The sequence below is a fragment of the Paenibacillus sp. 7523-1 genome, assembly GCF_002276415.1.
GTDB classification, from domain to species: domain Bacteria; phylum Bacillota; class Bacilli; order Paenibacillales; family Paenibacillaceae; genus Paenibacillus; species Paenibacillus illinoisensis_A.
Map to the genome: position 1 here is coordinate 519,044 of NZ_NPBR01000010.1, position 57,671 is coordinate 576,714.

A 57,671-nucleotide genomic window follows, 5' to 3' on the forward strand; every position below is an offset into this window, starting at 1 on the left:
TCCGATTAGACATCCCCAATAGATGGACTCCATTCCCCGTTCCTCCTCTCTTCTGCCGTAACACCTAACTCACTGGGCATTCCTCATGTAAATAAATACGTAGCTACCTTCAAAAAGTTTCAAAATCTTTCCTCATTTGTATTCGAGACCCGATAATGGTTATTTTACAAGACTATTCACGCAAAAAGACCGCAAAGCTCCATATTGTGGAGATTTGCGGTCTTTATTAATAATTGAATGCCCTTTATTACAGAGAAGCCTTGTAAATGGATACAACATCTTCACGCTGCAGCTTCTTGAAGTTACCAAATGGACCAAACAGCATTGCCTTGTCAGCCATGACATCAATCTGGCTGTCGTCAATGTCATAGTCAGCAAGACGACTAGGCGCGCCAATAGACGTCCAGAATTTGCGCAAAGCTTGAATGCCTTCCTCGGCTACCTGTTTGTCCGATTTGCCTTCCGGATTGACTTCAAAGACATTAATCGCCAATCGTTTGAAACGATCCACGTTTACGTCCATGTTGTGTTTCATCCAGTTCGGGAACAGAATGGCAAGGCCCCCGCCGTGCGGGATGTCATACACAGCAGATACTGCATGCTCGATATTGTGGGTTGCCCAGTCACCGGCAAGGCCCATATTCAATACGCCGTTCAATGCCATCGTACCGCAGTACAGAATGGTTTCGCGCAGCTCATAGTTTTCCAGATCCTCTACCAAACGAGGTGCTGCATCCATAACGGTACGTAGAATTGTCTCACAGAAGCCAAGTTGTACTGGCGTATTCTCATCCAGATGGAAATAATGCTCCAATACGTGAGACATCATGTCAACCATGCCGTATACCGTCTGATCCAAAGGCACGGTATATGTATTAACCGGATCAAGGATAGAGAACGCAGGGAACGAATACGCACTGCCCCAGCCCAATTTTTCCTGGGTATCCTGATTGGTAATAACGGAACCCGAGTTCATCTCGGAACCGGTCGCTGCCATGGTCAGCACGGTACCAAGTGGAAGTGCATCTTGGGCAACTGCTTTACGCTGAGCAAAGTCCCACATGTCGCCATCATATTTCGCACCTACGGCAATCGCCTTGGCGCAATCGAGCACACTACCCCCACCTACGGCGAGAATCAGCTCGATGTCCTGAGTTTTACAGATGTCTACTCCTTTATGGACAGTCGAAAGACGCGGGTTCGGTTCCACGCCCGCCAGTTCTGTAACTTCTGCTCCGATTTCCTTAAGCAAGCCAATCACTTGGTCATACAGACCACTGCGTTTAATGCTGCCGCCGCCATATACAAGCAAAACCCGTTTGCCGTATTTCGGTACTTCGGTTTTCAACGCTTCCAGTTGTCCTTTACCGAAGATCAGACGGGTAGGGTTATAAAATTGAAAAGATCTCATAATCTATGTCGCCTCCATTGGAGTTAGAATGTTTGTACAACTCCAATTATAGTACCCCGATTTTATAAAAACAAATCCATAGTCACTCACTTATAACAAGCCGTTGATTTGCAGATGGGCACGGAACATATCCATGCTGGAAGGCAGACTCTCCTTGTCCACCCAGGTCTCGGAAGACCACAATCCCGCCTGCTTGAAGGCTCTCGGGCAATGGATAAAGCATTCATTCACGTCTACAATAACCGCTGCCCCTATCGTTTTTCCCGTCCAGTCCATACTGTTAATAAACTCCTCATCCTTCGTAATAGAAGCTGTTCCATTGATGCGTAATACTTCGTTCATACCGGGAATGAGGAAGAGCATACCCACCCCAGGATTGTTTAGGATGTTTAACAGCGAGTCAATGCGGCGATTGCCTGGACGCTCGGGATAGACCAGACGATGTGGATCAAGAACCTTCACGAAGCCTGCTTCGTCTCCACGGGGGGATGCATCACTTCTACCTTCCCCATCGGAACTGGACAGAAAAAATAGGGGTGACATGGATAAAAAATGTTCAACATGGGAGTCCACAAACGATATCGCTTTGTTTCTCACGTGCTCATGAGGCTCACCCACCATGTTTTGCAATTCTGCTGCGTCGGTGATTAGCGGTATGTTCAGTGGCTTCTTTTGCATCTATTCGTCCCCGTTTCCTAAACTTCAAGTATTTGTTCAATCCTATGATAATCATTCTCATATTATACAATGAACGACCCACCTCTGCCATGGCTCTGTGTTTATTGATCAAGATAGAAAGATACTTTGGTTACTTGAGCTACATGAGTACAAATAACCATCGAACCACATACACAAGTAATTGCAAGTTGAATGATTTATTGTATTGAATAAAAAGGATAGACGAGCATTGCTGCTCACCTATCCTTTGCAATTGATTATTCATAGCATAATATTACTGGCCACTTGTACTTATTCGGTATATCCCATGCTTTCTACAAATCGACGGAAACCCTGACGTCCGGCTTCATCATATTTGTAAACTCCGGCATGCTCCAAAATCTCGGAAAACTTAAGGCCTACTTCCTGTTGAATGAGAGCAACGGCCTGTTCCTTGTCCAGGTTGGAACCGAAACGTTCTTTCAGTTCTTCCGCCCAGCGAAGATGCTGGTTCAAAACATGATCAGAAGCCTGGGCAGTTTCGGCAAGCCGAGTGTCCCCTGCGAGAATATCAGCGATTCCGTCCAATTCTTCTTTTAATCGCCCTGGAAGGATCGCAAGCCCCATGACTTCGATAAGTCCGATGTTCTCTTTTTTCAAATGATGCATTTCACGGTGCGGGTGGAAAATCCCCTCCGGATGCTCTTCATTCGTACGATTGTTGCGTAGAACCAGATCCATCTCGTAACCACCGTCCGCACTGCGACGAACAATTGGCGTTACGGTGTTGTGAGGTACCTGCTCTCCATTCACCTCGCTGAACGCCTGGATCTGAACGGAAGGATCACTGTACAGTTTCCACGCTTCATACACGGCGTTACCCGCTTCGAGCAGCTCCGCTGGATCATGTGAAGCGAGCCGAAGAACGGACATTGGCCATTTTACCAGACTCAGGGTAAGCCCAGGTGCATCCGCATGACGGAATACCGCTTCAGGTTTCGCATTTTGGATGGCAAATGTATGGCGTCCGCCTTGGAAGTGGTCGTGAGTCAGGATGGATCCACCCACGATAGGCAGGTCTGCATTGGAACCAATAAAATAATGCGGATACTCGCCTACGAAGGCAAGCAGCCTGCGCAACGTATCTTTTGTCAGCTTCATAGGCACATGATCATGATGGAAAATGATGCAATGCTCGTTATAGTACACATACGGCGAGTACTGGAAGAACCAAGGTTCACCGTTTAATTCCAGCGGAATAACGCGCAGGTTTTGACGGGCCGGGTGGTTTACCCGGCCAGCATAGCCTACATTTTCCCGGCATAATTGACACTTTGGATACACCGGTGGCGGAAGCAGTTTGGCCATGGCGATTTCCTTCGGACTTTTCTCCGGCTTGGACAGGTTAATCGTAATTTCCATATCGCCATATGGTGTTTCCTGTGTCCAATACACATTCTTCGAGATTCGGTCCATACGAATGTAGTTGGAGTGAATCGACAGCTCGTAAAACTTCGATGTGGCTGCTTCAATACCTTCTGTTTGCTCTGTGTGGCGAAACGCGCGAACCACCTCGGATGGACGGGCCATCAGCTGACCCATAATTTTCGCATCCAGCAAATCACGGTACGTATCGGTATTCTCCGGAATCAGTCCAATTGCATAACCATAGTCAATCAACGTATCCAGCAAAGATTGCGGTCCATCCGGTACAATTTCGTTCAGCGCTCCATCGTACGGCTCCGAAAATCCGAACTGTTCCAGCAGAAGGTTGCGGCTATAATCATAATCCGCTTCTTCAATCAGCTTGTTCTGCAAGGCAAATGCAACCAGACGTTCAATGGCATGCAGTGCTTCCTGCTGCTCCGGTGTCCGGTCTGTGGTGCCTGCAGCATTATGGGTCTGTGACATATTGATGTTCGCCTCCTAGTTTTTTCCGTAGCCGTTAGGATGAGATTGGTGCCAGCTCCAGGCACTCTGAATGACATCTTCCAGATTGGTCCGTGTCGGATTCCAGCCCAGTACGGATCTTGCTTTGGCTGACGATGCGACCAGCACAGCCGGATCACCTGCACGGCGCGGCTCCTGTACAACCGGGATATCAAGTCCGGTCACTTTTTTCGCAGTTTCAATCACCTGTTTAACCGAGAAGCCTTGACCATTACCCAGGTTAAACACGTTGCTGTTTTCCCCTTTGCGGAGATAATCTACCGCGCGCAGATGCGCATCTGCCAAGTCACTCACGTGAATATAATCGCGGACACAGGTTCCATCTTCTGTCGCGTAGTCATCGCCAAACACGGCAATGTGCGGACGTTGTTTCAGTGCGGTTTGCAGTACGAGCGGGATCAAGTGGCTCTCCGGCTGATGGTCTTCACCAATTTTACCGCTATCATGTGCTCCAGCTGCATTGAAGTAACGCAGGGACACATATTTGATCTCCTGTACTTTATCGAACCAGGACATCATGCGTTCCATCATCAGTTTCGTTTCGCCATACACGTTCGTAGGTTCAGTGCGGTCGCTTTCTTCGATTGGCACTTTCTCAGGCTCGCCATAAGTGGCGGCTGTTGAAGAGAATACGATCCGGCGCACATTGGCTGCATTCATCGCTTCCAGCAGGCACAACGTACCGAACACGTTGTTGTCATAATACTTAACCGGATCCTTCATGCTCTCACCGACCAGCGAGTTGGCTGCAAAGTGGATGACTGCATCAATCGAGTTTTCAGCAAACAGTTTGGCCAGAAACGCCTTGTCACGCAGATCTCCTTCATACAGTTTGCCGCCAAGCAATGCTTCCCGATGCCCTGTCTGCAAATTATCCAGAACCACAACTTCCTCGCCGCGTTCCAACAAAGCCGCTACCGTATGCGAACCAATATATCCTGCTCCACCTGTCACCAAAATTGCCATTTTACTTCGCCTCCTTCAATTCTTTGACACCGTCGCCTACTCCGCACACATAGAAGTCTCCTTTAAGACTTGTACGTGCTTCATAAGCTGCCCCCACTTCGCGGACAAAGCGTTCTACATCATCCTCATGTACCAGTGACACCGTACACCCACCGAATCCGGCTCCCGTCATGCGTGCGCCAAGTGTGCCTGGAATGCGCTGCGCTTCCTCAACCATCACGTCCAATTCCTCACAGCTTACTTCATACAGATATCGGAGCGATTCATGGGAAGCATTCATCAGCTTGCCAAACGTTTCCAGATCGTTATTACGCAGTGCTTCTACCGATGCAAGCACACGCGCATTCTCTTCCACAACGTGCTCGGCACGCTGTCTTACCTTCTCATCCTTGATGTGATCCTGCAGGGTTACAAATTGCTCCGGCGTCAGTTGCGCCAGATAATCAAGTGCAGGCAGCTGTTCCTTCAAAATGGCAAGTGCCTGCTCGCATTGGGAGCGCCGCTCGTTATAGGCCGAGTCTACCAGACCGCGACGTTTGTTCGTATTGCCAATGACCAGCTTATAAGAGCCCGTACGGAAAGGTACTTTCTCATATTCAAGCGTATCACACATGAGCAGAATGGCATGATCTTCTGCTCCGTTAGCCACGGCAAACTGATCCATAATGCCGCAGTTGACGCCAACGAACTCGTTTTCTGCTTTTTGGGACAGGAGCGACAACTGTACTGTATCGATCTCTGATACACCTTCCATGGACTGAATTGCGTATCCCGTAAGCACCTCCAGCGAAGCCGAAGAGGAGAGTCCGGCACCGTTCGGAATTTCACCGTGGTACAGGAAGTCATATCCTTTCGTTACCTTCACGCCTTTACCTTGCAGTTCAACCATGACACCAACTGGATAATCTGTCCACTCCCCTGTTTTCTCCTTGCCGATCGAGGACGTGTCCAGCACGCCTTCATAGGACATATTGGTGGAAGCCAGCTGCAATTTGTCGTCCTTCCGTTCCCGGATAACAAGTGTTGTACCGAATTCAAGTGCTGCCGGAAGCACGTACCCACCATTGTAGTCGATATGTTCCCCGATCAGATTTACACGTCCAGGAGCATGGAATACACGGAGATCCGCTTCACTCTCTCCGTACTTCTCAATAAACTTTTGTTTCAATTCATGTATGTTCATTGCTGCTGCACCTCATCTCAATGTTGTTGTTTTGTTAAGGTTATTATACAAGAAAGCGGTACCTCTTGAAATGCAACCATGTGTGTTTCATATGGATAAATGTGACCTTCCGTCATATAATGGAAAGAACACCACAGAAAGAAGGAACGGCACATGATTGATCAACACAAGGAACATTCAGCAGTAGATCCGATAAAAAACACCCAGGAATCCTCGGGGAAAAGTGGAGCAAAAACGTACTCCGTTGCCTCCAATCCGGTCTATTATGAAAAGGGGCCGTTACATGTCCTTTTTGCAGGCGCAAGCCAGACCCTTCCGGGTCATGCTCTTGGTCCAAAACTATACGATTACTATCTGCTTCATTATGTAGAAAAGGGCGCTGGTACATTCCGCACGGAACTCCATACCTACGAATTATCCGCAGGAGATTGTTTCCTCATTCATCCCGGGCAACTGGTAAGTTACCAGTCCGACGCCCGACGCCCCTGGGAATATCGATGGATGGCCTATACAGGTAGCCAGGCTGGGAAACACACGGAAGAAGCGGGATTTCGTCCGGAAAAATCCGTATTTCATGCTGGCCCGTCCTGCGGAATTGCTGACTGGCTATCCGTCATGCAAAATGCATTTGCCGAGCGCAAGGAAAGCTCTCATTTTACATCCATCGGTACGTTATATATGATTCTAGCCGAAGCCCAAAATCACCTTTCTCAGGGACAAACCCTGATTCCTGGTGAATCTTCGATTAGACGGACGGTAAAACAGATGATCCAATACATGTCTACCCAATATGCTCACCCCGTCTCCATTGAACAGATGTCGGCCAGTCTCGGCTACAACCGCGCTTATCTATCCCGGATATTCAAGCAGGAAACTGGTCTATCCCCGGTCACGTATCTGCTCAAGCTCCGCATTGACAAGTCACGGCAGCTGCTGCGTGAACGTCCGGATCTGTCCATTGAGCAGGTATCTGCATCCGTAGGACTGCCAGATGCCCTTTATTTCTCCAAACAGTTCAAACGTTTCCACGGAGAAGCTCCGACTCTCTACCGGGAAAACATTCTCTCCAGACCTCCAGCTCCGAGGCCCGGCATAACAGAACCAAACAAGAAATAACCCTTCAAGAAAAATGTAAGTGGTTCGAACAACGTCTGGTTACTTGGGCACCATGCTTGATATGATTGCAAATTAGTGAAAAAGAAAAGAAGATGCATTTGCCATTATGGCTAACATGCACCTTCTTTTTTCATTTATTATAGGTTCTCAGTCACATGCTTATTTGTCATGATGTTCGGGACTAAGAATGGATTCAATTCGCTCCAGCTCTTCCGATGAGAAGTCCAGCTGATTGAGCGCGGCCACATTCTCCTCGATCTGCGATGTACGGCTTGCACCGATCAATGCCGACGTTACCCTACCGCTTCGCAAAACCCAGGAGAGCGCGAACTGCGCCAGACTCTGACCACGAGCTGCAGCAATCTGATTGAGAGCACGAACTTTGCGCAGCGTCTCAGGTGAGATATTGTTCTCGTTCAAGAAAACGGACGGCCCTTTTGCACGGGAATCCTCCGGAATGCCATTCAGATATTTGTTCGTCAGTACCCCTTGTGCCAAAGGACAAAATGCAATGCTGCCTGCACCATACTCATCCAGGACATCCTGCAGCCCATCTTCAATCCAACGGTCCAGCATGGAATACTTCGGTTGGTGGATCAATAGAGGTGTACCCAGACCTTTCAGAATTTCGGCAGCCTCTCTCGTCTGCTCTGCCGGGTAATTGGAGATGCCCACATACAGTGCCTTACCCGAACGAACAATATGGTCCAGAGCCATCATCGTTTCTTCCAGCGGTGTTTCCGGATCATAACGATGTGAATAGAAAATATCGACATAATCCAGCCCCATGCGCTTCAGACTCTGATTCAGGCTGGATACCAGGTTCTTGCGGGAACCCCATTCGCCATACGGTCCGGGCCACATATAATATCCCGCTTTGGTGGATATCACCAGCTCATCCCGATAGGGCTTCAGATCCTGGGCCAGCACCTGACCAAACAGCTGCTCTGCAGAACCTGCGGGCGGACCGTAATTGTTGGCAAGATCGAAATGCGTAATGCCCAGATCAAAGGATCGAGTAATCATGTTTCGACCGTTCTCCGCATTGTTGATGCCGCCGAAATTATGCCAAAGTCCAAGTGAAATTGCCGGAAGTTTCAACCCAGAACGTCCAACCCGGTTATATTTCATCGTTTCATAGCGTGTATCGCTGGCTAAGTAGACCATCATGAATCCCTTCTTTCCCCAGGTTCCGCTTCCTGCACTATGTTCGAGCGCGGGATAAGGCGGTTATTTCAGACAAACCGTTTAACCAAGAAGCTGGTCCACCTTAATCATTACCTCGCCAATCGGGTCAGTAATCAGCAAATCTGCCTGCCGGTCATATGCCGTTGGCGTGGCATTCAGTAAGACGGTGTGTTTTCCCCGAAAATACGTAATTAGCTGTGCAGCAGGATGGACGGTCAGTGAGGTACCGCCGACCAGCAGCAGATCAGCAGAAGAGATTGCGTCCACAGACTGGTATAGCGTGTTCTGGTCCAATTCCTCTTCATAGAGCACAACGTCAGGCTTAATGACCCCATGACAAGCTGCACAGCGGGGAACCGCATCCTTCGACCGAATGATGTCATCCAGCGGGTAGAAACGCCCGCAATCCATGCAGGCATTCCGATGAACGGACCCATGCAATTCGAGTACGTTGGTGCTGCCTGCTTTTTGATGCAACCCGTCGATATTCTGGGTAATGACCGCCTTCAGCTGACCTTCCTGCTCCAAACGTGCAAGGAGCCGGTGACAACCGTTGGGTTCGGCATCGGGATGAAGCATTTTGCCCCGATAGAAATCATAGAAAATATCGGCATGCTGATCGAAAAAGTGACGACTTAGCAGTTCCTCCGGCGGATACGGAGAATGCTGCTCTGTCTGATATAGGCCCGCGGCAGAGCGGAAGTCGGGAATCCCGCTTTCGGTCGACGTTCCTGCCCCTCCGAAAAAAACAATATTGGAACTTTCCTGAATCCAGGAAGCCAGCTGTTCTACCCCGTTCATCCTCTCTCCTCCTTAGCGGAATAATCCCGTTCAGGCACCATCCGGACTCACCCGGATTTCGTGATAATCCCCAATAACGACATCCGCATCCTGTAAATGTACTGCTTCCTTCCCAAGGGGACAAAAACCAATGACATGCGGAACTCCTGCGTTCAGTCCCATTTGCATATCCCCGTTGCTATCCCCTATAACGATGGCCTGGTTAGGATGAATATGTAATTCATGACATGCCAGCTTGGCTGTTTCGCCATTCGGCTTGCCTAAGGTAACGCGATCACAGCCTACGATCGACGTAAAGAAAGACCGTATCCCCATCCATTCCAGATGCTCTTCGGCTGCTGACGTGCTGTCCGAGGTTACCACCGCCACCTTGATCGAAGCTGCTTGGCAGCTCTGCAAAAAAGAAACCAGTCCAGGCATAGGCTCAGCCTGCCGTTTGGAACGCACTTCCTGCATGGCTGAATTGGAGAGCTCACGGACTGTTGTGATCGCATCATTCCAAGCCATGCCTGCCGCATACAACTGTCCGGCCAGGAGCCCGGTACTCTCATCTACAGTAGCGATGGCCAGCGGACCCTGCCTGTCATAATCAACAATGTGTCCTTCGCTATCGTGGACTGTACCGAGTACCCTGCCTCTTTCCACCGTGAAACCAGTCCCCATGCCTGATAACACGGCTTCCAATTGATTTAGTAAGGAATCGGCCCACGGCCCCCATAATTGCAAAAATTCAAGCAGTGTCCCATCCTTATCGAACAAAATACCCTGGCAGGGAAGCTGCAGCCCCTTTACTTGAAGTATAGCCATAACCTTGCCCCCCTCCTGGCAGATGTATTATTGGACACCTTCGAGCCATTCGGTAACCGCCTTTACCGTTTGAGACAACTGCTCTTCGCCCGTAATTTCAGGTTCTCCGTCACCACTCTGGTGCCCGTAGTCACCGAACTGCGAGTGGTTCCCTCCTTCAATGGTGTAGTACACCGTGTCTTCCGGCAGATAGGCGCGGCCGTTTTGGTATTTGGTCGCATTAACGACTTCGTCATTGGTACCCAATATGGATAGCGCCTGAATCCCCAATGACTTCACGCTGCCTTTTTGATCCGGATAGGACGCCAGGAAAAAGATACCGTGAAGCGCGCCCGGATGGGATGCTGCATAACGCGCAGCCATGGATCCACCCAATGAGTGTCCACCCATGACGAATGATTCGTCCGGATAAGCATTACGAATATCATCTGCCAGATTTTGTTTCAGTACTGCCAGATTGACCGGCATTTTGGCAATGATGGTATGGTGTCCGGCTTCAGCCAACTCGTGAGCCAGAGGAGCGTAGCTTTCCGGCTTCACCAAACCACCCGGATAGAAAATAACACTAATCCCTTCAGGTTTGTCTGGCATAAAATCAATCCAGTTTTCCTGTTCACTCACCGTAACCTGATCCGCTGTTTCCATAGCCTTCTGGGCCATTTCCTGCGGTCCGTACGGGGTAAATAGCTTCCAGGCAACAAACCCGCAGCCAATGATAATGAGCGCCAGAAGTACGAGCAGAAATTTTCCGATGCCCCTCTTCTTGCGCCCTGTATTATACCGGTTCCTCAACTTCAATCACCTTTCTTCACTTACCGCAGGTGCTGCGGCTTTTTGGGAAAGGAGCAAGGCTGAACCTGCTCACATTCCCCGCCTTGCCTCTATTCCGCTTTCGCCTTACGGTAAGCATCCATATATTGTTCCGCCTTGCGGCGAACATGACTTAAATCCCCTGTTTTCATTGCTTCGGAAGTCAGGTCGGACCCGATCCCCACAGCTACGGCTCCTCCCTTGATCCAATCGCCCAGATTGGACAAGGATACCCCGCCGGTCGGCATAAAATTCGCTTGAGGCATAGGCCCCTTCATCGTCTTGATAATGGATGGATCATACAGATTGCCTGGGAACAGCTTCACGATGTCCACACCAAGCTCAAGCGCACGTTGAACATCGGCAATGGTCATCACGCCAGGCAGGATCGGAATTCGATAGAGATTGCAGATCTGTACGGTATCCGGATTCAGAGATGGTCCGACAACAAACTCAGCACCTGACATGATTGCAGCTCTTGCTGTCTGGGGCTCAAGCACTGTACCTGCGCCTATTATGGCGAACTTTTCGGGATCCTGTGTGTTCCAATGGTAGACACGGCTCAGTTTCTCGATGGCTTTGAGTGCACTCGGAACCGTCATCGTTATCTCAATCACTTTGATTCCACCGGCAATGGCTTGCTCGGCCATGGCAATGACCTGATCGGCAGAGTCGGCCCGAAGCACGGCGACTACCCCGTTATCCGTTATTTTTTGCAGCAGCTGAAGCTTCTTCATTTCATTCTCTCCCTTATCAATGTGGTTGTTTATTACAAGCCTTACAATTGAAGAACGAAGATGAGACTTACATGATATCAGCAGCGACTAGCGCTCAACATGGGTTACGTTGTTCAGCTTGGCCTCGACTTGATCCCACGTCGGAAGCGCCTCCCAATCACCTACCGCCTGTATGACCATGGAGCCAGTTAAGTTCCCGAGCCGGGTAGCTTCCTGCGGAGAGTATCCCTTAAGCAGGCCTGATAGGAAACCTGCACAAAATCCATCTCCCGCGCCAACCGTATCCAGCACATGATCCGCCTTGAAGTACGGAACTTCCGTTAGGGCACCATTCACCAATACATAGGTCAAATCCGGTCCGCCTTTTACGATGGAGACGGCATTCAGAGCTGACAAACGCTCGAATATCTTCTGCTCATCCTGTTCGTTATACAAAAGCTTCATCTCGTCCAGGCCTGGCAAAAAGTAGTCAGCCTGCTCTGCCAGACGAAGCAAAACCGGACGAGCCTGCTCTGCTGACCAGAGTTTAAGACGCAGATTCGGATCAAAACTTACTTTTACACCAGCCTGTTTGGCTATATGTATGGCAGCTTCTACCGTAGACAAACCCGAAGAGCTTATAGCGGCAGTAATACCTGTAACGTGCAAAATCGCAGCCCCGGCAATATAGTCCGGATCAAGATCATCCGGAGTCATGGCACTCGCAGCGGATAGTTTCCTATAATAATGTACAGAGGATTTCCCGGAAGCGTTCTCACGAATCATCAGACCTGTCGGCTCCGCGTCACTCAAGCGTGCTCTGGATACATCTACACCTTCACCACGAATCGCTTTTAAGATCATGTTGCCGATGGGATCCTGACCCAAGCGCCCAAACCAACCACTTGTATGGCCCAGACGGGACACACCGATGGCCAGATTGCTCTCTGCGCCGCCAAACGACTTGTCCAATGAAGCCGCGTATTCAAGACCTCTTGTATCCTTGGCTGTCAGCAAACCCATACTTTCACCGAATGTAACAATTTCAGGACTATGGCGGGTATTCGTTGACATCGTTTCTTAGCCTCCTTATATTTACAATTCCTCATCTTCTTTTCCCATTGTCATCCTCTATGCAACCGTTGTCAATCCCGCCCGTTCATTTTGTTGTCACAGCTCTGGGAAAGGATAGCGCTTTCTATTGTGAATTATATCACAATGATTACTTCATATCCGTATTACCCTTATGAAAGATACAGATGGCCTCGAGCGTGAGGTCAACAGGAGGGTTACAACATGAACAAACGTACTGGAATCCGTGGTGATCAGGAATCATTTTTTTATAACTTGCGCTTTATGCTTATTGTCTGTGTACTCGTTGGAAATGCTCTTGAACCACTCATTACACGCTTTGCGGGAGCAGAGGCTCTGTTCCTATGGATATATACATTTCATATGCCGTTATTCGTATGGGTTACCGGATATTTTGCCAGACATGCACCTCAGGGTGCATCCGGACGCAAAGTGCTTAAACAAATTGCGCTTCAGTACGTTCTGTTTCAATCGTTATATGCTCTAATGGATGTTACGGTGTTCCACACCCCGCACATGAAACTGTCCTTTTTTGCTCCTTATCTGTTGCTGTGGTTTCTGGCCAGCCACTTCTGCTGGAGGCTTCTGCTCAGAGCTACCTTATCATGGAAGCCGATCCATCGGCTTATCGCCTCCATTCTGCTGGGAGTAGTGGCGGGTTACTTGCCTGTGGACGGATTTTGGCTCAGCTTCAGCCGAACGTTTGTGTTCCTCCCTTTCTTCATGATCGGTTATGACTATGGAGCGTCCATTCGTTCTTATGTGCAAACAGGCTGGGGACGTCATGCCGCCGCAATATTATCTGCTGGTCTTTTGATATGGATAGGTTTGGGAGGACTCGAGATCTCCATAGGTTGGTTAATGGGCAGCATGACTTATGCTGAACTCGGTCACCATGAATGGTATGCCGGAATCTATCGTCTTGCAATTTATGCCCTCGAAATGATCTCGGGAGCTTTATTTCTGGCCTGGGTGCCTTCCCTTACATCCAGACTGACCGATATGGGACGGCGTACACTGTATGTATTTCTCCTGCACGGATTTCTCGTTCGCCTTATGATCTGGTCAGGCGTTTATAATTATATCGAAAGCGGATTATATATTCCCGTGATCGTTGCCATTGCCGTAATGTTTGCTGTACTATTGGCCCAGCCCGCAGTACGTCATGCCTTTCGGCCCGTAATCGAACCGGATATCTCCCGGTTTTCCCTGCATCGCCGTGAAATATTCAAACGTTCTGCGTGAATGCTCATCTGCTCCTTATTCATTACCTTCTGTCGTAACGGCTTGTTTCAGGCTGGAAGCAACGTGGTAAGTAGGGATACGCGCTACAAAAAACAACTTATCCCTTAAGGAGTGATTTGTAATGGCACGTTCACAGACAGCTGGAAAAAAGATGAGTCGCGAGGAAGCAGGCCGATTGGGTGGCAGAGCCACCTCCAAAAATCATGACCGCAGCTTCTACCAAATGATAGGCAAAAAAGGTGGAGAAGCGACCTCCGATGCTCATGATTCCGATTTTTACAAGGAAATTGGCCGCAAAGGTGGCGAAGCAACCTCCGAAACGCATACCAAAGAATTCTATCGTGAGATCGGACGCAAAGGCGGAAGCAACTAGCCTATTGCACCGAATCTTACCCGAATAATAACGAAACGTTATATTGCTGTTAAGAAAGCCGAACTCCATGGAAATGAGAGACGGCTTCTTTCTATTGATTGTAGAAATATGACGACGGTTGTGATAGACTCTATAAAAAACCGGGTTGTTCACGGGTTTAAAGCAGCAAAGAACTTCATAAACTACGGGAAGCTCGAAGCCGACCACGTCGGTTATTTTTTAGAGTACGGATGAAATTAAACGACAGATGTACTGCCATTTATATTTCCATTCATGTTGCTCAATATTATATATTTGGGGGGAAATACACCATGTCAGCCAATAAGATGCGTTCCGATATGATCAAAAAAGGTTTTGACCGTGCACCACACCGGAGTCTGCTCCGCGCAGCGGGCGTTAAAGAAGAGGACTTCGGCAAGCCGTTTATCGCTGTATGTAACTCTTACATTGATATCGTGCCGGGCCACGTTCACCTGCAGGAATTTGGTAAAATCGTAAAGGATGCTATTCGTGAAGCGGGCGGCGTTCCATTCGAATTCAACACCATCGGAGTAGATGACGGAATTGCCATGGGACACATTGGTATGCGTTACTCACTGCCAAGCCGTGATATTATCGCGGATTCCGTGGAAACGGTTGTATCAGCACACTGGTTCGACGGCATGGTCTGTATCCCGAACTGTGATAAAATCACGCCAGGCATGATGATGGGTGCACTCCGCTGCAATATCCCAACTGTATTTGTAAGTGGTGGCCCAATGAAAGCAGGTCGTGACAGCAATGGTAAGGCCCTGTCCCTGACTTCCGTATTTGAAGGCGTAGGTGCATTCCAGGCTGGTAAAATCGACGATAAGAGCTTGCTCGAGCTTGAACAGTTCGGTTGCCCAACTTGTGGTTCTTGCTCCGGTATGTTCACAGCAAACTCGATGAACTGTCTGGCTGAAGCGATGGGACTGGCTATGCCAGGTAACGGTACCATTTTGGCTGTAGCTCCTGAGCGTCGTGAGTTTGTTAAACAATCCGCGAAACAATTGATGGAACTCATCAAATTGGATCTGAAACCACGCGATATCGTTACGGTTGAAGCGATCGACAACGCCTTCGCACTGGATATGGCTATGGGTGGTTCAACCAACACTGTACTGCACACTTTGGCTCTCGCTCATGAAGCAGGCATCGATTATCCAATCGAGCGCATCAATGAAGTGGCTAACCGTGTACCTCACCTGGCGAAGCTTGCACCTGCATCCGACCTGCATATCGAAGATGTACACAATGCCGGCGGCGTAAGTGCAGTTTTGAACGAATTGCTGAAGAAACCAGGTGCGATCCACGCTGATTGTATTACCGTAACAGGTAAAACGATCCGTGAGAACGTAGAGGGACAAGAGATTCAGGATACGAATGTCATCCACAAGCTGGATAACCCGCATTCCGAAAGAGGTGGCCTTGCCGTATTGTTTGGTAACCTTGCACCGGAAGGCGCGATTATCAAAGTCGGTGCGGTTGATGCTTCGGTTGGCGGTTACCACAAAGGACCTGCAATCTGCTTCGATTCACAAGAAGAAGCACTTGAAGGCATCGCGAACGGCAAAGTAAAAGAAGGACACGTTGTCGTTATCCGATACGAAGGACCAAAAGGCGGACCAGGTATGCCTGAGATGCTCGCTCCAACCTCCCAGATCGTAGGTATGGGACTTGGTGCCAAAGTCGGTCTGATCACAGACGGACGTTTCTCTGGTGCATCCCGCGGTATCAGTATCGGCCACATCTCTCCGGAAGCAGCAGAAGGCGGTCCAATCGCTTTTGTTGAAGAAGGAGATATCATTGAGCTGGATCTGAACAACCGCATCATCGAGCTGCACATCAGCGATGAAGAGTTTGAACGTCGCCGCGCAGGTTGGAAAGGCTTCGAGCCGAAAGTAAAAACAGGCTTGCTGGCTCGCTATTCCAAACTCGTTACCAATGCAAGTAACGGCGGGGTTTTGAAAATTTAATCCCCTGCAATTTTTCATTTGTTTTGCTATCTGAAGCAAAATACAAAATAAAAAGGGTTGCTCCTCTGCCAGTAATGGCAAGGGAGCAACCCTTTTTGCATTGGTTTACATGCAATCGAATTAGATATGAATAATACCCCGTTTATTAAACGGTTGGTGTGTTGTTCAGCTCAGCACCAGCCAGTACATCCGCTTCAGTCTCCACCAGATCTGTTTGCATCTGTTCCGTCGTTGCAGCTACAAGGGCATGTTGTCCGTAACGCTCCATTAATACACCCAGCGGCATGGCAATCATTTTCGGGACCAATTGTTCGGATCGCTGTTTCAGACGCTTGGTTCCTGAAGGATGAATTACGCTGAGCAATAGACTGAGATACACCTTGGAAGCCGAACTGAAAGGCCCAGGCGGCAGATCCTTAACGGTGAATCCGAATTTCTCAGGTCCCCGATTAATCATACTTACACCGTACACTGCTTTGGCAGAACGGAGTTCCGGTTCCGATGCAATCTGCCGAGCCAGATCGGGAAGCTGCTGTTCCATGGCCCGAATCATACGAATGGCCAGATGCATACTTGAGCGCGAGGTTATCCCGAGCTCAAATAATTTTTTATTATCAAAATGAAGTTCAATAACCGGGTCGCCGTTTCGGATGACTTGCCCCTCGCTCATTTCAACCAACGCACCGTGGTATACACGGGATCGATAATGAAGCATCGGGTCTTCCGGCGAAGCCGTCCGCAGATGGTACACCCAGTGGAACAACTTCTCCCAGCCAAGCCATAAAGCAACCACAATTCGTTTCCATGGGGATAATACGGTCTGAGCTGGACTCGTTTTTTGAGATTCACTCACTGTAATGCCTCCTCCCATCAAGGTATCGATGCGTACACTTTGCAATCCCTGCCGCTCGGCCTCTTGCAGTACCACTTCCAAGGCCTGAAGCATCTGTTCAGGTGCATGTGCGTCAGCCCCGATCGTGGTACCCCGGTCATGCAGCAGCATGACTTCTCCGCCTCTGAGCTCTTTCAACATGCGTTCTGTCAGTTTCTTCGCTCCGACACGACTTCTCCAATCCTCGAACATGGAAGACCACAGGACAATCTGGCGATCCTTTCTACTGAAAAAATCAAACAGGTTCATGATCCCCCAAGGCGGACGGTAAAAACAGGTTCTTACCCCCGTGACTTCCTCAATAATCTGGCCTGTTCGCTGTATCTGATTTTTAACCGTACGCGGCCGCATTAACCAGTTTGTTTTGTGGATGTAGTTATGGATTCCGATCAGATGTCCTTGCTCATGAATGTGCTGGATAAGCTCCGGGTGACTTGCCGCATGCTCCCCAACCACAAAAAAAGTCGCCTTGGCATCGTATTGCTTCAGCAATCGGAGCAACCTTGGCGTATATACCGGATCGGGACCATCATCGAATGTTAACGCAAACTGTGTATCGCTTTTACCACGCCTGAACACGCGCAACCCAAAGAGTCTGCTGATCAAACTTGGAATAAAGGCGTAAAAAGATGAAATGTACAATGCCCATAAAAATAGGCTCTGAAGTAAATTTGTCATGCTCTGATTCCCCACTTCTCTTGCTGAATGACTGCTCCCATCCATGTACTATGGAAAATAAATCGCCTTTAATTTTATCACAATTTAAACTTTTCTTGAATCCTGTTTTCCAAAAAACAAGTCAATCGTGTACAATAAATGGAATGAATGACGGATGAAGGAGCCCTGCCCATGTTACCCCTTTATAGAAAATATGGACGTACTGTTTTTGACATCGCTTTACTTGTGTTAACTGTATATTTAGTCATGTATGGCTTTAGCCGATTGTATCAATTGGCTGCACCTGTGTTTCTTTCATTTATCGTATACTGGATGATTGAACCACTGGCCCGTTTTTTGCATCGCCGAGGACTGCCCAAAACACTGGGAGCGGCGATATCCGTTTTGCTTTTTCTTGCACTGATTGTTGCTGCCTTTTTTGGCGTGGGTCTGATTATTATCTCTCAAATATCCAATCTGCAGGATAACTTCCCGCGATACGTAGAGCTGCTGCAGAGTGAGTTCACCAATCTCGCCTACTTTCTTCAGGACAAGTGGAACGCACTTCCTCCTGGTATTATTGAGAAGATAAACGATTATTTTGCAACACTTACCGGTTTCCTGTCCAACTGGGTGACCAGTGGCGCACAATTCATTATTGGATTTCTCAGTTCATTTTCATCATTTATCACAAACTTTGGGATTGCAATCATTCTTGCCTTCTTTCTCAGTATCGAGATTGAATCCTGGCGCAAGTTTGCCCGTGCCAAGACACCGAAAACATTGAAGCTCGCTATGGCTTTTATGCGCAACCATGTCTTCAAAACCATTCGTTCGTACTTGAAGGCACAGATGATCATGATGCTAATCACCTTTGTATTGATCTATGTTGGACTGCTCATTCTTGGAACCAATAATGCCTTTACGATCGCTGCAGTCTGTGCGGTATTCGATCTCGTGCCTCTTCTTGGGGTTCCGGTTATATTTATCCCATGGATTGTCTATCTCTTCATCATAGGGAACAGCAGCTTGGCCATTGGTCTAGTCGTCGTTCTCGTGATTACTATGCTGACACGCCAGCTGCTTGAACCGAAAATATCCGGCAACTCGATTGGAGTGTCTTCCGCATACCTGATGCTTTCATTTATGCTGATCTCACTCTCCATATTCGGCCTTGCCGGAGTTGTACTATCACCAGTGCTGCTGATCCTGTTAAAAGAGTTGTTGCAGCAAGGCTATTTACAGCGATGGATACATCTGCCCAAGGATGAATTCGATTCTTCTCCTTTAGTCATGGATACGCCTGTGGGTGAAGCCGCGGGCGTGAACACGGAATCATCTACCGAAGCTTCAACACAGACTGCAGATCAGGAAGATTCGGCCAAGTAATCCATCACACGGCGAAAGATATCTGTAGCCTGGTGGTGGCCGCCTGGTGTTACATTCTGGACCAAAACGGCTACTGCATATCGAGGCTTCTCTACCGGGCCATACCCGATAAACCATTGATGATTACGTTTCCGTCCTTTCTGCTCCACCTGGGCGGTACCCGACTTCCCTGCAACGTGCCACCGTGCATGCTGCAGGGTTTTTCCGGTTCCATCCGTTACAACCTTACGCATCCATCTCAGAAGCTGATGAGAGGTTGCGGGAGAGATATGACCGGCTACCGAAGGCGAGTGCTGCGGGGGCATTTCAAGCATCACATCACCATCAGCATATCGGATACGCTGAACAAGCCGCGGCGCATGAACACGCCCATCATGAAGCAGGGTCACAATGAGATTCGCCGCCTGTAACGGGGATACGCGGGTATCTCGCTGACCAATGGCTGTCTGTACCCGGGCTCCTTCATCCTCAGATGAGACTGTTGTTGTACGTACCCGCCCAGCATCTTCGTGATCAAAATGACGCAGCACCGGCATTCCTGCCACATCCTTCTTCTCCCAGCCGATCGTCCGTGCCAAGCCCAAAGCATCGGCAGTTCGCTCCAACTGCTCCATACTGAGGCGGCGGGCTGTTTCGGCAAAAACAATATTACAGGACTCAGCGAAGCCCTGCTCCAGCTTCAGATCACCATGTCCATGTTCTTTCCAGCAGGATAACCCATACTTTCCCCATTCTCCGCCACAATGAAAGGTTTCTTTGGTTGAAACAGCTTGTGATTCCAGAGCTGCTGCTGCCGTAACCATTTTGAATATCGATCCGGGGACAGCACTCTGCACAGCCCGATTCGCCCAGGAGGAGTTGGCCGGATCCACATGCAGCGGATCATAAAATGGAACTGAGACCATTCCACGTACATCTGCATTTGCCGTATCCAATACAACGATCGCCCCCTCTTCCATACCCGCTTCCTCTGCAATCTGTTCTACTCCTTGCTGTATGTCTGAATCGACTGTGGTCTCTACCTTTAAAGGATAGTGACTATTTCTCGGGGCAATTACCCTTGGTTCGTATTCGGGAATAACCTCTCCTGTGCCAGTAACCATTCGAGTCAGCAAGGTTGGTCCCATGCCTATCAATAGGGGATCAAGCGTCCTTTCCAGTCCAGCTGCACCCGACTTCAGCGCAAAAGGTTGTTTCACTTCAACTGTATGTTGATCTCTCACGCTCAGAACTTCAGGTTGTTCAGCCAGGTAACCTAACCATTGCCTTCCTGTACGACCCTTGTCATAACGTGACATCACGGGGTATACGCTGGCTCCATCTCCTTCGAATTCCTGAAGTTTCGATAGTTGGGCCTTGTCCAATACCATCGGTTGATGCGTGCCTGCTGTCCAGAAATGAGGGGTGTCTCCCTGCTCCCACTCTTTAATGAGGTGTGTTGTATCCGTATGTAGTATGGCTGCCAGCCGCTTCAATCTGACGTTTGTCGTATTCATCACGGATTGGACATGCCTATGTCCAGAGTGCGGAAAAAGCACAACTCCCCACTGCAGGCTTCCTGTCAGTGATTTTCCCTTACGGTCTGTGATTTGTCCTCGGCCTGAATCAAGCATAACGCCCCGTTCACGCTGTAAAACAGACATCTCACGAACCGTTCGCTGGAATCCCGGCATGACTCGATTTACCTGAACCATCTGAATCCACCCGAGACGAAGAATAAGGATTGCAAAAATAACGGTCAGGAAGACACAACCAATATAAATTCTTCTTTTTAGTTGTACATGCATGCTTCCTTATCCCTCTTCTCCCTTTTTCTGAATAGTATGCTTCTTCGCATCTGGAATTATCCGGAAAACAACAACAAACCTGCTCCAGAAAACGGAACAGGTTTGTTGAAGATTTCACGCTTTTTGTAATTGGTTACACCGTAAAGCGTGACAGCGTATTCTTCAGTTCAGTGGATACATTCTCCAGCTTGTCGGACAAGTTCACCAACTGGTTGCTGATATTCTGCTGCTCGCTGCTCAAGGAAGCCACTTCTTCAGAGGTTGCAGAGGATTCCTCGGCAACTGCGCTTACATTACTCATCGCCTCAGACAATGTACCTTGAGACTTGCTCAGATCCCCGATGGAGTCCGTTACCATACCCAGCTTCTCTACAAATGCTCCCATCTGCTCTTGAACCGAAGCAAAGATCACATTGGTATCTTTAACGGCATCCATTTGCTCCCGGAATAAAGGATTGACATTGGACAATGCGGCTACCGTCTCGTTCATCTCATGCATGATTTTATCGGTAATCTCGCCCACCATGTCAATGGACTGTCTGGATTGCTCGGCGAGTTGACGAACCTCACCAGCAACAACCATGAATCCGCGTCCGGCTGCACCAGCACGTGCCGCTTCAATGGTGGCATTCAGTGACAGAATATTCGTCTGTTTCGTAATATTCTGGAGCACATCCAGAACTTTCAGAACGGAAGATGTACTCTCTTTCAGGGAGTCCACCTTGTTCACCAGAGCACCGATCATCTCTTCGGTCTTCTGTGTCTTCGTCATTAACTGATTCAAGTGCTGCGTTCCTGTCTCACTGGACTGCTCGACATGACGGGCGGATTGCCCCATTTCCTCGTTCGCGGCAACAACGCTCTGCATCTGACGTGAGATATTATCAGTCAATTCATTGCCACGCTCGGCTTCCGTAGCCAGGCTGCTGGCACCACCTGCAATCTCTTCCGTTGCCACTGCAATCTCCGATGCAGAAATAGCTGTCTTCTTGGATGCATTGCTTAGCTCGGAAGCGGTATCCAGCACCTCTTGTGCGGAACGATTCGTTTGCTCAACCAGCTTCGTGATCTGTTCCATCATCAGATTGAAGGCGGCTGACAATTGACCAATCTCATCTTTGGAGGTAAATGGTGTACGTACCTTCAGATTTCCTTTGGCACCTTCCTGCATGAGGTCTTTCAATCTGCCCAGCGGACGGGCAATCATGCGTACCATCCATACCCCAATCAATACTGCAATTGCTGCATCAACCAATGCCATCCACAACGTCAGTGTCAAAATGCCTTTAGCATCCTTAACCAGCATGGAAGTAGGTACCATTCCAATCAACTTCCAATCTGACGTTTCCATCGTGCTGTAAACTACAAGCATATCGGTTGATTTCCCATCAACCGCATACTCTGCATTGGTACTGCCTGTCTTTTCAGTCAAATCACCATAAAAAGCGAGTTCTGTCTCCTTACCTGTGCGGTCAGCAATCGTTGAGGCAACCACTTTTTTATCCGGAGCAATGAGCTGAATTACAGCTCCCTCTCCCAGATTAAGCGATTTCAACTGTTCCTCCAAAACTTCCAGTTTCAACTCAATGACCAAGACATAGGACTGATTCGTCCCCTGCAGGTTTTTCATGGACCGGGCAATTCGGAACGTTGGTGCACTTCCGTCTTCTTTAATTTCTGTTGGAAGCCAGCGATATCCGCCGGACTGTACAATTTCGTTATACCAAGCTTCGCTGCGAATATTACCCATGGAAGAGCTGCTGCTGCCCGTTCCCATGGTGGACTTGTTTTCATCCGTTGGTACCAAATAAATCGCTTCCATAGATTTATTTGTAAAAGCAACATTGGATAGCTGTTTATTGATGGAGCTTGAATTGATGAACATATCATACGCTGTCAGGTCCTTATTAGACATGTTTTGCAACAAGGATTGCATTTCCGGATCAAAGAAGATCTGGGTTGATGTATCCACAAAACGCTCCAGAATGATATCCATTTTTTCTTTGGTTTGATCAATTGTTTCCTGGTTTGCCCGGGAGGCATTTTCCTCAATGGTGTTTTTGGCTTTCGAGTAGGATAATAGACCCAAACTAATAACAAAAATCATAATCCCCGCAAAAAAGATTAAGAATAGTTTGACCCCTACCGATTTAACCGGATTAGCCTTCCTGACCTGAGTTAACGTTGTCCCTCCCATCTTATTCCACTGGATCTTTTTCCAATCCAGCTTAAATGGCTTCTTGTTCGATGGTTTTTCCGTCTTGCTTTTGAAGAAGCTCAATTTCTTAAACTTCTGCTCTCTCGGTTTTTTTTCCTTCACTGGTTTCTTCACCTTTTCCCCACTGTCCTTCTGCTTCTTTTGAACCAATCCCATTCACCTGCCATTTTGCTAGTTGTTTTTCTTTCTCTCCCCTATAAATATGTAATATTCGACAGTTTTCCCCTTTCCCCTTTTGTTTTTAAAAAAATATTTTGCAACTTTTTTCCTATTTTCCTATAAAAAAAAGCCCCCCATATACCGATATACGGAGGGCTAAATCGTTAGATTCATAACAACATATTGTTAATTCATAACACAATTTTGTTATTGATAGGCCATTTAACCTATTTCTTTTTTCTCATCATATCAAAATAAGATACAGGCTGGTCTACCTTCATTTTGATCAACTGCAATGGGTGTCGTGCTGCATCCAATACATTGCCTTCTTCATCCTGAATTTCACTTACAACCTGTTTGAAAAAGGTGCCGTTTGGACCGAAAAATTCGATCTCTTGTCCAGGCTTGAAATGATTCCGCTGCTGAATGGTGGCCATTCCTGTAGCTGCATCGTAGTCCATAACCAATCCGGCGAAATCATAAGGTACAGCTTTTTCTTCCGGCTCGTAGATGTGATCCTCATGGTCCGGTGTATCGTAGAAAAATCCGGTGTTTAACGGACGGTTGGCAGCCTTATTCATCTCTTCGACCCATTCCGGCTTCAACACATAGTTTTCCGGATCAGCCATGTAAGCATCGATCGCTTGACGATATACGTTCACGACAGTAGCCACATAGTGGATCGACTTCATGCGACCTTCAATTTTGAAGCTATCCACGCCCACATCAATCAATTCGGGAATATGGCCGATCATGCACAGATCTTTCGATCCCATGGAGAACGAATTATCCTGTTCCTGGAACAGGGGCAGCTGGTTCTCACCCAGCTTGAAAGGTGCCGGAGCCTGCATCTGCATTTCTTCCTCGCTTACCCATACCGCGTCTTCTCTGGCATCCTCAAACAAATCATACTTCCAGCGGCAGGATTGGCAGCAGCCCCCACGGTTGGAATCCCGATCTGTAAAGTGATTGGAGAGTACACAGCGTCCGGAATAGGAGGAACACATTGCTCCATGAATGAAGGCTTCAATCTCGATATCGACATTCGCCTTAATCTCTTCGATCTCCTCGAAGCTGGTTTCGCGCCCCAGAACCACACGCGGAAGCCCCTCGTCTTTCCAAAACTTCACGGCTTGCCAGTTCAGTGTGGACTGCTGTGTACTTAGGTGCACCTCAAGGCCGGGTACTGCACGCTGAGCGACTTCAATAATCGCTGGGTCCGCCACGATCACGGCCGCGATACCCGCATTGTACAAGTTTCGCAAATATGCCTCAATGCCCTCAATGTCTTCATTGTGTGCATAGATATTGGTAGCCACAAATACTTTGGCGCCGTATTTACTCGCAAATTCCACACCTTCACGCATTTCTTCAAAGCTGAAGTTGTCCGCATTGGAACGAAGTCCATAGGCCTGTCCGCCAATATACACAGCGTCAGCGCCGTAATGAATCGCAAATTTGAGCTTTTCCAGATTACCCGCCGGAGCAAGAAGCTCCGGTTTATCCAGACGGTTACGTTTACCCGAGAACTTCCGCTGTACCGCCACTGTTTCCATTTCGTTCACCTCGTCTATTAATACACCTGTTCTTTGTAGAAAAAGCCAAATGACAGCTCCCGTTCAGGATCCTGCAATTGGCGGACCTCATCCAGCCACTCATCCGAAAAAGCATATGCATCCGCATCTGCTGCATAACAATCAATAGCCTTCCGGTATGCCCGGACAACAGCCTCATTATAAACTAGCGGTTTGAGAATACCTTCAATCTTGAAGCTATGAACACCTGCCTCCATCAACAGATGTAGATCCTCCAAAATGCAAATATCTTCAGAGCTCATAATGTGCGTACCATTGACATCTTCATAAATCGGGAATTTCTCATCCCGGCGTTCTGCCTCAATCAGAAATAACCCGCGTTCTTTACCAAGGTGCCCCTCTACCGGGCGCCCCTGATGAGCCATATAGCTTTGAACCAGACTGCGTTTGGAATGATAAATATTCGTCATGCCATGCACCTGGACCTGAGCTTCAACTTTTAGAAAAGGAACCATCTCCGTCAGCTCATCCATATTCAGCTCCCTGGCGAGTACAACACGACTGGCACCTTTATTGCCCCAATAGTTGGCGGTTGCATAGTTCGTTGAAGTCATCTCCGCATTCCAGTGCAGCTGAATATGGGGAGCATACTCCTTAATCGCAGCCAGCACGGATGGATCGTTAAATTCTACGGCATGAACCCCAATGCTGCCCAGAGCCTGAACATACTCAGGGAGCTCCTTCAGCAGCTCGTTGGACATCAAGTTATTCATGGATACATAGACACGAGCCTGATGTTTGGCAGCCAGGGAAACCACTTCTGCTGTCTCTTCCACAGTGAAACTGCCAGGTAAACGCATGCCGAAGCGATCATCCCCAATTAATAAAGCATCTGCTCCGGCCTGTAGCAGTACTTCTGCTTCATTTACATTTGCTGCCGTAACCAGCAGTTCATGTTTCTTACTCATATACATCCCCTCCGCTTATTGCGCAGCCTTACTTTTGGCTATATTTTGCTGATGTTCCTTATACGTTTTGGCAAACAGGTGCCCGGATGAACCATCCTTCTTCGTAACATAGAACAGGTAGTCTGAATCTTCCGGTGCCAGAGCAGCCTCAATGGATTCCAAACTCGGGCTTGCAATCGGCCCTGGCGGCAGTCCCTTGTTGAGATACGAATTGTATGGACTCTTCACCTTCAAGTCTTTGAACAACAATCGTGCCTTGGGCTTGTCCAGCAAATATTGAACGGTCGCATCAATCTCCAGCTTCATGTCCTGCTTGATCCGGTTATCAATAACGCCTGCAACCAGCGCACGTTCCTCATCCACCACAACTTCTCGCTCTACAAGGGAAGCGATCGTAAGCAGCTCATGCAAAGAGAGATTTCGTGCTTTCAGTTTGGATTCCAGATCCGGTATGGTATTGATTTTGGTCTGAAATTCTTCAAGCATTCGCTGCATGACGTCATGGGTGGAGCTGCCCTTTTTGAGCTCATAGGTTTCAGGGAACAAGTATCCCTCCAAGACGTAACGAAGTTCTTCGTCCACAGGAATGTCCTTAATGATATCGACATCGAAGGAAGACGGATCATTCGCCAGCTTGATGAATTCCTCACGATCTACAACACCTTCTGCAGACAATTTATCCGCCATTTGCAGCACGGTATATCCTTCAGGAATCGTAAATTTCATCATTTCTTCGGGTACCACTTCACCGCTGTTCAGCTTGCTAATGATCTCATCGTATGACACGCCAGGATTCATCGAATATGTACCTGCCATAAAACTCGATCCTTGTTTCTTCCATTTCAAGTATCCCTTAAAGGCTAAACCGCTTCGAATCAGCCCCTCTTGTTCCAGCTGATCGGCAATTTGGGATGTCCCTGATCCGCTTTTGATCTCGAATACGACTGGATCTGCCGAAGTTGCAACGGGACGCATCATGTTCCAGACCGCAGCACCCGCTCCTCCAGCTGCAATCACAATGATCAGCAGAACGACTAGTATGACTTTCCCTTTCAAAAAAGACGCAACTCCTTTACACAACCAAAAAGAGCGGACTTCTCCGCCCTTCCGGTTTCTTCGATTTGAAGCTGGTTAATCTTCGTCAATAGGGAGGGTACACTCGTCGTACAATTCCGAGATGTTCTCCCATTCATCGTCATCATCAATCGTAACTAACTCCGGCATGATCTGGTCTTCGCTTCCCGGCAATACCCGCAGAAGTTCAACCTCGTCATAAGGACGCAATGAACTGCGGAGTACCGCGTACTGTTGACCATGCACTTCAAACTCAGCCAACAAATCATACGGTTGCGATTTACCGTTCTCTTCCTCGAGCTCAACATGAGCACCGAATGCCAGACGCAGTGAATCTGTCCATTTCAGGTCTTTGCGGCTATATTCCGTCATTTAGTTCGCTTCCTCTTCATCTTCAGCTAAAAATGTATTAAACGTCTCCTCGACAATATCCCATTCGGCATCATCTTGGATGACGAAAAGTTTAATATCGTCGCCATCTTCTTCGTAACGGAATGCATATACATCCGTTTCGCCATCTTCAGGTTCAACCGGAGCAACCATCATATACTTGGCCTCCGACCCATCCACTTCAAACTTCATGATGACTTCGAATTCTTCTTCATTGCCCTCGTCATCCGCGATGTAAATAATCTCCGATTCTTCTTCCATACCCAGTCGATCTTCAGCCATTGTTGATCCCCCTCACCTTTTACTGTTCGCATCCAAATAATTTTGCAAAATCAAGCTTGCGGCCATTTTGTCCACAACCTGCTTGCGTTTTTTCCGACTGACATCCGCTTCAATCAGCGTTCGTTCTGCTGCCATGGTTGTCAGCCGTTCATCCCAAAGGTGAACAGGTAAATTCAGTTCGCCCCGCAGGCGTTCGGCAAAAGCAATGCAAATTTCACCACGCGGCCCTACGGTGCCGTTCATGTTTTTGGGGAGCCCGACAACGATCTCGCTGATTTCGTGCTCACGCACAAGTTCAGCAATGCGACCGAACTCACCTTCATCCCGGCGGCGTTCAAGCACTTCTAATCCCTGGGCAGTCCAACCGAAGGCGTCACTAACGGCAACTCCGATTCTTCGGTCCCCATAGTCCAAACCTAATATTTTCATCCATGCTCTCCCATCCTCAAGCCCGTGCGGGAAGATAAGTTTCTTCCCTCCTCAAGCTTCAGGCTGTCTTCTGTCGGTTCATTTCCCGCTGCATGCATGGCTGCATCACAGCGGAAGCGGTATACATTACCGGTGATTGGCCAGATAAGAGCGTACAAGCTCTTCAATCAGCTCGTCGCGCTCCTTCTTCCGGACCAGACTGCGTGCGTTGTTATGACGAGGAATGTATGCAGGGTCTCCCGAAATCAGATACCCGACAATCTGGTTGATTGGATTATACTCCTTATCCACCAGTGCATCATACACCGTAAGAAGAATCTCTTTCGAGGATGCTTCCTGCTCGTCAGCTTTCACATTAAATTTAACCGTCTTATCCATGGAGTCCATTGATGACACCTCGCTCCTGCATGAACATGGGGACCATGTCCTGCCGAATTGATTTCTGCTTATATAATAACATATTCTGACTGCCACGAGTAAACAAAGGAGAACGCAATTGTGTTTTTTGCTTGTCCGTTATTAACCAATGAGTGAAACGGCCAGTTTCAGCGCTTCATCCAGCTTGGACGCATCCTTGCCTCCGGCTTGTGCCATGTCTGGACGTCCGCCGCCGCCACCGCCGCATACTGCTGCAACTTCCTTGACGATTTTACCGGCATGAAGACCTTGCTTCACTTTCTCAGCAGGAACAGCAACCACGAAGTTCACTTTGCCATCTGCAGGAGCACCCAGAACGAGCACAGCATCAGGCAGTTTCACTTTCAATTCGTCGGCAACGGTACGCAGAGCATCCATGTTCGGCGCGTCCACGCGGGCTGCGAGTACTTGTGTATCTCCTACCTGTACCACTTGATCCGTCAACGAGCCTGCTTCCATGGCACTCAGCTTACTTTGCAGCGATTCTGTTTCTCTCGCAGCTTCTTTTAGCTGTTGGTTCAGACCTTCGATCCGTTTAGGCACATCTGCAACATTGGCTTTGAGCAGGGCTGCGGATTGCTTGAGCAGCTCCAATTGACTTTCAACGAAGAGGTACGCACCACGACCTGTTACAGCCTCGATCCGGCGTACACCGGAACCAATGCCGCTCTCGCTGACAAGTTTAAACATGCCAATCTCCGATGTATTGTTTACGTGACAGCCGCCACAAAGTTCCAAACTGTAGTCACCGATTTGTACGACACGTACAATATCTCCATATTTTTCACCGAACAATGCCATAGCGCCCATTTCTTTGGCTTCATCAATGGCCTTCAATTCAATGTTTACATTCAGGCGATTCCAGATCTGCTCATTCACCTGACGTTCAATCTCTGTCAATTCTTCCGGCGTAATGCTGCCGAAGTGAGAGAAGTCAAACCGCAGGCGCTGTGGCTCCACAAGGGAACCTGCCTGATTGACATGCGTTCCCAGCACATCCTTAAGCGCTTTATGCAGCAAATGGGTAGCTGTATGGTTTTTGATAATATCTCCGCGCTTGGACGCATCCACTTCCGCTTGAATCACATCACCTACACGCAATTCGCCCGACTCTACGGTTACCATGTGTACGTGCTGTCCTTGCGGAGCTTTGAACAGCCCTTGTACTTTGGCAGTAACGCCTGCTCCGCGCAGCAAGCCCTGATCGCTGACTTGTCCGCCGCTCTCTGCATAGAACGGAGTTTTGCCCAGGATCACCTGACAGGTTTGTCCCTCGCTTACTGAGTCGACAAGGGCATCGCCTGCAACGATGGCAACCACTTTTGCTTCCGTCAACAGGTCAGTATAACCAACAAACTCGCTTTTAACCTCCAGATCAGCAAGTGGTCCGCCTTGAACCTTCATGCTTTCGCTTTCCTGACGGCCTGCACGTGCACGATCACGTTGTTCTTGCATGGATGCATCGAAACCTTCACGATCAACAGTCAAGCCATGCTCTGCAGCATAATCTTCTGTAAGGTCAAACGGGAAGCCATATGTGTCATACAATTTGAATGCTTCCGGACCACTGATCACCGTACGACCTTCGGATTTGGCTGCAGCACTGATGTCTGCCAGAATCGCCAATCCGTCACTAAGTGTTTCGTGGAACCGTTCTTCTTCGGTTTTGATAACCTTGGCGATAAATTCTTGCTTGTCTACCACCTCTGGGTAGTATACGCCCATGACTTCACCGACTGTTGTTGTCAGTTCATAGAGGAATGGACGGTCCAATCCGAGAACCTTTCCGTAGCGTACAGCACGGCGCAGCAAGCGGCGGATAACGTATCCACGTCCTTCATTACTTGGCAGAACGCCATCGCCTACTGCAAAAGCAACGGTACGGATATGGTCAGCAATAACTTTCAGCGCTACATCAATTTCAACGCTGTCGTTGTATTTCACACCGGCAAGTGCCGCTGTTCTTTGAATCATCGGTTGGAACAGGTCTGTGTCAAAGTTGGAATCCACGTTCTGCAGAATGGACGCAAAACGTTCCAAACCAGCACCTGTATCAATGTTTTTGTTAGGAAGCGGTGTATAGCTGCCATCCTTGTTGTGATTGAACTGGGAGAATACCAGGTTCCATACTTCAAGATAACGCTCGTTTTCCCCGCCTGGGTACATTTCCGGATCGTTCATGTCATTGCCGTAGGCTTCACCGCGGTCATAAAATATTTCGGTACAAGGTCCGCATGGGCCTTCACCGATATCCCAGAAGTTCTCATCCAGTTTGATGATGCGTTCTGCCGGCAATCCCACTTTTTCGTTCCACAGTTTGAAAGCCTCTTCGTCTTCCGGATAAACCGTTACCGACAGACGCTCTGGATCGAATCCGATCCATTCCTTGCTCGTTAGGAATTCCCATGCCCAAGTAATGGTTTCTTCTTTGAAGTAATCTCCAATGGAGAAGTTACCCAGCATTTCGAAGAACGTATGGTGACGGCGTGTTTTGCCGACATTCTCGATATCGTTGGTACGAATACATTTTTGGGAGTTCGCAAGACGCGGATTCTCCGGTTTCTCACGTCCGTCAAAATACGGCTTAAGCGGCGCCATCCCCGCATTGATCCACAAAAGGGATGGATCGTTGTGAGGTACGAGCGATGCGCTTGGCTCGATTTTGTGACCTTTACTTGCAAAAAACTCTATCCATTTGGAACGGATTTCACTGGCTTTCATACGGATTGCCCCCAATTAATTATAATGGTCCGGTGCGATTTGCCCCGGTTGGTAAACATTGCTTTTGTAAAAACAAACACAAAAAACGCCCCTGAAATATCAGGGACGATGTTATCGCGGTACCACCCTGGTTATTGCTACCTGTCCCTTGTTACGGGTCAATCAGCAATCTCCTCGTTGATGCGAATAACGGTCGCGCCCGGCAGGGTTGTCCTGCACTCCGAAATCAGCTTTCCGCCGCTTCAACTTTCAAGACTCTTCCAGCCATCGGTCAGATCTGAATCTGATCCGAAGAAGTCTATTCTCTGAGGAAAGGAACCCCCGGCGTACTTCATTTCATCATCGATTTCATTTTTTTAAAACATGTGACTTCATTATATCGGTACGCCATGCGAGTGTCAATGTACCCCCAGGACACCTCACCCTTGGGCTCTTAATCCGTCCTTCGCTTGATGTAGTAGGCAAAAAAGTGCTGCACGATGACTTTCAAAACGGCAAAAACAGGCACCGCCAAAATAAGACCTACAATACCAGCCAGTTCTCCACCTACTAGCAGCGCAAAAATAATCGACAACGGATGCAGATGCAGTGTCCGCCCTACAACTTGCGGGGAGATGACGTTGCTCTCCAGTACCTGACATAACGTGTTTACGATGACCACCAGGAGGACCATTTTAACAGATACGGTTGAAGCCATGACTACAGCTGGCGCCGCACCCAGGAAAGGCCCTAGGTATGGCACAATATTAAATACGGCCACAATGCTTGCCAGCAGCAGCGCGTAAGGCATATCAATAATCACATAACCGATATAGGCGAAGATGCCAACAATCACACAGACGATGAACTGACCCCGAATATAATTACCGAGTGCCGTATCAATCTCCTTCATGACCGAAACGATGGCTTTGCGGCGAGATCGCGGCAGATATGCAACGATCGTGCGTTCGAACACTTCAAAGTCTTTTAACATATAGAAAATGAGAAACGGCACAATAAATACGTTAAACAGCACATTGATCGTGGCTCCGATATTGTCCATCAGCATCGTTATGCCTTGGGTAAGACGGTCTTCCATTTGGAAGAACCAGCTGTTCATGCCTGTGCGTACACTTGGTGGCAACAATTTATGATCCATGCTGTTCATTAGGCTCTGCGCGCGCATCGACAATTCAGGCATATGCTCGTTCAGTTCTTCAAGCTGTTCAATCAGTACCGGAATGACATTCATGAGTATGACGCCGATACAAGTGAGAAAAAAAGCATAGATCAGCAAAACAGCGATGGAGCGTGGCACCTTCCGTCCGCCCAACATACTTACAATGGGATTAAGCACATAGGAAATAATGAGGGCCACGATAAACGGTGCCAGAACGGTTTTCAGGAATCCGTATATATGAAGCAGCAAGGGTCTTAACAGCCATATAAAATATAGAATAATCAAGCCGAGCAGCAGCCAGATGGCATAACGGAACAGCTTGTTTTTGGTTAATTGCTCCACTTGCATCTCTCCCCTTTGGACTGGCTCTGAGAGTCAGTATATGTAGGAAAGGGAATATTTATTAACCCGGCACAGATGTGGAAAAGAAGAAAACGAAAAAGCGCCCCCTTCACTAAGGAAGGAGACGCATGTTGAGACCTGCCCCAGCATACATTAATGCAGGCTGGACAGACTGCTATGTAACTGTCATCTATACACATCTGTCGTCGCTTTGCGACATGGTCCGTGACGTTCATTGTCACAAAACCGCATATAGAGGAAGTTTCACTCGCATTTTAAGAAGATGCGTGCAAGTGCGGGAAGTCCTGTGGCAGCTCTTCCCCGAAGAATAGATCGTCAAGCGAGCTGAGCGTTCCATCTTCTTCAACTTGATATACAGACATTTTCTCACCGTTTACGTTCAGTTCAATAAAGCAACCCCAGCAATAGAACTGGTGGGAACCAATTTTCCCGATATCTTTGGAACTACAATTTGGACATTTCATATACATTCACCTATCCATTAACAGAATGAATGGCATTTTCCAAGCGCTGTTCACTCAGTGGAGGTACCATAATGGCACTTTCCCCGATAGACATATCGCTTGTACATGGCAGCCATTTACGGCCCTCGATCAGATCGGACACAAAACCGTCCGTAATTTCAATCCCTATTATTGTATTTCCCAACTCTTGGTCAAAATAAACATCGGAGACTCGTCCAAGCAGCAAACCTTCCTCGGTCAGCACGGACATCTCTTTCAATTTAGACTGGCCAAGAAGATACGTGTGTTTTATGTCGTCGGCTCCCGTCTTGCGGACAGCCTGTTGATTGCGGATCATGACGGCATCTTCGCCGTAGGCAACAATGTCTTGCCACTGCACGATTTTGACATGATTGGTAAACAGGCCTTTGTTCTCAAGTTCAATGCCTTCAATTTTCCAATCGTCACTAACAATGAAATCCTGGATCTTACCGACCTGTTTTCCGTCCTCGACATCAAAAACGGCTAGTCCGATCATTTCCTGAAGCTTCATCGCAGGGTCCCCCTCATCTTCTTATCATTAAATAGGCGCGGCGCTATTGCTAGGTATGCCCAAAGTTGATGAGTGGCAATCAGACGCCGATCATCAAAACCGCTTCTATCTAACCGATGAAATGGAACTTCTTCCCTCCTTTTGTTCCATGTGCAAAAGAGCCCCTTAGGGTCTATTACGCAATCGTTCAAGAATGGTTCCAATTTTTTCGGCGGTTTTCATGATTTCTTCCGTAGTATTACCCAATCCCCAGCTAAAACGAATCGCTGAATGCAAAAATGCCTCCGGCAGCATCATTGCTTTGAGTACATGAGATACCTCGAGAGAGCCTGATGTACATGCAGAACCGCTCGCGACCGCGATACCTTCCATATCCAGATTCATTAACATGGTTTCTGTAGATACCTCAGGAAAACTGATATTCAGAATGTTGGGCAGCGTATATTCGGGATGACCGTTCACATGAAAATGGGCTTTGCCCACATGGATTTCCAGCTGTTTTAACAGTAGCTTCCGTAATTCCAGATCATGCTGACGATGCGTCTCTGCTTGCGCTGTCGCAATGTTGAGAGCCTCTGCAAATCCGGCAATTCCTGCGATATTCTCCGTACCTGCTCGGCGCTGACGCTCTTGCAGCCCTCCATGGGATTTGGCTTCCAGTACGATGCCACGACGCACATAAAGTGCCCCTACACCTTGGGGCCCATTAATTTTATGCGCAGAGAAACTGATCAAGTCAACCGGTAGATCTTTACAAGAGATGTTTTGGGTGCCCAGAGCCTGCACTGCGTCGGTATGAAATAAAATCTGATGCTTCCGTGCCAGCTCCCCTATTTCGCGGATGGGCTGAATCGTTCCTACCTCGTTATTGGCAAACATCATCGTAATCAGTACCGTATCCGGCCGAATAGCCTCCTGAAGCTCATCCAAACTTATTCTTCCATGCTCATCTACAGGCAGATAGGTAACTTCATAACCTTGACGTTCAAGCTCCTGGCAGCTGTGAAGAACCGCATGATGTTCGATCACCGTTGTAATCACGTGTTTCCCCTGCTCTTTTCGTGCAGAAACGGCACCAAAGATTGCCAGATTATCACTTTCCGTGCCACCACTCGTAAATACGAGTTCATCCGGGAAACAGTCCAAGGAAGCCGCAATACTGTCCCTTGCTCCGCTAACCGTCCGCTTCGCATCCCGTCCAAAAGAATGTATGCTCGAAGCATTGCCATATTGGCCAGTCATGACTTTCATCATCGCTTCCGCTACCTGTGGATGCATGGGCGTGGATGCAGCGTGGTCCAAATAAATTCTGTTCATTGAATTCACCCCGTTATATGTTGAAATTTCATTTGATTTATGGGTATAAAATGTTGCTTTGCATGGCTAAAGCCCCCATAATGGGGGCTTTAGTGTATGGCTGAATGTTCCTTAATCAACCTTGATTAGATGTAGAACATGTAGCTGTCTTTTTGTTCCTGATCTTGGAATGTAATCAGGTCTTTGAGCGTTGTAGAATCCAGCACCTCTGCAATGCTGTCACGAATGCGCAGCCACAGATCCCGTTTGGCCGGGTCATCTTCCTCGGTGAAGTCTACTGGGGAGATCGGCCCCTCCAGAACACGAATCACGTCACCTGCAGTTACTGTCGCAGGATCTCCTGCCAAAATATATCCACCATATGCTCCACGGATACTCTTGACGAGTCCGGCATTGCGTAACGGTGCGATTAGCTGCTCCAGATAATGTTCCGAGAGCTGGTTGCGCTCCGCGATGCTTTTAAGGGATGTAGGGCCTTCGCCAGTTCTGGCTGCCAGCTCCATCATGATAGTTAGCCCATAACGGCCTTTTGTCGATATTTTCAAAGGAGTCACCTCTTTCAATTTTCAGAAAAACAATTACACTATATACTTGGCGTGATGCAAGACCGTATTATTCATGATCCGCCACAGCGGGATATGAATAATACAGATCTCAAGCACGTAATCCTCCGTATTCCGATCATAACCCTCAGCTAATGTTAACATATCTGCAAGCTTTATGGAAAAGAAAGATTGACGATATTCCAAATTGTGCGCCTGGAGTGGACACTATCCAAAATTGGCCGGGTGTATCGTAACTTGAGTCCGGTTATGCTAGAATAGAAACGAAACACATTTATATATAGAAATGGTGATAACGATGTCCAAAACAATTGAGAATACTCGGGTCGTCGTTGGCATGTCCGGAGGTGTCGATTCTTCCGTTACCGCCTTGCTGCTGAAGGAGCAGGGATACGATGTCATCGGCATTTTTATGAAAAACTGGGATGACACGGACGAGTTCGGCCACTGTACCGCTGAAGAAGATTCAGAGGACGTTCGCCGGGTTTGTGAACAGATCGGCATTCCTTATTACACTGTCAACTTCGAGAAAGAGTACTTTGATAAAGTATTTACCTATTTCCTTGATGAATATAAGTCAGGTCGGACTCCAAATCCAGATGTCATGTGCAATCGCGAGATCAAGTTTGGCGAATTCCTGAACAAGGCGCTTGATTTGGGCGCAGACTACGTTGCCACAGGGCACTATGCTCGCCTTATCGAAGAAGACGGCACGTTCAAACTGCTGCGTGGCGTGGATAGCAACAAGGACCAAACCTACTTCCTTAATGCACTAAGCCAGAACCAGCTGTCCAAAGCGATGTTCCCGATCGGTCATCTTCCTAAACCGGAAGTTCGGAAGATTGCTGAAGCGGCAGGTCTGTACACGGCTAAGAAAAAAGACAGCACAGGCGTATGCTTTATCGGTGAGCGCAACTTCAAGGAATTCCTGAGCAACTACCTTCCTGCGAAAGGCGGAGACATGGTTGATATTGTAACGGGTGAAGTAAAAGGCCGTCATGACGGACTGATGTATTACACCCTCGGACAGCGCCAAGGTCTGGGTATTGGCGGTTCCGGCAATGGTGAACCATGGTTCGTGGCCGATAAGGATCTGGAGAAAAATCAGCTGCTTGTGGTTCAAGGCGATGCGCACGCGAGTCTGTACTCAACAGGTTTGACGGCAACTGGCGTTAACTGGATTGCTGGTGCTGACCAAGTGCCTAACGTACCTTTCCGCTGCACCGCCAAATTCCGTTATCGTCAGCCGGACCAAGGCGTCACTCTGACTTGGCAGGAAGACGGAAGCGTCGATGTACAGTTCGATCAACAACAAAAAGCGATTACCCCGGGACAAGCCGTTGTATTCTATGATGGTGATGTTTGTCTCGGCGGTGGCACGATTGATCAGGTTCAAAAAGTACCTGTACCAGCGATGCAATAATCAGGAAAGCCTCCAATATGTATAGAAGATGTGGAATACCCTGTATTCCCATCATAAAAGCCATCTTTCATGTATACCATGAAGGATGGCTTTTTTCCTGCTTTTTCCTGAAAAAACATTTAAAATTTTTAGTTATGCCGTTAACCAAACGCCAGCAAAGGAGGCAGCTACACCCAGTAAAACGGAACTTACTACATATAGAATCGCTGATGGATAACGTTTCATGGTGAGCAATTGAATCGTTTCATACCCGAAGGTCGAGAACGTTGTATAGGCTCCGCAAAATCCGGTGCCCCACACAACCCAAAGTCCATCCGAGATCATCTCCGATTGATGCCATCCATATAACAAGCCCAGCAGCAGAGAACCACTGATATTAATGATCCAGGTCCCCCATGGGATAGCTGTACCCAATTTTCCTGAGATCCATCGCCCCAGACTGTAACGAAGTATGGCCCCTAAAGTACCTGCAAGTCCAATCCAGATCATCATGCTGCACCATCCTGTGACGATTTACCCCGCATGAACTGTCCAAGCCGGATTCCCAACGTACAGAGCAGCAAACCCGCGAGCAAACTCGCCACGATATAAATTACGGCCTTCGTCCACATGCCGTTCTCGGATAGGCGGACAATATCCAGCGTAAACGTAGAAAACGTAGTAAATGCACCTGTAAATCCGGTGCCTATCGCAAGACGAAGTTGTGGTGTTATTTTGTCCGGGACGGCGATGGTAAAGAACCATCCTAAAAACAGGCTGCCAATCGCGTTAATCAGCAGGACTGCCCAAGGAAAGCCTACATTGGCTGATGGAATCCCCAATTGAATGGCATATCGGGTCAGTGTACCCAGAAATCCGCCAGCGCCTATATACAGAAGCTCTTTCATGTTGTATGCATCTCCCGGCTCATCATTCTTACAGTTCTTTTCTCCGCTGTTGGTTCAGCCTGATTTTCGACTCATTGCCTTGCTCTGTTGCTTCATAGAATACTCTTCGCGAGAGCTGTTTGGGCAGATATTCCTGCTTCACATAGTGCCCTGGGTAATTATGGGGGTACTGATAACCTTCATGTCCCAGCTTCACTGCTCCCGAGTAATGGGTATCCCTTAAATGGAGCGGTACCTCAGCCGACTTCACCTCATCGATGGCGCTCATCGCCTTCGAAATGGCCGTGTATACCGCATTCGACTTCGGACTCTCCACTGCGAATAAAATAGCCTGTGCAATATTCAGCTTCGCTTCGGGCCATCCATTGTTACGGTAGGCGTCCAGTGCTCCTATAGCTTGGGTCATCGCTTGTGGATTTGCCAGACCGATATCTTCGCTGCTCGCTGCAATCAGACGTCTGATAAATGTCATCGGATCCATGCCCAGCTTCTCTACGGCGTACAAAAACCAGAACAACGCAGCATCACTGGAACCACGAATGCTCTTGTGAAAAGCAGACAGCACATCATATTGTGTGGACTCATCGGCCTTCACAATTGGACGGCGGATCGATTCCTCCGCAACAGCAAGCGTAATATGAATGGAACCATCCTTCTCGGGTGGTGTGGTCAGTGCAGCAAGTTCAAGAGCATTCAGTGCACGCCGAATGTCTCCATTAGCCATGGTGGCAATATGATCCAGAGCTTCGTCATCTGCCCGTAGTTCCATGAATCCGAGCCCTTTATCGGAATCCGCCAGCGCACGGCGCATCGCAATAAGCGAATGTGCCTTGTTCAGCGACTCGAGCTGAAAGAGGGTTGAACGACTCATCAAGGCACCATTCACATAGTGAAATGGATTCTCTGTCGTCGCACCGATAAATATGATGGTGCCCTTCTCCACTGCTGGCAGCAATGCATCCTGACGAGAACTGTTGAAGCGGTGTACCTCATCCAGGAACAATATGGTTTTGGTTCCGTACAGCTGCTTGTTTGTCTGTGCCTGCTCAATAACTTCACGAACGTCCTTCACCGAGGCGTCTACTGCATTCAGACGAACAAACTCTCCCTGTGTATGCTTGGAGATGATGTGGGCAAGCGTCGTCTTCCCGCAGCCGGGAGGACCGTATAACAAGATGGACGAGATCTGGTCCGCTTCAATCGCACGCCGCAGCAGCTTACCTGGTCCAATAATATGTTCTTGTCCAATATATTCATCAAGCTGCTCTGGTCGCATGCGATCAGCAAGCAGTCTAGCCTGGGGCTTGGAGTCCTGTTGAAACGAAAATAAATCCACTGCTCATCACTTCCTTAACGGATTACCTATCCTAGATTGGATCTAAACATCTCAATATTCTCTACTCTCTATCATATCATAATCCCGCGGCAGCATAGCCATAAATGCACCGAGCGCACTGCTGACAAACGCATCCTTGCGTGTAATAAAACGAGTCATCATCCGGCTCATGTCCGCGGGAAGCGAATGCTTGCGAAGTAAGCCGCTACTCATCTGCTGACGAATAACAATCTCCGGCAACAATGAGATGCCCATCCCCGATGCTACGCCACTGATAATGGCTTCCAATGTGCCAAATTCCATGATTATAGGGCGATTTACCCCGCAGGTTAGCAACCACTCCTCTAACGTCTGGCGGTAGGAACATCCCATGCTGTAAACAAGGATCGGTTTACGAGTAAGCTCATCTTCTGGCATTACACCAGATGAAACCACAAACAGTTCTTCATCGAATACATCCAGAGATGTGATCTCTGGATGATCGCAGGCACAACCAATAAATGCACCTTCCAATTCATACCCGATAACTTGGTCTATAAGCTCTTGCGAATTCCCAGTAGTCAGTGACAAGGACACGTCGGGATATCGCCTATAATATTCTGCAAAAAGTTCGGGCAATCGCACCGCTGCTGCAGTCTGCGTAGAGCCTATTCGCAATGGACCCGATGGCGCACTTGTCGCCTGAAGCGCTTTGGAAGCATCGTTCAGCAGACCAATGATTTTATCTGCATAACTCATTAGCATCTCTCCCGCTGGAGATAACGTCATTCCCCGGTTGTGACGAATGAACAGCTTGGTGCCCACCTCTGCTTCCAGATGTCTGATCCGGGCCGTGACGTTGGATTGCACATATCCCAGCTTCGAAGCAGCTTTCGTCAAGTTTCCTTCCTGTGCCACACATTGAAATATTCGAAGATCTCCGCTCTCCATCTTATCCCCCACTTCTGACATCATTCAAAATGATGGCCAGTTCACTAACAATCATTATACTCCATGCGCAAACCGGACTACAATTCATGTAGATTCCAAACCAGTTCACCAGCTGGATGATGATAAGGAGTGTTCAACATGACATACTGGAACAATAGAGTAGCCTTAATTACAGGCGGCGGAACAGGCATTGGACGTGCGGTAAGTCTGCTGCTGGCTCAAAAGGGAGCATTGGTCGCTGTCAACTACTCCCGGTCGTGGGAGGCAGCAGAAGAAACAGTTCAACAGATCGTGAATGAAGGAGGTCAGGCATTCACTGTTCAAGCCAACGTTGCTAGTGATATGGAAGTCCAGCAGATGGTGGCTACAGTTACCGAAACGTATGGCCCCATAACTGCCCTTGTGAACAATGCCGGAATCACCCGGCACATTCCTCTGCAGGATCTGGAATCCGTTACGGAGGATATTTGGAACGAACTGTATGATGTGAACGTGAAGGGCATGTTTTATTGCGCTCGTGCAGTGACAGAAGGAATGCAGCAGGTAGGCGGCGGCTCCGTTGTGAACCTTGGCAGTATTGCGGGCAGCACAGGTTCCGGCTCCTCACTCCCTTATGCGGTTTCCAAAGCGGCAGTTCACGGCCTGACCTTATCTCTTGCCCACGCACTCTCACCGCTGATTCGGGTGAATGCCATCGTCCCTGGCGCCGTTGCAACCCGTTGGTGGGCCGGAAACGAGGAACGAATGAATCGTCTCGGTGGCTCGCTGTTATTACAGAGAATTTCCTCGCCTGAGGATATTGCGCACATGATATGCGCTGCGCTTGAACAGCCATCCATGACCGGACAGCTGATTACTGTAGATGGCGGTCAGACGTTATGAGCCCCGGTACTCAAGCTGACAGCCGCGCGTTGAAACCATTGAAATATACAATATGGATCTTGTTAACGACATTCATTATGGGTACTTCTTTTCCGGTTGGCAAAATCGGCATGTTGTATGCACCACCCTTCCTGCTCATGGGCATGCGTTACGTACTGGCCGGGGGCCTGATGGCCTGGTTTCTGCGGAAACGCCCCCTACCTGCAGGATGGCAAGCCTGGCTAAGATTTATTTTAATTGGCCTGTTCCAATCTGCTGGAGTGATGGGATGCGCCTATTACAGCATGAACTGGATTACATCCGGTGAATCTGCCATTCTTACCTTTACCAATCCGTTGCTGGTTATTATCATCAGTGCTTTATTGTACCGGTTAACGTATCGCTTCAACCAGTGGATGGGTGTAATCCTCGGCCTCACCGGTGTCCTGTTAACCTTTGGCTTGCATATGAGTTTTAGCCCCGGAACCTGGATTGGAATTGGTGGTGCGGTTTCCTTCGCAGTCTCCACATTACTTATTAAACGCTGGGGTGATCGTTACGATACCTTTGTGCTAACTGCGTACCAGATGTTCGCTGGAGGCGCAGTACTGCTTCTGCTTAGCACATGGACTGAATAGCCTTATTTTATTGTGAACCCCACCTCGGTTGCAGTGCTGCTCTGGTTGACCCTTGTATGCTCCATAATCCAGTTCTCACTCTGGTTCTATTTGCTGCAGCATAGTGACCCCGCCCAAACCAGTTCCTATCTGTTTCTGACACCGTTCTTTGGAGTATTGTCAAGCTGGATTTTGCTGCAGGAACAGGTCCAGTGGTTCGTTGGTGCTGGGGGCATACTCATTGGTGTTGGTATTTTTCTGGTCAATCGTCGTTCATCTGCACAGAAAACGAAGGAACGCTCATCTGAACTCCGCAAGCATTCTTCTCCAGTGAGTTGAGATTGCCACACACCAGCAGAAAAAGGCATGCGCTCATGGGATTCCCCATAAACGACATGCCTTTTATATTCTTGATATTACATTGTTCTACCCATGTTTATTCGGTGTCACTATCCGGCCAACCCTGAATGGTTACCGATTCGCCTTCCGAATGGTGTGTTGCTGCCGCATAAGACGGTAGGTCACCATCATGGAACAGCCACAACTCGTGCAATGCCCTTGTACAGCCCACATACAGCAGCTTGGCATCGCCCGCATTAGACAAATAATGCTGCTCATCCGCGTCTGCCACAATAACCGCATCAAACTCTAGTCCCTTGGACAGATAGACAGGTAAAACGGAATGTCCACCTGTATATTGCTTTTTGCCGCCATCAATCAGGTTCAGGTCCCAGCCCGCATCCAGAAGTTCACGATGAAGCTCAACCGCTTCATGCAGGGTACGCGTCAGAATGGATACTGTGCGGTAGTCTTTCACCGTTAACAGCTTCAAAGCCCGTTCAAGACTCTTCGTTCTTCCTTCACCCTCATAGGCTAATGTTCGAACCGGATCTCCGCTCCGGAAGACAGGAATCGCCGTAATCCCGCTTTGGACCCCACGTTCCAGTATCGTATTGGCATAATCAATAATTTCCATGGTGGAACGATAGCTCCGGGTCAAGGCAAAATATGCGTTTTGCTCGTCGGGGAACAGGGTACTCATCTCTTCCCATGCATGAACCCCGCGATACTCATGAATACCTTGGGACAAGTCACCCAGTATGGTAAAGGAATGTCCTTTGACAAACAGATCGAGCAGAGCGACGTGAAATGGCGAGAAATCCTGCGCTTCATCAATCACGACATGATCGAATCGTTCCGCTCCTTCAATATCATGAATAAGTGTGTGAATATACACGAGCGCAGGCAGATCCTCTTCACGGATTACATCCTGCTTCAGATCTGCTGTCGTCTTCTTCATCACACCTTTGGGAATAAGACTGCTTAGTGAAGCAGGCACTGAGCCACCCTTAGCGGCCTTAAACAGCTGTTTATACAGCGTAAGCGGTTCATATTGGGGCCACTTTTTGGCGTATGCTTTTTCACGCGTCGCTGCTTTCTTTTTGCGTTCTTTGCGTACGCTCTCGGGACAAGGCTTCTTGAGCTCCATTTCGATCCAGCGGTGGATACGCGCCATCACCCGCTCCTTACGTTTAGCCAGTGGGTAGTGTTTGTATTCTTCGCTAAACCAGCTTTCGATCTCTGCCTTGCTAAGTATCGCACCGTCCCAGGGACTGAAGTCCAGATCGGGTACTGATTCCTCCTCCATGCCTGACAGCCATTCCTGAATGAGTTTCATGAAGCGTATCGAGCCCTTATAGCGACCAGGTACGTCATCATTCAATTCGGGGCGTGCTTCCGGCGTTTCAAACCAGGTATTCAGTGTCTCCGACGTATCTGCCAGAGGCATCTCCAATCCCAGCAGATTCATCGCCCAATCCGGGAATGTACGCTGCTGAATATCTCCAACGCCGAGTTCCGGTAGTACATCCGAAATGTAATCGAGGAACATGTGGTTGGGTGCGAAGATAACCATCTTCTCCGCAGATACCTGCTCTTTGTACTGATACAGCAAAAAGGCCAGCCGGTGCAGGGCAACGGTTGTTTTTCCCGAACCCGCCACACCCTGGATGATCAATGCCGTATTCCTTGCAGCACGAATGATCTGATCCTGTTCTGCCTGAATGGTGGATACGATGTCACGAAGCTTGTTATCCTTGTTCTCTCCCAGCCGATAGACGAGAAACTCATCCGATACGGCCGGCTGGTCGCTATCCCGGTTATATGTATCCGCAACGCGCTCCAATATCCGCTGCCGGATGACCACGTTGCGTTTCAGATAGACCAGGCCTTCAATCAAACCTTCGGGTGCATCGTAGGTTGCGGAGGCTTCCCCTCCCGTAAATGAGTAAAACAGGCTCGCGACCGGAGCACGCCAATCGATGACGAGCGGATGCTCTCCCACCTCTTCGCGGTCTACGCCGACTTTGCCAATGTACAGCGGCTTCCGTTCCCCGCTGCCCTGTTCTTCGAAATCCAAGCGTCCGAAATAGGGTTGCTGCGCGCTCTTGGACAAGGCGGTGCGGCGCTCTTCGCGTCCGGCTTCCAGCACTTGTTCGGTGAAATCGTGGCCAGTATATACCGGTGTATTCTTCAGCCGTTCCAGCTGACGATCCACTTCCTCCATCGTTCGCTCTAACCTGTACTCTTCTTCTTGATAGGCACTTTGAAAGCTGTCTGACATGTTTCAGTTACCTCCTAAGAATATGTTTTTTTGCATAGCCAATCTGACGACACAAAAGGATACCCACTATATCATATTGAATGGCAAAAAGCTACAGCTAACAGGACGAAAAGACAAATGAACCGCTGTTCCCGTCTCTTTAAGACGATGAGCAACGGTTCACATCGTTATCAATTAATACTCCTCAGGCTCTGACTTCCCATCTTGTGCAACAAACTGTTTCTGAGCCAGTTCACGATATACCGGATGTGTGCTGATTAGCTCTGCATGCGTACCCGTCCCGGTGACATGGCCCTGCTCCAGTACAACAATCTGATCCGAATCCACGACTGTGGACAAACGATGCGCAATTACAACGGTTGTCCGTCCCTCCATCAAATTCGAAAGGGCTTGCTGCACTTCATGTTCCGAAGTACTGTCCAGACTGGACGTTGCCTCATCAAGCATGAGGATATCCGGACTGCGCAGCAGTGCCCTGGCTATGGCAATGCGCTGACGCTGACCGCCCGAAAGCTTGATTCCGCGTTCCCCCACCTCGGTCTCGTAACCCTGGGGCAAGTTATCAATAAATGCGGACGAATATGCCATGTCTGCGGCATGCCGGATCTCGTCCATACTTGCTTCTCGTCCAAGCCCATAGGTAATGTTGTCTTTGATGGTACCTGCCATTAGCGGACTCTCCTGTGAAACATAACCGATCTTGCTGCGCCAAGAAGCGAGCGTATAATCCCTTATGTCCTGTCCACCGTAGGTTATGTTACCCGAACCGGGAAGGTAAAACTGCTCAAGCAGCGAGAATAGGGTTGATTTGCCGCTGCCGCTGGGACCGACGATCGCCGTCACTTTACGCGCTGGAACGGTTAGATGGATACCGTGCAGCACTTCTTCTCCTGTGACATAGGCGAAATGCAGGTTGTTGAATGCAATCGTCTCGTTGCCCTTTGGAGCTGACTTCACACTGTGCCTTGGTTCTTCTTCATGTGCAAGAATAGCCTGAATGCGCTCGGTTGCACCGACCACTTTTTGCAAGCGCGAATACAGTGTCGTGAACTGCCCCATCGGCATAATAACCTGAAACAGCAGCAGGATGAAGGCCACCAGTTCCCCGGGTGATAACATCCCGGATGCTACCCGCATACCGCCAACCCCTAGAATAACAACCAATACAGCGGTCATGACAAAGGTAAAGAGCGGTCCGATCAACGCCAGAATTCTTGCCTCCTGCAAACCAAAAGCGAACATTTTGCCAATTCGGGAATGTCCCGCTTCCGCCTCCTGTTTTTCGGTACCATATGCTTTTACCAATCGAATCTCACCAATAACCTGGCTCAGCACGGAAGTGAGGCCAGCCATCTCATCCTGCTGCTTTTTGGAAATTTTGTACATTTTACGTCCAACGGGCAGCAGAATCAGCAGCGTTAACGGTACCAAGCTCAGAATGATGAGTGACATGACCCAATCCAGATAGAATAGCAGAGCCACCCCGCCCACCACCGCAACGATATTGGATACAAAGGAGACCAAATAATCGGCAATCAGCGTCATGATCTGGCTTGTATCATTAGTGATGCGGCTCATCGTATCTCCTGTACGATTACGATCAAAATACGGCATTGGCAGGGATAACACTTTGTTCCACAGCTTCGTTCGGAGCGTTGCAACCACGCGTTGTCCTGCATAATTCAACATATAGATGCTGATGCCTGAAGCAATCGCCTGAATGACAAAAGCGCCAAGCAGCAGAAAAATGACGGATTTATTAAGTGCAGACATCGTTAGTCCATCAATCAGCCCTTTGGTCATCAGTGGGACAATTAACCCGGCCGTAGTCTGAATGAGGGTCAGAATCAATGCGACGATCAAAATGAGTTTGGGAGGTTCTGTGGAAGCAATCAGCTTCACGAAATCTTTAAATCCTTTTTTCCCAAGCTTCGGTTCAACCCGGTCCGTCTGTTTCGTCTGTTCCGTCTGTTCCTTCTCTTCCATTCCCCGTTCCTCCATTCTCCACCTGTTCACTAGCCATCACACGAATGATTTATCCGTACGTCCCAACTGATTACAATACCCCATGCAGTACAAAGTTGGCCAAAAACAAAATGGCAATGCCATACATGACCACGGGCACCTGTTTCCCCTGACCTGCGGCCAGCTTCGCCAGTGGATAAGCAATGAAACCAAACGCCATGCCGTCCACAATGCTATACGTAAAGGGAATCATCACCATAATAAGAAATGCCGGGAATGCCTCTGTAAAGTCACCAAAATCCATATCCTTCACACCTTGCACCATTAAACCGCCAATGATGATCAAAATGGGGGCAATTGCACTGTCCGGAATATACCCGAGCAGCGGAATGAAGAAAAAAGTCGCCCCGAACAGCACGGCTGTAACAAGTGGTGTCAAGCCCGTGCGTCCGCCTGCTGCAATCCCGGCAGTGGTCTCTGCCGCAGCTACAGGAGGACTGCTCCCGAATATACCTGCCAATACCGTACTGATCGACAGAGCGCGCAGGCTGCCTTTGAAACGTTGCGGGCGACCAATCATTTGCGTCTGAGCAGTAATCAATCCGATATTTTCGAATACCACAATCAGCAGCAGCAAAAAGACAGCAATCCAGAACGCAACATCAGCCAGCTTCATCAGGGACAATTCGCCAAACAACCCGCCGTATTGACGCAGCGCTTCCATCGCGGACACCGGTTCACCCGGGTTCACTGCACCTAGCACATAGGCAAGTCCAGTCCCGATCAGAATACTGATGAGAAGTCCGCCCTGAATATTACGTATGAATAGAATCACGGCAAGTACTAGTGTTACGCAGGCCGTAATAACATTAGGATCATTGAAGTGCCCGATCGCTACAAACGTGGTCTGATGAGCAATAACAATTCCGCTTTTTTGCAAACCAATAAAGGTCAAAAACAGGCCAATTCCCACCGTTATCCCATGCTGCAGGTTCTTCGGTATGGCTTCACTGATCAATTTATATAGTGATGTAAATGCAACGATTGCAAAAAGTATACCTGTAACGGCCACCACGGCCAGTGCTTCCTGCCAGCTCAGCTTCATGGAATGTACGAGTGTGTACGTGAAAAATGCATTGATCCCCATTCCGGGTACAACCACAATAGGTGACTTACCTCCGAATGCCATCAGCAAGCAACCTGCAATAGACGTCAGCAGTGTGCCTACCATCGCTGCCTGTAAAGGCATGCCGGCATCTGCCAGAATTGTAGCATTGACCATCACGATATAAACGACAGCAAAATAGGAGATGGCTCCCGCCACAATCTCTTTTTTCCACTGGTCCCCCGGCTCCACACCGAGACGTCTGGTCATCCAACCTTGTTTCATCCGTTCTGTTCCCCTCTCTCTATGTACACTGCCATTTCTCTATATATTTATCATCATTTCGCGCAGCACCACATATCATACACGGTTTTGAGATTGAAGTACATCACGTGATGACCATAAAAAAAGCGCAGGCGCCTTGTAGGCACCTACGCTTTTCGCTCAACAGGTTACTATTGTTTCTTTGCTGCATTTTCAATCAATTCCTTGACTGCCACACTGACCATGATCAGTCCGGCTACCGGAGGAACAAACGCGTTGCTCGCTGGTGGCTGTTTCGCCTTGCGAATTTCCGGTGCGTTCTCAGGAACGATCTTTTGAGTAACATCTTCACGCGGCTTTAATGGCTCCTCGGTAGAAAAGACCACTTTGACCCCTTTTTTGATGCCTTCTTTGCGCAGTTTTGTGCGAACCACACGGGCAATCGGGTCCATGGACGTTTTGGAAATATCCGCAACCTGGAATTTCGTAGGGTCCATTTTGTTCGCCGCACCCATGCTGGAGATCACCGGAATCTTACGTTTGAGGCATTCCTTGATGAGATGGATTTTGTAGATGATCGTGTCGGATGCATCCAGGACATAATCCAGTTCATATTTAAACAGTTCCTCATACGTTTCTTCCGTGTAAAACATGTTCAAGGCGATGGCATCAATCTCAGGGTTAATGAGCTTGACCCGGTCCACCATCAGATCGGCTTTTTTCTGACCAACGGTCGTGGTCAACGCGTGAATCTGGCGGTTAACGTTGGTGATGTCCACCACATCCTTATCGATCAGGATGATGCGTCCAACCCCGCTGCGAGCAAGGGCTTCAACGGCTATACCGCCCACGCCGCCAATACCAAGCACGGCAACTGTACTATTTTTCAAAGCATCCAGACCTTCAGGTCCGATTGCCAGCTCTGTTCTTGAAAATTGATGGAGCATTGAGAATCGATGCCTCCTTTATTTCTTTTCCGCCACCGGTTTACGGGCTACACGGATATGAAGTTGTTCCAACTGGGCTCCGTCCACTTCAGAAGGTGCGTTCATGAGCAGATCGGTTGCACTTGCCGTTTTCGGGAAGGCAATGGTTTCACGCAGGTTTGTACGTCCTGCCAGCAGCATAACGAGACGGTCAAGACCAAAGGCGATACCGCCATGTGGTGGAGTTCCGTATTCGAATGCTTCAAGCAGATAACCGAATTTCTCATTGGATACTTCAGGAGAAAGTCCAAGGGCTGCAAACATTTTCTCTTGCACGTCACGTTTGTAGATACGCATTGAACCGCCACCTACTTCATAACCATTCAGAACAAGGTCATAAGCTTGAGCACGAATCGCACCCGGATCTGTATCGAACAGAGCCACATCTTCGTCTTTTGGACGAGTGAACGGGTGATGTTCTGCCACGTAACGTTTCGCATCTTCATCATATCCGAGCAATGGGAAGTCCACAACCCAGGCAAATTTGAATTTGCTGTCATCGATCAGACCAAGTTGACGGCCAATTTTCAAACGCAGTGCACCCAGAACGTCAGCAACCACTTTTTTGTTGTCCGCAGAGAAGAGCAGCAAGTCGCCTTCTTCAGCGCCAGTGCGTTCTTTCACCGCTTCAATCTCTTCCGGTGTAAAGAATTTCACGATTGGGCCTTTGAATTCGCCGTCTTTCACTTGAATCCACGCCAGACCTTTGGCACCGTAACGTGCTGCGAATGGTCCGAGATCGTCGATCTCTTTACGGCTCCACGTGCCACAGCCTTTGGCATTCAGAACTTTCACTTCTCCACCTTTTTCAATGACAGAAGCAAAGACTTTCACACCACTGTTCGCTACGATATCGTTCATTTCCACCAGCTCCATGCCAAAGCGCAGATCCGGCTTGTCTGAACCGTATTTACCCATCGCATCTGCATACGTAATCCGTTGGAATGGCAGCTCAAGCTCAATGCCTTTCGTTTCACGCAGCAATTTGGCCATCAGCTCTTCCATCATTGGCAGCAGGTCATCCTGTTCCAGGAAGGAAGTCTCGATGTCGACTTGTGTGAACTCAGGTTGACGGTCTGCACGCAGATCCTCATCCCGGAAACAGCGGGCGATTTGATAATAACGCTCAAGTCCGCCGACCATCAGCAATTGTTTGTAAATTTGCGGAGACTGCGGCAGAGCGAAGAATTCACCTTCATGTACACGGCTTGGTACGAGATAGTCACGCGCACCTTCCGGGGAGCTCTTCGTAAGAATCGGTGTTTCCACTTCAACGAACTCTTCGCCATCCAGGTAGTCACGGAATACTTTGGACGCTTTGGAACGCAATTTCAGTGTTTCGTACATTTCCGGACGACGCAGATCCAGATAACGATATTTCAAGCGAAGGGACTCATCGACTTCCACACCATCTTCAATGAAGAATGGCGGCGTTTTTGCCGCGTTGAGCACTTCAATTTCCGTAATCTGAACTTCAATTTCACCTGTAGGCAGGTTTTTGTTCACGGTCTCTTCATCACGTTTAACCACTTTGCCCGATACGGCAATAACATATTCACTACGTACCCGGTCAGCAATTTGCAGAGCTTCGCCGGAGTATGCAGGGTTAAATACCACTTGTACAATACCGCTGCGGTCACGCAGATCGATAAACAGTACGCCCCCCAGGTCACGGCGGGTCTGTACCCAGCCGTTCAATGTTACGGTTTCGCCGATGTGTGCGGTCGTTAATGCGCCGCAATGATGACTTCTTTTCATAACCAAACTCCTCATTATGTGAATTTCCGTTCTGTGCAAGTAGGCCAAGACCATTACTTTAACAGCGCGGTTGCGTGAAGACGATATATTGAAAGGCGTTGTACTTACGGGAGCTGTAACATTCTTGGACAAAATCCACATCGAATGGCTTCCAGGCCCCGTAAGGCTGCCGGATCATATAAAAATGAATTTAACTTACTCTGGCTTGTGCGATCTTATTTAGCTCCCTGAATGGTTGCAATCAGCTCTTCCAGTTTTACGGTTTGCTGTTCACCTGTATCCATTGCCTTGAGTGCAATCTCCCCGCGTTCCAACTCATCATCGCCAAGAATCGCCGTATAACGGGCTTTGTAACGATCTGCTGATTTCATTTGAGCCTTCATCTTGCGTCCCAGATAATCACGTTCACCCGAAAGACCGGACTGACGAAGTTTGAACAACAGACGGTTTACTTCCCGATCTGCTGCTTCTCCAAGAGCAACAAAGTACACATCAAGTGGAGTGAGGGCACTTACATTAATGTTTTGGTGTTCCAGTATCAGTTGAATGCGTTCCAGACCGATACCAAAACCAATCCCCGGTTGATCCGGTCCGCCGATGTCTCCAACGAGGCCGTTATATCTGCCACCGCCGCCTACGGTATCAATAGCACCAATCCCCTGTGCCTTCAATTCAAATGCTGTCATGGTGTAATAATCCAGTCCGCGCACAAGACGCGTGTTCACTTCATAATCTACGCCGAAATCATCCAGGAAACCTTGAACTTTGGCAAAGTGGTTCGTTGCTTCTTCATCCAGGCTATCCAGAATGGAAGGTGCACCGACAAATTTGTCCTGATCTACCTTACAATCGAGGACGCGAAGCGGGTTGCGTTCCATGCGATTTTGGCAATCCTTGCACAAGGTGTCCTTCATCGGTCTCAGGAAGCCCAGCAGCTCTTCACGATAGGCAGCACGGCTTGCCGCATTACCCACCGAGTTCACTTCAACTTTGACATCCTTCAACCCCAGCTCCACACAGAACTGATAACCAAGAGCGATAACCTCTGCATCGATTGCCGGATCTACTGCTCCGAATGCCTCCACCCCGAACTGGTGGAACTGACGCTGGCGTCCTGCTTGCGGACGCTCATAGCGGAACATGGGACCTACATAATAAAGCTTCGTTACGTCTGGCTCCCCATAGAGCTTATTCTCTACAAAAGCACGTACAACGCCAGCGGTTCCTTCCGGACGAAGCGTCATGCTGCGATCGCCCTTGTCCTTGAACGTGTACATTTCTTTTTCAACGATGTCGGTTGTTTCGCCTACCCCTCGCTCAAACAGTGAAGTCTGTTCAAAAATGGGTGTGCGGATCTCCCGATAATTAAAACGGCGGCACAGATCCTTAATTTTCTCTTCGACAAACTGCCACTTCTCCACTACGCCAGGCAGCAGGTCCTGTGTTCCCGTTGGTTTCTGAAAAGCCATCTTTCATCCCTCCAGCTCTATTTTCTCTATATAACAAAAAAATCCCTCGCCCTGTCGCTGTATACAGCAAACAAAGGGACGAGAGATTGTGTTTATACATTCACCCGTGGTACCACCCACATTCCGGAACTCCTGACACTTTCGCCGTTCAGGTGATCATCTGATTATGCAGGACTGCCTTGCTGCAATCCGATCAGACCATCGTTCCGCTCTACGTGTAACGCACGTCCTGCGCAGGCCGGCTAATGGCTATCAGAATCATCTCTGATGTGTTCGCCGTCTGTTCTCGGGGAAGTCATTCGTCCGCTCATCAAGAGAATCCTTACAGCCAAGGGATTCCTCTCTGTTCATGTGGGCACGGAGTACTTGGTCCCGTCATCAAATCAGTAATATAATTCAAGAAAACGACTGATATTGACTAAAGTCAACATATTATTTTCTGATTGTAATGAACCGCAGTACTAAAGTCAAGGGCTAACATCAAAAGACAGCAAAAAAAAGCCTGCACACGGTGTGCAGGCTCAAAGGATATATAAAAAAAGGGGGTCATGCTTGTTATTATAAACGCCCTATGTTAAAGCCTTATGTAACTAATATTACAGTAATATTACAAAAATGATAGCGCTTTAATGATATAAAAGTAAACTAATACAAAAGAGCCCTTGTGATCGCGCTGACACGAAATAAAGTCAGATGTCACAGGGCTCTTCCATGATCTACACGTTAATTCAATTCTTCCACATAGGCATTGTTGGACCGAAGCTTATGAATAATTTCATCATAATCCTCGTCCTGGACTTTGGCAGACAAAACATAATGCAGATCATCATAATCGTCCGAGGAGACGTCTGCCGCTCTGAGCAGGTCACCGTCTTCATTCACATTGTCGCGTACATCCCGGTCAGCATTACGATCCACATTACTAACCACTGGAACTACATTCTCACTTGCCGGAACTCCAGGCGCTGTACCTACACCCATGGCTCCATTTGTACCTGCGCCACCCGCCGTATTATAAGGCACCAGCGGTAGCAAGATGCGTTTGTCTCTGCCAATCGCACTGTCCAGCTGTCCTACCTCCAAATGCTCGGTCCGAAACGTCTGAAGTGAAGTTCTAGCACCCTCCGCCTCATCTTCGGTTCGAAAATATGCCTGAATATGCTTTGCCATGTCAAACCCTCCTTTGTCGGAATAAATTACATCATGTATTTTGCAGATTAACTTGATAAACAAGTTAAATCGTTTACCCGTGACCGATTATATGACTTTCAACAGTTCACGAACAAATGCAGGCTCATCAGCTGGTGTTCTCGACGTAATGTAATTGCCGTCCACTACAGCCTCATGATCCTTAAATTCAGCACCTGCATTGACCATATCATCCTTAAGTGGAAGATAGGACGTAATGGTTCGCCCTTTGAGCAGGTCAGCGCTGGCCAGAATTTGCGGGCCATGGCAGATTGCAGCGATTGGCTTCTTCGCACTGTTGATCTCCGTTACAAACTTAAGGATGTCTGCATCCGTACGCAGATTTTCAGGAGATGATCCCCCTGGAATGACCACAGCGTCGTAATCTGAAGCTGACACTTCTGCAATCGCCTTGTCTGAAGTATAGGAAGCCTTGCCGCCTTTACCTTTGAGCGTTTCTCCTGCCTTCAAACCGATGATTTCCACTTCGTGTCCGGCTTTTTTCACCTCATCATATGGGACCTGCATTTCCGAATCTTCAAAATCGTTCGCCAATAAAAAAGCAACTTTACTCATAACGTACGTTCTCCTTTCCGTGTTCGAAAAATCTTTTCATATTCGGGTTTTGCAGAACTTAGTAATCTACAAATTCAGTAAATCCATGTACAAACCCTGAACCTCGGCACGATACTGTGCCTCGTGTTGTTATTACCCTAACTGCAGCTGTTTATAACAGCTTAAGTAATTGATAATTGAGTCTCTTCCCAACACGGAAACAAAAACACATAAAAAAGCCCAGATTCGAATATCGAATCAAGGCTTTCGGCTTTGCTGCTATACGAGTAAGCTTTGGGCATATAAAATGACTGCTTGCTTACAGCTTTTCTCTCATCATAACTAGGCACGCGGCAGGTGACTCTGTTCCCCCTTGTCCGAATCCTGGGTAGACCAGATCGTAGCCACGCATTCAGAAGCTGCGCGAGCCAACTTTAGCGACTCATACAGATTCCCGGGAATGAGCAGTGGTTCCATACGGGAACGAGTTATCTTGGCAGATTGACGCATAGTGAGAGATACTCCTTTGATCAGCATATGCTAGTACTAGAACTATCCCTCATTATGGCCTGATCCCAGGTGAATTATGCACGTGCTTCCTGACGGATAGGGCTCTCCAACATTAAAGTCACGGGACCCCAGTTGGTGAAGGACACATCCATCATGGCTCCGAATCTCCCTGTTTCCACCTGAAGGCCTTTATCCCTCAATAGTTGATTAAAGGTCTCATATAACACCTCAGCTGCTTCTGGACGGGCTGCAGCTGCAAAACTCGGGCGTTTCCCTTTGCGACAGTCGCCATATAGAGTAAATTGCGAGACCGAAAGGACTGCGCCACCCACATCCATCAGGCTAAGATTCATCTTTTCCTGATCATCCTCGAAAATTCGAAGTCCTGCCACCTTGTCTGCGAGGTACACCGCATCTTTCTCCGTGTCTTCATGAGTAATACCTACGAGCAGCATGACCCCGGATTCAATCCGTCCCGTTATTTCGTCACCAACTGTAACCTGAGCCTCTTTGCAACGTTGTACAAGCACTCTCATCTGACCGGCTCCTTACTGCATAATCCGATGCACGGAATAGACATCTTTTACCCGTTTGATCCGTTCGACGACAGAATGCAGATGCTCTGTATTGCGGATCAGGATTGTAACGTGCACCAATGCTAATTTATTTTTGTCTGTCCGTCCGGTGACGGCAGATATATTTGTTTTACTTTCGGAAACGGCCTGAAGCACTTCATTGAGCAGTCCATTGCGATCATGTCCGGTAATCTCAATATCGACACTGTAGTTGGCCTCAATATTTTCTTCCCATTCCACCTCAATGACGCGTGCTGCTTCCTCTCCATCCCCGCTTGAAGGAATGTTCGGACAGTCGCTGCGGTGCACGGATACCCCACGACCGCGCGTAACGTAACCGATAATGTCATCACCCGGGACAGGATTACAACAGCGTGCAAAGCGAACGAGCAAATTATCGATGCCTTTGACACGAATGCCGTTGGTAGGACGATTCTTGCGTTCAGGTGCAGGCTTCAGCTCCCGCATTTCGGAATTCAATTCGAGCAGGCTCGACTCTTCCTGTTCCTTGCGCAATTTCTCGGTTGCTTTGGTCACGATCTGTGCAGCAGTAATACCACCGAATCCAACCGCTGCAAGCATATCATCAATATCGTTAAACGCATATTTTTTGCATGCTTCCATCAATTTGTCATCCGTCATCCACGCAGAAGGATCAAGCCCCATACGTTTCAGCTCGCGCTCACAGCTTTCGCGGCCTTTTTCAACGTTTTCTTCGCGGCGTTCCTTCTTGAACCACTGCTTGATCTTGGCCCTCGCATGGGATGATTTCGCAATTTTGAGCCAATCCTGACTTGGACCATATGAATGTTTGGACGTAAGTATCTCAATGATATCTCCAGTCTTCAGATGGTAGTCAAGTGGCACGATGCGACCGTTGACTTTGGCACCAATCGTACGGTTACCCACTTCGGTATGAATTCTGTACGCAAAATCGAGCGGCACGGAACCTGTAGGCAACTCAATGACTTCACCTTTTGGCGTAAATACAAATACCAAATCAGAGAAGAAATCCATCTTAAGGGATTCGACAAATTCAGATGCATCCTGCGCTTCATTTTGAAGCTCAAGAATTTCCCGGAAAAACGTAATTTTATCTTCAAAATTATTTCCGGTTGCTGCACCTTCCTTATAGGCCCAGTGGGCCGCAATCCCGAATTCGGCAGTACGGTGCATATCCCATGTCCGAATCTGAACTTCAGTCGGCTCCCCATTCGGGCCAACCACCGTTGTATGAAGCGATTGGTACATGTTAGCCTTAGGCATTGCAATGTAATCCTTGAAACGCCCAGGCATTGGTTTCCATAATGTGTGTATAATGCCGAGGGTAGCATAACAATCTTTGATATTATCCACAATAATACGAATCGCAAGCAGATCGTAGATTTCGTTAAACTGCTTGTTCTTCGTTGTCATTTTTTTGAACACACTGTAAATGTGTTTCGGACGACCAGACAGATCTGCCTGAATTCCCATCTCATCAAGCTTGGTCGTAATTCCATCCATCACCGTATCGATATACTGCTCACGTTCTGCACGCTTCTTGTGCATCAGATTTGCAATACGGTAGTATTGCTGCGGATTCAAATAACGGAGAGCAATGTCCTCCATTTCCCATTTGATCGCAGAGATACCCAAACGGTTGGCAATGGGACAGAAAATCTCCAGCGTCTCATAAGAAATCCTGCGCTGGCTTTCTTCCGATTGGAATTTGAGTGTCCGCATATTGTGCAGGCGGTCAGCCAATTTGATAACGATGACACGGATGTCCTGCGCCATGGCGATGAACATTTTACGATAGTTTTCGTTCTGCTGCTCTTCCTTGGAGCGGAACTGAATACGTTCCAGCTTCGTCAAGCCGTCAACAAGCATGGCACACGTATTGCCGAAGTGATTGCGGATTTCTTCAAGCGATACCGTAGTATCTTCTACAACATCATGAAGAAGCGCTGCAATAATGGAGATGGAGTCCATCTGCATGTTCACAACAATGTCGGCAACCGCAAGCGGATGCAGGATATACGGTTCTCCCGATTTACGCGTCTGTCCATGGTGGGCCTGATCAGCAAATTCGTAAGCTTCACGTATGCGCACCAGATCGGGTTCTTTGATATAAGCTCCGGCCTTCTCGAGTAATTGCTCTATGCCCATTCTGATCTGTTCCGTGTCCTTTCTATACAAAATGGAACCCGTGACAAATGCATCAACACAGGTTCCCCGTAAAAGTAATTTCCTATAATTATGACGCTTCGCCCGTTTCCCGTCAACTGCTGGCGAATAAGAGCGTATATCCAATTTTTTAAAAGAATTTATGACTGGCCCATCCATATCTCCATAATCCGCTTAACGGGATTAAACCGTGCCTTTATCTTAAATATTATGGCCATTTATATTCGAAATAGAATCAATATTTGCTAAAAAACGTACATTCGAAGCCAAATCGCAAAAAATGTTATTGCTTAATTAAGAGAAACTCTGTAATCTATTGAAGATTTGTGTTTCGGAAAAGGAGATGAATGTTCATTGCAACGCGAAATTCAGGTTAATCAGAAGATGCCACTAGGATCTGGCTCCCTGCTCAGTCTGCAGCATTTGTTTGCCATGTTTGGCAGCACTGTGCTTGTACCCAATCTGTTCGGGGTTGATCCAAGCATGATCCTGTTGATGAACGGTATCGGAACATTGCTTTACATATTGATGTGCAAAGGCAAAATACCAGCATACCTGGGTTCCAGCTTTGCTTTTATCGCGCCCGTTACATTTGTTATAGAATCGCATCCGGGTAACGGCTACTCGATGGCCCTCGGAGCATTTATTATAACAGGCATTGTATTCTGTCTTGTCGCTCTTATCATCAAATATGCCGGGACGGGCTGGATTAATGTTGTGTTCCCTCCAGCAGTCATGGGAGCCATCGTAGCCCTGATCGGTTTGGAACTCGTGCCTGTTGCAGCCGGCATGGCTGGGCTGATCAATTCTGACCCTGTGAAC

Annotated in this window: 52 protein-coding genes and 1 pseudogene (2 of these 53 running past the window's edge); 10 read left to right on the plus strand and 43 right to left on the minus strand. The window is 48.3% G+C overall.

Features of this window, described 5'->3' with window-relative positions; translation table 11 throughout:
- The 6 genes from CHH60_RS14395 to CHH60_RS14420 form a co-directional block, all read right to left on the minus strand.
- A protein-coding gene (locus CHH60_RS14395) for a protease (protein WP_095359766.1) crosses the window boundary here: on the minus strand, positions 1 to 33 show its beginning. It extends 504 nt beyond the left edge of the window; the window shows 33 of its 537 coding nt (coding positions 1–33); its start codon is at positions 31 to 33; its stop codon lies off the left edge, out of view.
- A gap of 214 nt (positions 34 to 247) precedes the next feature.
- Positions 248 to 1,411 (minus strand): iron-containing alcohol dehydrogenase, encoded by a 1,164-nt coding sequence (locus tag CHH60_RS14400; protein WP_095359767.1) that lies wholly within the window; start codon positions 1,409 to 1,411, stop codon positions 248 to 250.
- A 90-nt stretch (positions 1,412 to 1,501) separates the two neighbouring features.
- The gene (locus tag CHH60_RS14405) at positions 1,502 to 2,089 is read right to left on the minus strand and encodes an MSMEG_1061 family FMN-dependent PPOX-type flavoprotein (protein WP_095359768.1); all 588 of its coding nucleotides are present in this window, start codon (positions 2,087 to 2,089) and stop codon (positions 1,502 to 1,504) included.
- A gap of 291 nt (positions 2,090 to 2,380) precedes the next feature.
- Positions 2,381 to 3,979: a UDP-glucose--hexose-1-phosphate uridylyltransferase gene (locus tag CHH60_RS14410; RefSeq protein WP_095359769.1), complete on the minus strand. Its 1,599-nt coding sequence runs from the start codon at positions 3,977 to 3,979 to the stop codon at positions 2,381 to 2,383.
- Between the two features lie 15 nt (positions 3,980 to 3,994).
- A complete protein-coding gene (galE, locus tag CHH60_RS14415; protein WP_095359770.1) occupies positions 3,995 to 4,984 on the minus strand; it encodes a UDP-glucose 4-epimerase GalE in 990 nt (329 codons plus the stop codon).
- A 1-nt stretch (position 4,985) separates the two neighbouring features.
- On the minus strand, positions 4,986 to 6,167 hold the full coding sequence (locus tag CHH60_RS14420) for a galactokinase (protein ID WP_095359771.1): 1,182 nt from the start codon (positions 6,165 to 6,167) through the stop codon (positions 4,986 to 4,988).
- A 153-nt stretch (positions 6,168 to 6,320) separates the two neighbouring features.
- Between CHH60_RS14420 and CHH60_RS14425 the strand changes: the two genes are divergently transcribed.
- Positions 6,321 to 7,283: an AraC family transcriptional regulator gene (locus CHH60_RS14425; RefSeq protein ID WP_255247930.1), complete on the plus strand. Its 963-nt coding sequence runs from the start codon at positions 6,321 to 6,323 to the stop codon at positions 7,281 to 7,283.
- A 159-nt stretch (positions 7,284 to 7,442) separates the two neighbouring features.
- Here CHH60_RS14425 and mgrA read toward each other — a convergent pair whose 3' ends face one another.
- The 6 genes from mgrA to CHH60_RS14455 all read right to left on the minus strand — a co-directional run bounded on the left by mgrA (position 7,443) and on the right by CHH60_RS14455 (position 12,679).
- Entirely contained in the window at positions 7,443 to 8,450 is a 1,008-nt protein-coding gene (mgrA, locus tag CHH60_RS14430) for an L-glyceraldehyde 3-phosphate reductase (protein WP_095359772.1), read from the minus strand.
- A gap of 81 nt (positions 8,451 to 8,531) precedes the next feature.
- Positions 8,532 to 9,272 carry an NAD-dependent protein deacylase gene (locus tag CHH60_RS14435; protein ID WP_095359773.1) on the minus strand — a complete coding sequence of 247 codons (741 nt, stop codon included), beginning with the start codon at positions 9,270 to 9,272 and terminating at the stop codon, positions 8,532 to 8,534.
- 30 nt (positions 9,273 to 9,302) lie between these two features.
- A complete protein-coding gene (locus CHH60_RS14440) occupies positions 9,303 to 10,079 on the minus strand; it encodes an HAD family hydrolase (protein ID WP_095359774.1) in 777 nt (258 codons plus the stop codon).
- A gap of 27 nt (positions 10,080 to 10,106) precedes the next feature.
- Complete coding sequence (locus CHH60_RS14445; RefSeq protein ID WP_095359775.1) at positions 10,107 to 10,871, minus strand: alpha/beta fold hydrolase; 765 nt, start codon at positions 10,869 to 10,871, stop codon at positions 10,107 to 10,109.
- Between the two features lie 89 nt (positions 10,872 to 10,960).
- Positions 10,961 to 11,626 carry a bifunctional 2-keto-4-hydroxyglutarate aldolase/2-keto-3-deoxy-6-phosphogluconate aldolase gene (locus CHH60_RS14450; RefSeq protein ID WP_095359776.1) on the minus strand — a complete coding sequence of 222 codons (666 nt, stop codon included), beginning with the start codon at positions 11,624 to 11,626 and terminating at the stop codon, positions 10,961 to 10,963.
- Positions 11,627 to 11,713: 87 nt separating this feature from the next.
- Entirely contained in the window at positions 11,714 to 12,679 is a 966-nt protein-coding gene (locus CHH60_RS14455; RefSeq protein WP_095359777.1) for a sugar kinase, read from the minus strand.
- Between the two features lie 222 nt (positions 12,680 to 12,901).
- Between CHH60_RS14455 and CHH60_RS14460 the strand changes: the two genes are divergently transcribed.
- The 3 genes and pseudogenes from CHH60_RS14460 to ilvD all read left to right on the plus strand — a co-directional run bounded on the left by CHH60_RS14460 (position 12,902) and on the right by ilvD (position 16,312).
- Positions 12,902 to 13,942, plus strand: a complete 1,041-nt coding sequence (locus tag CHH60_RS14460) for an acyltransferase family protein (RefSeq protein ID WP_095359778.1) — start codon at positions 12,902 to 12,904, stop codon at positions 13,940 to 13,942.
- Positions 13,943 to 14,063: 121 nt separating this feature from the next.
- Positions 14,064 to 14,306, plus strand: a pseudogene (locus CHH60_RS14465) (KGG domain-containing protein); the annotation flags it as partial.
- 320 nt (positions 14,307 to 14,626) lie between these two features.
- A complete protein-coding gene (ilvD, locus tag CHH60_RS14470; protein WP_095289529.1) occupies positions 14,627 to 16,312 on the plus strand; it encodes a dihydroxy-acid dehydratase in 1,686 nt (561 codons plus the stop codon).
- 145 nt (positions 16,313 to 16,457) lie between these two features.
- On the opposite strand, the gene CHH60_RS14475 is transcribed toward ilvD, so the two are convergent.
- On the minus strand, positions 16,458 to 17,882 hold the full coding sequence (locus CHH60_RS14475; protein WP_095359780.1) for a polysaccharide deacetylase family protein: 1,425 nt from the start codon (positions 17,880 to 17,882) through the stop codon (positions 16,458 to 16,460).
- Positions 17,883 to 18,053: 171 nt separating this feature from the next.
- On the opposite strand from CHH60_RS14475, the gene CHH60_RS14480 reads away from it, so the two are divergent.
- The gene (locus CHH60_RS14480) at positions 18,054 to 19,250 is read left to right on the plus strand and encodes an AI-2E family transporter (protein ID WP_095359781.1); all 1,197 of its coding nucleotides are present in this window, start codon (positions 18,054 to 18,056) and stop codon (positions 19,248 to 19,250) included.
- On the opposite strand, the gene CHH60_RS14485 is transcribed toward CHH60_RS14480, so the two are convergent.
- From CHH60_RS14485 to cymR, 15 genes are all read right to left on the minus strand, one after another.
- On the minus strand, positions 19,229 to 21,037 hold the full coding sequence (locus CHH60_RS14485; RefSeq protein WP_255247931.1) for a peptidoglycan D,D-transpeptidase FtsI family protein: 1,809 nt from the start codon (positions 21,035 to 21,037) through the stop codon (positions 19,229 to 19,231). The two genes, CHH60_RS14480 and CHH60_RS14485, sit on opposite strands and share 22 nt — an antisense overlap.
- 133 nt (positions 21,038 to 21,170) lie before the next feature.
- Positions 21,171 to 23,411, minus strand: coding sequence for a methyl-accepting chemotaxis protein (locus tag CHH60_RS14490; protein WP_255247932.1), 2,241 nt, complete (start codon positions 23,409 to 23,411; stop codon positions 21,171 to 21,173).
- A gap of 230 nt (positions 23,412 to 23,641) precedes the next feature.
- Positions 23,642 to 24,970 carry a peptidase U32 family protein gene (locus CHH60_RS14495; RefSeq protein ID WP_095359782.1) on the minus strand — a complete coding sequence of 443 codons (1,329 nt, stop codon included), beginning with the start codon at positions 24,968 to 24,970 and terminating at the stop codon, positions 23,642 to 23,644.
- A 17-nt stretch (positions 24,971 to 24,987) separates the two neighbouring features.
- Positions 24,988 to 25,917, minus strand: a complete 930-nt coding sequence (locus CHH60_RS14500; RefSeq protein WP_095359783.1) for a peptidase U32 family protein — start codon at positions 25,915 to 25,917, stop codon at positions 24,988 to 24,990.
- 15 nt (positions 25,918 to 25,932) lie between these two features.
- Positions 25,933 to 26,973 (minus strand): endolytic transglycosylase MltG, encoded by a 1,041-nt coding sequence (gene mltG / locus CHH60_RS14505; protein ID WP_255247933.1) that lies wholly within the window; start codon positions 26,971 to 26,973, stop codon positions 25,933 to 25,935.
- A 75-nt stretch (positions 26,974 to 27,048) separates the two neighbouring features.
- Positions 27,049 to 27,363, minus strand: a complete 315-nt coding sequence (locus CHH60_RS14510) for a DUF1292 domain-containing protein (protein WP_095289524.1) — start codon at positions 27,361 to 27,363, stop codon at positions 27,049 to 27,051.
- Positions 27,364 to 27,663: a DUF1292 domain-containing protein gene (locus tag CHH60_RS14515; protein ID WP_095289523.1), complete on the minus strand. Its 300-nt coding sequence runs from the start codon at positions 27,661 to 27,663 to the stop codon at positions 27,364 to 27,366. It abuts the gene before it with no gap.
- Positions 27,664 to 27,675: 12 nt separating this feature from the next.
- The gene (gene ruvX / locus CHH60_RS14520) at positions 27,676 to 28,092 is read right to left on the minus strand and encodes a Holliday junction resolvase RuvX (protein WP_095289522.1); all 417 of its coding nucleotides are present in this window, start codon (positions 28,090 to 28,092) and stop codon (positions 27,676 to 27,678) included.
- A 126-nt stretch (positions 28,093 to 28,218) separates the two neighbouring features.
- Positions 28,219 to 28,479, minus strand: coding sequence for an IreB family regulatory phosphoprotein (locus tag CHH60_RS14525; protein ID WP_024633073.1), 261 nt, complete (start codon positions 28,477 to 28,479; stop codon positions 28,219 to 28,221).
- A gap of 132 nt (positions 28,480 to 28,611) precedes the next feature.
- Positions 28,612 to 31,230 carry an alanine--tRNA ligase gene (alaS, locus tag CHH60_RS14530; RefSeq protein WP_095359784.1) on the minus strand — a complete coding sequence of 873 codons (2,619 nt, stop codon included), beginning with the start codon at positions 31,228 to 31,230 and terminating at the stop codon, positions 28,612 to 28,614.
- Positions 31,231 to 31,663: 433 nt separating this feature from the next.
- Positions 31,664 to 32,731, minus strand: a complete 1,068-nt coding sequence (locus tag CHH60_RS14535; RefSeq protein ID WP_095359785.1) for an AI-2E family transporter — start codon at positions 32,729 to 32,731, stop codon at positions 31,664 to 31,666.
- A 275-nt stretch (positions 32,732 to 33,006) separates the two neighbouring features.
- Positions 33,007 to 33,216 carry a hypothetical protein gene (locus CHH60_RS14540; RefSeq protein ID WP_095289519.1) on the minus strand — a complete coding sequence of 70 codons (210 nt, stop codon included), beginning with the start codon at positions 33,214 to 33,216 and terminating at the stop codon, positions 33,007 to 33,009.
- A gap of 10 nt (positions 33,217 to 33,226) precedes the next feature.
- Positions 33,227 to 33,748: a PRC-barrel domain-containing protein gene (locus tag CHH60_RS14545; RefSeq protein ID WP_095289518.1), complete on the minus strand. Its 522-nt coding sequence runs from the start codon at positions 33,746 to 33,748 to the stop codon at positions 33,227 to 33,229.
- Positions 33,749 to 33,913: 165 nt separating this feature from the next.
- The gene (locus CHH60_RS14550) at positions 33,914 to 35,065 is read right to left on the minus strand and encodes a cysteine desulfurase family protein (RefSeq protein ID WP_095359786.1); all 1,152 of its coding nucleotides are present in this window, start codon (positions 35,063 to 35,065) and stop codon (positions 33,914 to 33,916) included.
- Positions 35,066 to 35,190: 125 nt separating this feature from the next.
- Positions 35,191 to 35,610, minus strand: coding sequence for a cysteine metabolism transcriptional regulator CymR (cymR, locus tag CHH60_RS14555; RefSeq protein ID WP_076287765.1), 420 nt, complete (start codon positions 35,608 to 35,610; stop codon positions 35,191 to 35,193).
- 316 nt (positions 35,611 to 35,926) lie between these two features.
- On the opposite strand from cymR, the gene mnmA reads away from it, so the two are divergent.
- Positions 35,927 to 37,051, plus strand: coding sequence for a tRNA 2-thiouridine(34) synthase MnmA (gene mnmA / locus CHH60_RS14560; protein ID WP_141236692.1), 1,125 nt, complete (start codon positions 35,927 to 35,929; stop codon positions 37,049 to 37,051).
- Positions 37,052 to 37,183: 132 nt separating this feature from the next.
- On the opposite strand, the gene crcB (CHH60_RS14565) is transcribed toward mnmA, so the two are convergent.
- Genes crcB (CHH60_RS14565) through CHH60_RS14580 form a run of 4 tightly spaced genes read right to left on the minus strand, consistent with a single transcriptional unit; the run spans position 37,184 to position 40,204 of the window.
- The gene (gene crcB / locus CHH60_RS14565; RefSeq protein ID WP_095359787.1) at positions 37,184 to 37,543 is read right to left on the minus strand and encodes a fluoride efflux transporter CrcB; all 360 of its coding nucleotides are present in this window, start codon (positions 37,541 to 37,543) and stop codon (positions 37,184 to 37,186) included.
- Positions 37,540 to 37,938 carry a fluoride efflux transporter CrcB gene (gene crcB, locus CHH60_RS14570; protein ID WP_095359788.1) on the minus strand — a complete coding sequence of 133 codons (399 nt, stop codon included), beginning with the start codon at positions 37,936 to 37,938 and terminating at the stop codon, positions 37,540 to 37,542. Before crcB (CHH60_RS14570) ends, crcB (CHH60_RS14565) begins: the two co-directional genes overlap by 4 nt.
- Positions 37,939 to 37,966: 28 nt before the next feature.
- On the minus strand, positions 37,967 to 39,274 hold the full coding sequence (locus tag CHH60_RS14575) for a replication-associated recombination protein A (protein WP_095359789.1): 1,308 nt from the start codon (positions 39,272 to 39,274) through the stop codon (positions 37,967 to 37,969).
- A gap of 51 nt (positions 39,275 to 39,325) precedes the next feature.
- Positions 39,326 to 40,204 (minus strand): LysR family transcriptional regulator, encoded by an 879-nt coding sequence (locus CHH60_RS14580; RefSeq protein WP_095359790.1) that lies wholly within the window; start codon positions 40,202 to 40,204, stop codon positions 39,326 to 39,328.
- Positions 40,205 to 40,342: 138 nt separating this feature from the next.
- Between CHH60_RS14580 and CHH60_RS14585 the strand changes: the two genes are divergently transcribed.
- From CHH60_RS14585 to CHH60_RS30530, 3 genes are read left to right on the plus strand one after another with little or no spacing between them, the layout of a single operon-like run.
- A complete protein-coding gene (locus CHH60_RS14585; RefSeq protein ID WP_095359791.1) occupies positions 40,343 to 41,086 on the plus strand; it encodes an SDR family NAD(P)-dependent oxidoreductase in 744 nt (247 codons plus the stop codon).
- 59 nt (positions 41,087 to 41,145) lie between these two features.
- On the plus strand, positions 41,146 to 41,703 hold the full coding sequence (locus tag CHH60_RS30525; protein WP_441339393.1) for a DMT family transporter: 558 nt from the start codon (positions 41,146 to 41,148) through the stop codon (positions 41,701 to 41,703).
- A 12-nt stretch (positions 41,704 to 41,715) separates the two neighbouring features.
- Positions 41,716 to 42,021: a DMT family transporter gene (locus CHH60_RS30530; RefSeq protein ID WP_369680183.1), complete on the plus strand. Its 306-nt coding sequence runs from the start codon at positions 41,716 to 41,718 to the stop codon at positions 42,019 to 42,021.
- Positions 42,022 to 42,118: 97 nt separating this feature from the next.
- Here CHH60_RS30530 and CHH60_RS14595 read toward each other — a convergent pair whose 3' ends face one another.
- From CHH60_RS14595 to CHH60_RS14640, 11 genes are all read right to left on the minus strand, one after another.
- Complete coding sequence (locus tag CHH60_RS14595) at positions 42,119 to 44,305, minus strand: HelD family protein (protein WP_095359792.1); 2,187 nt, start codon at positions 44,303 to 44,305, stop codon at positions 42,119 to 42,121.
- Between the two features lie 174 nt (positions 44,306 to 44,479).
- Positions 44,480 to 46,291 carry an ABC transporter ATP-binding protein gene (locus tag CHH60_RS14600; protein WP_095359793.1) on the minus strand — a complete coding sequence of 604 codons (1,812 nt, stop codon included), beginning with the start codon at positions 46,289 to 46,291 and terminating at the stop codon, positions 44,480 to 44,482.
- A gap of 70 nt (positions 46,292 to 46,361) precedes the next feature.
- Positions 46,362 to 47,660 (minus strand): NCS2 family permease, encoded by a 1,299-nt coding sequence (locus tag CHH60_RS14605; protein ID WP_095359794.1) that lies wholly within the window; start codon positions 47,658 to 47,660, stop codon positions 46,362 to 46,364.
- A 170-nt stretch (positions 47,661 to 47,830) separates the two neighbouring features.
- Positions 47,831 to 48,586 (minus strand): tRNA threonylcarbamoyladenosine dehydratase, encoded by a 756-nt coding sequence (locus tag CHH60_RS14610; RefSeq protein ID WP_095359795.1) that lies wholly within the window; start codon positions 48,584 to 48,586, stop codon positions 47,831 to 47,833.
- 18 nt (positions 48,587 to 48,604) lie between these two features.
- Positions 48,605 to 50,383: an aspartate--tRNA ligase gene (aspS, locus tag CHH60_RS14615; RefSeq protein ID WP_095289507.1), complete on the minus strand. Its 1,779-nt coding sequence runs from the start codon at positions 50,381 to 50,383 to the stop codon at positions 48,605 to 48,607.
- Between the two features lie 215 nt (positions 50,384 to 50,598).
- The gene (hisS, locus tag CHH60_RS14620) at positions 50,599 to 51,852 is read right to left on the minus strand and encodes a histidine--tRNA ligase (RefSeq protein WP_095359796.1); all 1,254 of its coding nucleotides are present in this window, start codon (positions 51,850 to 51,852) and stop codon (positions 50,599 to 50,601) included.
- Positions 51,853 to 52,575: 723 nt separating this feature from the next.
- The gene (locus tag CHH60_RS14625) at positions 52,576 to 53,022 is read right to left on the minus strand and encodes a hypothetical protein (RefSeq protein ID WP_095359797.1); all 447 of its coding nucleotides are present in this window, start codon (positions 53,020 to 53,022) and stop codon (positions 52,576 to 52,578) included.
- A gap of 87 nt (positions 53,023 to 53,109) precedes the next feature.
- Positions 53,110 to 53,616, minus strand: coding sequence for a type 1 glutamine amidotransferase domain-containing protein (locus CHH60_RS14630; RefSeq protein WP_095359798.1), 507 nt, complete (start codon positions 53,614 to 53,616; stop codon positions 53,110 to 53,112).
- Positions 53,617 to 53,937: 321 nt separating this feature from the next.
- A complete protein-coding gene (locus CHH60_RS29800; protein ID WP_153979744.1) occupies positions 53,938 to 54,105 on the minus strand; it encodes a hypothetical protein in 168 nt (55 codons plus the stop codon).
- A 74-nt stretch (positions 54,106 to 54,179) separates the two neighbouring features.
- Entirely contained in the window at positions 54,180 to 54,641 is a 462-nt protein-coding gene (dtd, locus tag CHH60_RS14635) for a D-aminoacyl-tRNA deacylase (RefSeq protein ID WP_095359799.1), read from the minus strand.
- 12 nt (positions 54,642 to 54,653) lie between these two features.
- Positions 54,654 to 56,831 carry a RelA/SpoT family protein gene (locus tag CHH60_RS14640; RefSeq protein ID WP_095359860.1) on the minus strand — a complete coding sequence of 726 codons (2,178 nt, stop codon included), beginning with the start codon at positions 56,829 to 56,831 and terminating at the stop codon, positions 54,654 to 54,656.
- A gap of 372 nt (positions 56,832 to 57,203) precedes the next feature.
- Between CHH60_RS14640 and uraA the strand changes: the two genes are divergently transcribed.
- On the plus strand, positions 57,204 to 57,671 hold the 5' end (the start) of the coding sequence (gene uraA / locus CHH60_RS14645; protein ID WP_095359800.1) for a uracil permease. Its footprint extends 849 nt past the window's final position; the window shows 468 of its 1,317 coding nt (coding positions 1–468); its start codon is at positions 57,204 to 57,206; its stop codon lies off the right edge, out of view.

What these genes read in the sequence shown, in the direction of transcription:
- CHH60_RS14400 (WP_095359767.1), bottom strand. Translation starts at nt 1,411, where the DNA reads ATGAGATCTTTTCAATTTTATAACCCTACCCGTCTGATCTTCGGTAAA.
- CHH60_RS14405 (WP_095359768.1), bottom strand. Translation starts at nt 2,089, where the DNA reads ATGCAAAAGAAGCCACTGAACATACCGCTAATCACCGACGCAGCAGAA.
- CHH60_RS14410 (WP_095359769.1), bottom strand. Translation starts at nt 3,979, where the DNA reads ATGTCACAGACCCATAATGCTGCAGGCACCACAGACCGGACACCGGAG.
- galE (WP_095359770.1), bottom strand. Translation starts at nt 4,984, where the DNA reads ATGGCAATTTTGGTGACAGGTGGAGCAGGATATATTGGTTCGCATACG.
- CHH60_RS14420 (WP_095359771.1), bottom strand. Translation starts at nt 6,167, where the DNA reads ATGAACATACATGAATTGAAACAAAAGTTTATTGAGAAGTACGGAGAG.
- CHH60_RS14425 (WP_255247930.1), top strand. Translation starts at nt 6,321, where the DNA reads ATGATTGATCAACACAAGGAACATTCAGCAGTAGATCCGATAAAAAAC.
- mgrA (WP_095359772.1), bottom strand. Translation starts at nt 8,450, where the DNA reads ATGGTCTACTTAGCCAGCGATACACGCTATGAAACGATGAAATATAAC.
- CHH60_RS14435 (WP_095359773.1), bottom strand. Translation starts at nt 9,272, where the DNA reads ATGAACGGGGTAGAACAGCTGGCTTCCTGGATTCAGGAAAGTTCCAAT.
- CHH60_RS14440 (WP_095359774.1), bottom strand. Translation starts at nt 10,079, where the DNA reads ATGGCTATACTTCAAGTAAAGGGGCTGCAGCTTCCCTGCCAGGGTATT.
- CHH60_RS14450 (WP_095359776.1), bottom strand. Translation starts at nt 11,626, where the DNA reads ATGAAGAAGCTTCAGCTGCTGCAAAAAATAACGGATAACGGGGTAGTC.
- CHH60_RS14455 (WP_095359777.1), bottom strand. Translation starts at nt 12,679, where the DNA reads ATGTCAACGAATACCCGCCATAGTCCTGAAATTGTTACATTCGGTGAA.
- CHH60_RS14460 (WP_095359778.1), top strand. Translation starts at nt 12,902, where the DNA reads ATGAACAAACGTACTGGAATCCGTGGTGATCAGGAATCATTTTTTTAT.
- ilvD (WP_095289529.1), top strand. Translation starts at nt 14,627, where the DNA reads ATGTCAGCCAATAAGATGCGTTCCGATATGATCAAAAAAGGTTTTGAC.
- CHH60_RS14475 (WP_095359780.1), bottom strand. Translation starts at nt 17,882, where the DNA reads ATGACAAATTTACTTCAGAGCCTATTTTTATGGGCATTGTACATTTCA.
- CHH60_RS14480 (WP_095359781.1), top strand. Translation starts at nt 18,054, where the DNA reads ATGTTACCCCTTTATAGAAAATATGGACGTACTGTTTTTGACATCGCT.
- CHH60_RS14485 (WP_255247931.1), bottom strand. Translation starts at nt 21,037, where the DNA reads ATGCATGTACAACTAAAAAGAAGAATTTATATTGGTTGTGTCTTCCTG.
- CHH60_RS14490 (WP_255247932.1), bottom strand. Translation starts at nt 23,411, where the DNA reads ATGGGATTGGTTCAAAAGAAGCAGAAGGACAGTGGGGAAAAGGTGAAG.
- CHH60_RS14495 (WP_095359782.1), bottom strand. Translation starts at nt 24,970, where the DNA reads ATGGAAACAGTGGCGGTACAGCGGAAGTTCTCGGGTAAACGTAACCGT.
- CHH60_RS14500 (WP_095359783.1), bottom strand. Translation starts at nt 25,917, where the DNA reads ATGAGTAAGAAACATGAACTGCTGGTTACGGCAGCAAATGTAAATGAA.
- CHH60_RS14510 (WP_095289524.1), bottom strand. Translation starts at nt 27,363, where the DNA reads ATGACGGAATATAGCCGCAAAGACCTGAAATGGACAGATTCACTGCGT.
- CHH60_RS14515 (WP_095289523.1), bottom strand. Translation starts at nt 27,663, where the DNA reads ATGGCTGAAGATCGACTGGGTATGGAAGAAGAATCGGAGATTATTTAC.
- ruvX (WP_095289522.1), bottom strand. Translation starts at nt 28,092, where the DNA reads ATGAAAATATTAGGTTTGGACTATGGGGACCGAAGAATCGGAGTTGCC.
- CHH60_RS14525 (WP_024633073.1), bottom strand. Translation starts at nt 28,479, where the DNA reads ATGGACTCCATGGATAAGACGGTTAAATTTAATGTGAAAGCTGACGAG.
- alaS (WP_095359784.1), bottom strand. Translation starts at nt 31,230, where the DNA reads ATGAAAGCCAGTGAAATCCGTTCCAAATGGATAGAGTTTTTTGCAAGT.
- CHH60_RS14540 (WP_095289519.1), bottom strand. Translation starts at nt 33,216, where the DNA reads ATGAAATGTCCAAATTGTAGTTCCAAAGATATCGGGAAAATTGGTTCC.
- CHH60_RS14545 (WP_095289518.1), bottom strand. Translation starts at nt 33,748, where the DNA reads ATGAAGCTTCAGGAAATGATCGGACTAGCCGTTTTTGATGTCGAGGAC.
- CHH60_RS14550 (WP_095359786.1), bottom strand. Translation starts at nt 35,065, where the DNA reads ATGAACAGAATTTATTTGGACCACGCTGCATCCACGCCCATGCATCCA.
- mnmA (WP_141236692.1), top strand. Translation starts at nt 35,927, where the DNA reads ATGTCCAAAACAATTGAGAATACTCGGGTCGTCGTTGGCATGTCCGGA.
- crcB (WP_095359787.1), bottom strand. Translation starts at nt 37,543, where the DNA reads ATGATGATCTGGATTGGACTTGCAGGTACTTTAGGGGCCATACTTCGT.
- crcB (WP_095359788.1), bottom strand. Translation starts at nt 37,938, where the DNA reads ATGAAAGAGCTTCTGTATATAGGCGCTGGCGGATTTCTGGGTACACTG.
- CHH60_RS14580 (WP_095359790.1), bottom strand. Translation starts at nt 40,204, where the DNA reads ATGGAGAGCGGAGATCTTCGAATATTTCAATGTGTGGCACAGGAAGGA.
- CHH60_RS14585 (WP_095359791.1), top strand. Translation starts at nt 40,343, where the DNA reads ATGACATACTGGAACAATAGAGTAGCCTTAATTACAGGCGGCGGAACA.
- CHH60_RS14595 (WP_095359792.1), bottom strand. Translation starts at nt 44,305, where the DNA reads ATGTCAGACAGCTTTCAAAGTGCCTATCAAGAAGAAGAGTACAGGTTA.
- CHH60_RS14600 (WP_095359793.1), bottom strand. Translation starts at nt 46,291, where the DNA reads ATGGAAGAGAAGGAACAGACGGAACAGACGAAACAGACGGACCGGGTT.
- CHH60_RS14605 (WP_095359794.1), bottom strand. Translation starts at nt 47,660, where the DNA reads ATGAAACAAGGTTGGATGACCAGACGTCTCGGTGTGGAGCCGGGGGAC.
- CHH60_RS14610 (WP_095359795.1), bottom strand. Translation starts at nt 48,586, where the DNA reads ATGCTCCATCAATTTTCAAGAACAGAGCTGGCAATCGGACCTGAAGGT.
- aspS (WP_095289507.1), bottom strand. Translation starts at nt 50,383, where the DNA reads ATGAAAAGAAGTCATCATTGCGGCGCATTAACGACCGCACACATCGGC.
- hisS (WP_095359796.1), bottom strand. Translation starts at nt 51,852, where the DNA reads ATGGCTTTTCAGAAACCAACGGGAACACAGGACCTGCTGCCTGGCGTA.
- CHH60_RS14625 (WP_095359797.1), bottom strand. Translation starts at nt 53,022, where the DNA reads ATGGCAAAGCATATTCAGGCATATTTTCGAACCGAAGATGAGGCGGAG.
- CHH60_RS14630 (WP_095359798.1), bottom strand. Translation starts at nt 53,616, where the DNA reads ATGAGTAAAGTTGCTTTTTTATTGGCGAACGATTTTGAAGATTCGGAA.
- CHH60_RS29800 (WP_153979744.1), bottom strand. Translation starts at nt 54,105, where the DNA reads ATGCGTCAATCTGCCAAGATAACTCGTTCCCGTATGGAACCACTGCTC.
- dtd (WP_095359799.1), bottom strand. Translation starts at nt 54,641, where the DNA reads ATGAGAGTGCTTGTACAACGTTGCAAAGAGGCTCAGGTTACAGTTGGT.
- CHH60_RS14640 (WP_095359860.1), bottom strand. Translation starts at nt 56,831, where the DNA reads ATGGGCATAGAGCAATTACTCGAGAAGGCCGGAGCTTATATCAAAGAA.